48 protein-coding genes and 1 riboswitch (1 of these 49 only partly in view) are annotated in these 56,145 nt (G+C 68.7%); of the genes, 20 read left to right on the top strand and 28 right to left on the bottom strand.

The annotated features are described in order from the left end of the window. Positions 1–315 precede the first annotated feature (315 nt). Positions 316–1,173, bottom strand: coding sequence for an NAD(P)-dependent oxidoreductase (locus ACZ6YV_RS16330; protein ID WP_465510343.1), 858 nt, complete (start codon positions 1,171–1,173; stop codon positions 316–318). A 48-nt stretch (positions 1,174–1,221) separates the two neighbouring features. On the opposite strand from ACZ6YV_RS16330, the gene ACZ6YV_RS16325 reads away from it, so the two are divergent. From ACZ6YV_RS16325 to ACZ6YV_RS16300, 6 genes are all read left to right on the top strand, one after another. After that, entirely contained in the window at positions 1,222–1,611 is a 390-nt protein-coding gene (locus ACZ6YV_RS16325) for a MerR family transcriptional regulator (protein ID WP_378237893.1), read from the top strand. Beyond that, positions 1,608–2,081, top strand: coding sequence for a tetratricopeptide repeat protein (locus ACZ6YV_RS16320; RefSeq protein WP_465510342.1), 474 nt, complete (start codon positions 1,608–1,610; stop codon positions 2,079–2,081). Before ACZ6YV_RS16325 ends, ACZ6YV_RS16320 begins: the two co-directional genes overlap by 4 nt. 42 nt (positions 2,082–2,123) lie before the next feature. After that, positions 2,124–2,963: an enoyl-CoA hydratase-related protein gene (locus ACZ6YV_RS16315; protein WP_465510341.1), complete on the top strand. Its 840-nt coding sequence runs from the start codon at positions 2,124–2,126 to the stop codon at positions 2,961–2,963. Further along, a complete protein-coding gene (locus ACZ6YV_RS16310; RefSeq protein WP_465510340.1) occupies positions 2,960–3,568 on the top strand; it encodes an acetoacetate decarboxylase family protein in 609 nt (202 codons plus the stop codon). Before ACZ6YV_RS16315 ends, ACZ6YV_RS16310 begins: the two co-directional genes overlap by 4 nt. 221 nt (positions 3,569–3,789) lie before the next feature. Beyond that, on the top strand, positions 3,790–6,777 hold the full coding sequence (locus tag ACZ6YV_RS16305; RefSeq protein ID WP_465510339.1) for a ribonucleoside-diphosphate reductase subunit alpha: 2,988 nt from the start codon (positions 3,790–3,792) through the stop codon (positions 6,775–6,777). 76 nt (positions 6,778–6,853) lie between these two features. Next, positions 6,854–7,930 (top strand): ribonucleotide-diphosphate reductase subunit beta, encoded by a 1,077-nt coding sequence (locus ACZ6YV_RS16300; protein WP_449224176.1) that lies wholly within the window; start codon positions 6,854–6,856, stop codon positions 7,928–7,930. A gap of 57 nt (positions 7,931–7,987) precedes the next feature. Here the strand turns inward: ACZ6YV_RS16300 and ACZ6YV_RS16295 are convergent, their stop codons facing one another. Continuing rightward, complete coding sequence (locus tag ACZ6YV_RS16295; RefSeq protein ID WP_465510338.1) at positions 7,988–8,287, bottom strand: hypothetical protein; 300 nt, start codon at positions 8,285–8,287, stop codon at positions 7,988–7,990. 93 nt (positions 8,288–8,380) lie between these two features. On the opposite strand from ACZ6YV_RS16295, the gene ACZ6YV_RS16290 reads away from it, so the two are divergent. From ACZ6YV_RS16290 to ACZ6YV_RS16270, 5 genes are all read left to right on the top strand, one after another. Beyond that, the gene (locus ACZ6YV_RS16290; protein ID WP_465510337.1) at positions 8,381–9,142 is read left to right on the top strand and encodes a GntR family transcriptional regulator; all 762 of its coding nucleotides are present in this window, start codon (positions 8,381–8,383) and stop codon (positions 9,140–9,142) included. Positions 9,143–9,181: 39 nt separating this feature from the next. After that, positions 9,182–9,402, top strand: a riboswitch (cobalamin riboswitch). Between the two features lie 102 nt (positions 9,403–9,504). Then, positions 9,505–11,778: a 5-methyltetrahydropteroyltriglutamate--homocysteine S-methyltransferase gene (metE, locus tag ACZ6YV_RS16285; RefSeq protein WP_465510336.1), complete on the top strand. Its 2,274-nt coding sequence runs from the start codon at positions 9,505–9,507 to the stop codon at positions 11,776–11,778. 137 nt (positions 11,779–11,915) lie between these two features. Further along, entirely contained in the window at positions 11,916–13,361 is a 1,446-nt protein-coding gene (locus ACZ6YV_RS16280; RefSeq protein ID WP_465510335.1) for a cytochrome P450, read from the top strand. A gap of 238 nt (positions 13,362–13,599) precedes the next feature. Beyond that, a complete protein-coding gene (locus tag ACZ6YV_RS16275; RefSeq protein ID WP_465510415.1) occupies positions 13,600–15,417 on the top strand; it encodes a putative bifunctional diguanylate cyclase/phosphodiesterase in 1,818 nt (605 codons plus the stop codon). 17 nt (positions 15,418–15,434) lie between these two features. Continuing rightward, entirely contained in the window at positions 15,435–15,899 is a 465-nt protein-coding gene (locus tag ACZ6YV_RS16270; protein ID WP_465510334.1) for a peroxiredoxin, read from the top strand. Here the strand turns inward: ACZ6YV_RS16270 and ACZ6YV_RS16265 are convergent. The 4 genes from ACZ6YV_RS16265 to ACZ6YV_RS16250 all read right to left on the bottom strand — a co-directional run bounded on the left by ACZ6YV_RS16265 (position 15,886) and on the right by ACZ6YV_RS16250 (position 19,930). Continuing rightward, positions 15,886–16,416 carry a GNAT family N-acetyltransferase gene (locus ACZ6YV_RS16265; protein ID WP_465510333.1) on the bottom strand — a complete coding sequence of 177 codons (531 nt, stop codon included), beginning with the start codon at positions 16,414–16,416 and terminating at the stop codon, positions 15,886–15,888. The two genes, ACZ6YV_RS16270 and ACZ6YV_RS16265, sit on opposite strands and share 14 nt — an antisense overlap. Before the next feature lie 240 nt (positions 16,417–16,656). Beyond that, complete coding sequence (locus ACZ6YV_RS16260) at positions 16,657–17,823, bottom strand: LCP family protein (protein ID WP_465510332.1); 1,167 nt, start codon at positions 17,821–17,823, stop codon at positions 16,657–16,659. A gap of 127 nt (positions 17,824–17,950) precedes the next feature. Continuing rightward, entirely contained in the window at positions 17,951–19,213 is a 1,263-nt protein-coding gene (locus tag ACZ6YV_RS16255; RefSeq protein WP_465510331.1) for a class I SAM-dependent methyltransferase, read from the bottom strand. 21 nt (positions 19,214–19,234) lie between these two features. Next, the gene (locus ACZ6YV_RS16250; protein WP_465510330.1) at positions 19,235–19,930 is read right to left on the bottom strand and encodes an alpha/beta hydrolase; all 696 of its coding nucleotides are present in this window, start codon (positions 19,928–19,930) and stop codon (positions 19,235–19,237) included. A gap of 131 nt (positions 19,931–20,061) precedes the next feature. Between ACZ6YV_RS16250 and ACZ6YV_RS16245 the strand changes: the two genes are divergently transcribed. Continuing rightward, complete coding sequence (locus tag ACZ6YV_RS16245) at positions 20,062–20,790, top strand: sugar isomerase domain-containing protein (RefSeq protein ID WP_465510329.1); 729 nt, start codon at positions 20,062–20,064, stop codon at positions 20,788–20,790. Between the two features lie 83 nt (positions 20,791–20,873). On the opposite strand, the gene ACZ6YV_RS16240 is transcribed toward ACZ6YV_RS16245, so the two are convergent. Further along, entirely contained in the window at positions 20,874–22,739 is a 1,866-nt protein-coding gene (locus ACZ6YV_RS16240) for an ABC transporter ATP-binding protein (RefSeq protein WP_465510328.1), read from the bottom strand. Positions 22,740–22,886: 147 nt separating this feature from the next. On the opposite strand from ACZ6YV_RS16240, the gene ACZ6YV_RS16235 reads away from it, so the two are divergent. Then, the gene (locus ACZ6YV_RS16235) at positions 22,887–24,188 is read left to right on the top strand and encodes a glycosyltransferase family 87 protein (protein ID WP_465510327.1); all 1,302 of its coding nucleotides are present in this window, start codon (positions 22,887–22,889) and stop codon (positions 24,186–24,188) included. On the opposite strand, the gene ACZ6YV_RS16230 is transcribed toward ACZ6YV_RS16235, so the two are convergent. The 5 genes from ACZ6YV_RS16230 to ACZ6YV_RS16210 all read right to left on the bottom strand — a co-directional run bounded on the left by ACZ6YV_RS16230 (position 24,189) and on the right by ACZ6YV_RS16210 (position 31,831). Next, a complete protein-coding gene (locus tag ACZ6YV_RS16230; RefSeq protein WP_003071237.1) occupies positions 24,189–24,398 on the bottom strand; it encodes a helix-turn-helix domain-containing protein in 210 nt (69 codons plus the stop codon). It abuts the gene before it with no gap. A gap of 178 nt (positions 24,399–24,576) precedes the next feature. Then, positions 24,577–26,205, bottom strand: coding sequence for an ABC-F family ATP-binding cassette domain-containing protein (locus tag ACZ6YV_RS16225; RefSeq protein ID WP_465510326.1), 1,629 nt, complete (start codon positions 26,203–26,205; stop codon positions 24,577–24,579). A gap of 141 nt (positions 26,206–26,346) precedes the next feature. Then, on the bottom strand, positions 26,347–27,015 hold the full coding sequence (locus tag ACZ6YV_RS16220) for an acVLRF1 family peptidyl-tRNA hydrolase (protein ID WP_465510325.1): 669 nt from the start codon (positions 27,013–27,015) through the stop codon (positions 26,347–26,349). A 121-nt stretch (positions 27,016–27,136) separates the two neighbouring features. Next, entirely contained in the window at positions 27,137–30,016 is a 2,880-nt protein-coding gene (locus ACZ6YV_RS16215) for a S8 family serine peptidase (protein ID WP_465510414.1), read from the bottom strand. A gap of 237 nt (positions 30,017–30,253) precedes the next feature. Further along, on the bottom strand, positions 30,254–31,831 hold the full coding sequence (locus ACZ6YV_RS16210; RefSeq protein WP_465510324.1) for a deoxyguanosinetriphosphate triphosphohydrolase family protein: 1,578 nt from the start codon (positions 31,829–31,831) through the stop codon (positions 30,254–30,256). A 43-nt stretch (positions 31,832–31,874) separates the two neighbouring features. On the opposite strand from ACZ6YV_RS16210, the gene ACZ6YV_RS16205 reads away from it, so the two are divergent. Both ACZ6YV_RS16205 and ACZ6YV_RS16200 read left to right on the top strand, forming a co-directional pair. Beyond that, positions 31,875–33,002: a lycopene cyclase family protein gene (locus ACZ6YV_RS16205; protein WP_465510323.1), complete on the top strand. Its 1,128-nt coding sequence runs from the start codon at positions 31,875–31,877 to the stop codon at positions 33,000–33,002. 72 nt (positions 33,003–33,074) lie between these two features. After that, positions 33,075–34,757 (top strand): EAL domain-containing protein, encoded by a 1,683-nt coding sequence (locus ACZ6YV_RS16200; RefSeq protein WP_465510322.1) that lies wholly within the window; start codon positions 33,075–33,077, stop codon positions 34,755–34,757. A 6-nt stretch (positions 34,758–34,763) separates the two neighbouring features. Here the strand turns inward: ACZ6YV_RS16200 and ACZ6YV_RS16195 are convergent, their stop codons facing one another. Genes ACZ6YV_RS16195 through ACZ6YV_RS16185 form a run of 3 tightly spaced genes read right to left on the bottom strand, consistent with a single transcriptional unit; the run spans position 34,764 to position 37,922 of the window. Further along, complete coding sequence (locus tag ACZ6YV_RS16195) at positions 34,764–35,924, bottom strand: sulfotransferase family protein (protein ID WP_465510321.1); 1,161 nt, start codon at positions 35,922–35,924, stop codon at positions 34,764–34,766. Positions 35,925–35,934: 10 nt separating this feature from the next. Next, complete coding sequence (locus ACZ6YV_RS16190; protein ID WP_465510320.1) at positions 35,935–36,717, bottom strand: SDR family oxidoreductase; 783 nt, start codon at positions 36,715–36,717, stop codon at positions 35,935–35,937. Continuing rightward, positions 36,714–37,922 (bottom strand): hypothetical protein, encoded by a 1,209-nt coding sequence (locus ACZ6YV_RS16185; protein ID WP_465510319.1) that lies wholly within the window; start codon positions 37,920–37,922, stop codon positions 36,714–36,716. Before ACZ6YV_RS16185 ends, ACZ6YV_RS16190 begins: the two co-directional genes overlap by 4 nt. 87 nt (positions 37,923–38,009) lie before the next feature. On the opposite strand from ACZ6YV_RS16185, the gene ACZ6YV_RS16180 reads away from it, so the two are divergent. Continuing rightward, a complete protein-coding gene (locus tag ACZ6YV_RS16180) occupies positions 38,010–38,927 on the top strand; it encodes a helix-turn-helix domain-containing protein (protein ID WP_465510318.1) in 918 nt (305 codons plus the stop codon). Positions 38,928–39,306: 379 nt separating this feature from the next. Here ACZ6YV_RS16180 and ACZ6YV_RS16175 read toward each other — a convergent pair whose 3' ends face one another. Then, positions 39,307–39,774 carry a nuclear transport factor 2 family protein gene (locus tag ACZ6YV_RS16175; RefSeq protein ID WP_378237869.1) on the bottom strand — a complete coding sequence of 156 codons (468 nt, stop codon included), beginning with the start codon at positions 39,772–39,774 and terminating at the stop codon, positions 39,307–39,309. Between the two features lie 77 nt (positions 39,775–39,851). On the opposite strand from ACZ6YV_RS16175, the gene cysD reads away from it, so the two are divergent. Continuing rightward, positions 39,852–40,760 (top strand): sulfate adenylyltransferase subunit CysD, encoded by a 909-nt coding sequence (cysD, locus tag ACZ6YV_RS16170; RefSeq protein ID WP_465510317.1) that lies wholly within the window; start codon positions 39,852–39,854, stop codon positions 40,758–40,760. Then, complete coding sequence (cysC, locus tag ACZ6YV_RS16165; RefSeq protein WP_465510316.1) at positions 40,760–42,589, top strand: adenylyl-sulfate kinase; 1,830 nt, start codon at positions 40,760–40,762, stop codon at positions 42,587–42,589. The genes cysD and cysC overlap by 1 nt, the downstream gene beginning before the upstream one ends. Before the next feature lie 4 nt (positions 42,590–42,593). Here the strand turns inward: cysC and ACZ6YV_RS16160 are convergent, their stop codons facing one another. The 4 genes from ACZ6YV_RS16160 to ACZ6YV_RS16145 are packed head-to-tail and all read right to left on the bottom strand — an operon-like array spanning position 42,594 to position 46,108. Then, positions 42,594–43,631, bottom strand: coding sequence for a serine hydrolase (locus ACZ6YV_RS16160; protein WP_465510315.1), 1,038 nt, complete (start codon positions 43,629–43,631; stop codon positions 42,594–42,596). A gap of 18 nt (positions 43,632–43,649) precedes the next feature. Further along, positions 43,650–44,303 (bottom strand): response regulator, encoded by a 654-nt coding sequence (locus ACZ6YV_RS16155; protein WP_465510413.1) that lies wholly within the window; start codon positions 44,301–44,303, stop codon positions 43,650–43,652. Continuing rightward, the gene (locus ACZ6YV_RS16150; RefSeq protein WP_465510314.1) at positions 44,300–45,529 is read right to left on the bottom strand and encodes a sensor histidine kinase; all 1,230 of its coding nucleotides are present in this window, start codon (positions 45,527–45,529) and stop codon (positions 44,300–44,302) included. The genes ACZ6YV_RS16155 and ACZ6YV_RS16150 overlap by 4 nt, the downstream gene beginning before the upstream one ends. 9 nt (positions 45,530–45,538) lie before the next feature. Next, on the bottom strand, positions 45,539–46,108 hold the full coding sequence (locus ACZ6YV_RS16145) for a TetR/AcrR family transcriptional regulator (protein WP_465510313.1): 570 nt from the start codon (positions 46,106–46,108) through the stop codon (positions 45,539–45,541). Positions 46,109–46,197: 89 nt separating this feature from the next. On the opposite strand from ACZ6YV_RS16145, the gene ACZ6YV_RS16140 reads away from it, so the two are divergent. After that, a complete protein-coding gene (locus ACZ6YV_RS16140; protein WP_465510312.1) occupies positions 46,198–47,415 on the top strand; it encodes an MFS transporter in 1,218 nt (405 codons plus the stop codon). A 13-nt stretch (positions 47,416–47,428) separates the two neighbouring features. Continuing rightward, positions 47,429–49,393 carry an ABC1 kinase family protein gene (locus tag ACZ6YV_RS16135; protein ID WP_465510311.1) on the top strand — a complete coding sequence of 655 codons (1,965 nt, stop codon included), beginning with the start codon at positions 47,429–47,431 and terminating at the stop codon, positions 49,391–49,393. On the opposite strand, the gene lepB is transcribed toward ACZ6YV_RS16135, so the two are convergent. The 8 genes from lepB to sufB all read right to left on the bottom strand — a co-directional run. After that, complete coding sequence (gene lepB / locus ACZ6YV_RS16130) at positions 49,317–50,117, bottom strand: signal peptidase I (RefSeq protein WP_465510310.1); 801 nt, start codon at positions 50,115–50,117, stop codon at positions 49,317–49,319. The genes ACZ6YV_RS16135 and lepB overlap by 77 nt on opposite strands. 42 nt (positions 50,118–50,159) lie before the next feature. Continuing rightward, positions 50,160–50,486: a YnfA family protein gene (locus tag ACZ6YV_RS16125; RefSeq protein ID WP_465510309.1), complete on the bottom strand. Its 327-nt coding sequence runs from the start codon at positions 50,484–50,486 to the stop codon at positions 50,160–50,162. A gap of 333 nt (positions 50,487–50,819) precedes the next feature. Next, complete coding sequence (locus ACZ6YV_RS16120) at positions 50,820–51,227, bottom strand: metal-sulfur cluster assembly factor (protein WP_020637162.1); 408 nt, start codon at positions 51,225–51,227, stop codon at positions 50,820–50,822. Then, positions 51,224–51,673, bottom strand: a complete 450-nt coding sequence (gene sufU, locus ACZ6YV_RS16115) for a Fe-S cluster assembly sulfur transfer protein SufU (protein ID WP_101606798.1) — start codon at positions 51,671–51,673, stop codon at positions 51,224–51,226. Before sufU ends, ACZ6YV_RS16120 begins: the two co-directional genes overlap by 4 nt. After that, the gene (locus tag ACZ6YV_RS16110) at positions 51,673–52,959 is read right to left on the bottom strand and encodes a cysteine desulfurase (RefSeq protein WP_465510308.1); all 1,287 of its coding nucleotides are present in this window, start codon (positions 52,957–52,959) and stop codon (positions 51,673–51,675) included. Before ACZ6YV_RS16110 ends, sufU begins: the two co-directional genes overlap by 1 nt. A gap of 38 nt (positions 52,960–52,997) precedes the next feature. Next, positions 52,998–53,768 (bottom strand): Fe-S cluster assembly ATPase SufC, encoded by a 771-nt coding sequence (gene sufC, locus ACZ6YV_RS16105; protein WP_400943209.1) that lies wholly within the window; start codon positions 53,766–53,768, stop codon positions 52,998–53,000. 36 nt (positions 53,769–53,804) lie between these two features. Then, positions 53,805–54,977, bottom strand: coding sequence for a Fe-S cluster assembly protein SufD (gene sufD, locus ACZ6YV_RS16100; RefSeq protein ID WP_465510307.1), 1,173 nt, complete (start codon positions 54,975–54,977; stop codon positions 53,805–53,807). A gap of 2 nt (positions 54,978–54,979) precedes the next feature. Then, positions 54,980–56,145, bottom strand: the 3' portion of a protein-coding gene (gene sufB, locus ACZ6YV_RS16095; protein WP_449224177.1) for a Fe-S cluster assembly protein SufB. Its footprint extends 241 nt past the window's final position; the window shows 1,166 of its 1,407 coding nt (coding positions 242–1,407); its start codon lies beyond the right edge, outside the window; its stop codon occupies positions 54,980–54,982.

Raw genomic sequence — 56,145 nt, 5'->3', positions numbered from 1 at the left:
GCCCCCGTGTTTTTTAAAAAATGTAACTATTTTTCCCCAACTTTTAAATTGTTCTCCCAATTTTTCATTTTTCCAGTTGGGTTTTTTTGTGCAAGTGTCGCTCTAACGACACTTGCCACTCACGACCCCTTCGCAAAATGCGGCCAATCACCTAAATCGGGCACCTGCACGTCAAGAGGCGTCCCTTATGGACAGTCGAGAGAGGTGTCAGAGACCGTCGACGAATCCGCTCCCGCCACTGCCTTCAGCACGCCACCTTTGCCTTACCCCTCACCAGAACCCGAATCGCCACTCACGACCAGCCCGACCCCGCACTCACCCCGCCCGCTCGAACTCGCGGATCAGCACCGGGTACTGCTCCCCACCGTGCCCGGCCGCGATCGCACGGTCGGCCATCGCCTTGATCAGCTTCGGCAGTTCGGCGTTCACGCCCAGCGCCTCGCTCTCCTCGACCATGTGCTCCATCGCCCGCACGTCGGTCTCCAGCGCCGACACCTCCGCGGGGAACGAGCCCTTGTCGACCTGCTCCGCGTACCCGGGCAGCCAGCCGGCCACCCCGACGGCGATCTGCTGCGCGAACGTCGCGTAGGTCGCGGCGTCGACACCGGCCGTCTTGAGCATCACGGTGCCTTGGAGCCACGCGTTCAGGACGCTCCACATCATCGCCAGCCCGGCGACGTCGTACAGCGACGCGAGCCCCGGGTCCTCGCCGAGATGGCTGACGGCGCCGAGCGCGCCGAGGTCGAAGTCCGGCCGCGGACCGCTGAGCAGGATCATCGCCTCGTCGGTCCCGATCGACGAGGGGATGGCCATGATCGCGCCGTCCAGGTAGCGGGCACCCCGTTGTTCGGCCCAGGCGGCGGTTTCCCGCGCTTGGGTGGAGTCGCCCGAGGTCAGGTTGACCAGTGTCGTGCCGTCGAGCCCGGCATCGCCGAGCAGCTCACGCACGGCCGAGTAGTCGGTGAGGCACACGATCGTCGTGCCGCCTGCCGCGAGCGCGTCGCCGATCGTGGGCGCGAGCCGCGCCCCCTCGGCCACCAAGGAGGCGGCCTTGGCGGACGTCCGGTTCCAGACGGTCGTGGGATGCCCGGCCTTCAGGAACGCGCGGGCGAGCGCGGTGCCCATCAGGCCCAGGCCGAGAACTGTCACAGGTGCGGTGGTTTCGTTGTCCATGGCAACATCGTCAACATTGAGACCGGCCTGAAGGTCAAGGGGATATCGGTGAAAATCGGGGAATTGAGCCATCGGACGGGCGTCAACGCCCATCAGCTGCGCTACTACGAGGCCCAAGGTCTCCTGGAGGCCGAGCGCGGCTCGAACGGCTACCGCGAGTACGACGAGACGGCCTTGCTGCGGGTGAAGCAGATCCGACATCTGCTCGCCGCGGGCCTGTCGTCCGAGGACATCGCGTACTTGCTGCCCTGCGCGATCGGCGAGGAGCCCGAGCTGATCGGCTGCCCCGAACTGCTGGCCGCGATGCGCGAACGGCTCGGACGGCTCGACGAGCAGCTGGCCAAGATCGCGCGGTCCCGCGACGCGCTCGCCGGTTACATCGACGCGGCGGAACGGACAGGCGCGAAGACCTATCCCCCGTTCGAAGGTGCCGCGTGAGCGCGGAAGCCGTCCGATTGCGCGAGCAGGGCACCGACGAGGCCCGACTGAAGCTGATCGAGCTGGCCGGACAGCACCCGAAGGACGCCGTCATCGCCTACCAGACAGCCTGGGCGCACGACTCCCTCGGCTTCGAGGCCGAGGCCGCTCCCTACTACGAGCGCGCACTCGCGACCGAGGGCCTGTCCACAGAGGACAGGCACGGCGTTTTCGTCGGGCTCGGCAGCACGTATCGCGTCCTCGGCCGGTACGAAGAATCGCTCAAGACCTTGCGTCGCGGCCTCGACGAATTCCCGGACGACGCGGCGCTGAAGACATTCCTCGCGATGGCGCTCTACAACGTCGGGGAGGCCCGCGAGGCGACGGGAACGCTGCTGAAAGTACTCGCGGCCACCAGCGGAGACGTCGGAGTCCAGCGGTACCGGCGAGCGGTCGAGTACTACGCGGATCACCTGGACGACGTCGAGTGACGCCTTATTGACACCTTGTCAACATAGCCTTACTTTCACGTCATGAGCGCGTACGCCGAAATCACCTACGAGGTCGCCGACCGCATCGCGACGGTCACGCTCAACCGGCCCGAGGCCCGCAACGGCTACACCATCCGCATGGCCGACGAGCTCGGCGACGCGATGGACAGGGCCGACCGCGACGAGGACGTCCGCGTGGTGATCCTGACCGGCAACGGCAAGGACTTCTCGGTGGGCGCCGACCTCTCGCAGGGCGGTTTCGACTTCGATCCGGAGACCGGCCCGGACGCGGCCTGGCAGGAGCCGGCGGGACGCTGCTCGAAACGGATCTTCACGATGAACAAACCGGTGATCGCGGCCCTGCGGGGCGCGGCCGTCGGCGGCGGCGTCACGATCACGCTCTCGTGCGACTACCGCCTGGCGTCGACGGACTCCCGGTTCGGCTTCGTGTTCGTCCGCCGGGGCATCTATCCCGAAGGCGCGTCCGCGTGGTTCCTCCCCCGGCTCGTCGGGATGGGCACGGCACTCGACTGGATGATCAGCGGCCGCGTCTTCGGCGTCGAGGAAGCGAAGAACGCCGGACTGGTCCACAGTGTTCACGAGCCCGACGAGGTGCTCGGCAAGGCCCGCGAGCTGGCGCTCGAGATCGCCAAGACCACGTCACCGGTTTCGGTCGCGGTGACCCGCCAGCTGCTGTACCGGATGGCGAGCGCCGCGTCGCCGTTCCCCGTGCACGAACTGGACTCGCGGCTGATCGGCGGCCTGGGCGCCAGCCCGGACGCCGTCGAAGGGGTCATGTCCTTCCTGCAGAAACGACCACCGGAGTTCTCCATGCGCGTCGACACCGACCAGCCCGCCTACCTGCCGTGGCGGAACGCGTGACCGCCTATCCCCCGGAGCCCTGGAACCTGGCGGGCCAGGCGTACCTGTCGGTCTGGCGTGTCCCGGTGAGCGAGCTGCCCGAGCTGCCCGAAGGTGTCGAACCGATCGTGGCGGGCGGGCGCGCGCAGGTGTTCACCGCCTGGATCGACTACCAGGAGCCCGGACAGCTGCGGTATCACGAGCTGCTGGCGACGGTCGCCGTCCGCGGCAAGCGTCTCTCCAGCTCCATCACCGACATCTGGGTCGACAGCGAGGTCTCGCTCGCGGGCGGACGGGCACTGTGGGGCATCCCCAAGGACCTCGCCACGCTCGACTTCACCCAAGGACGGACTTTCACCGCCTCGGCGGCCACCCAGGAGGACTGGATCGCGACGGCCGCCTTCACCCCCCGGCCGAGCCTCCCGGTGCGGATGCCCGCCGCCTTCGACGTCGTCCAGATGCTGGACGGCCGTCTCAAAAGGAGCCCCGTCCGGGCAAAGGCGCGGCCGCGTCCGGCGGCCGCGGATTGGCGCGTCAACGAGCACGGACCGTTCGGTTTCCTGGCCGGTCAGCGGCCTGTCCTGAGCGCCTGCCTCCGCGATTTCACGATCGTTTTCGGCGGCTGACCAGCCGCTCAGCGTGATCGCCTAACCCGCCAGGGTGAGACCACGACACGCCACCCATTGGGGCACGTGCAGCCTCCGACCCCTACATGTAGTCTCTGGGAACCGGCACCGCCCAGCGACGGGGAGACCGCTCGGGAGCGGTTGTCGGACAGCTTGGTGAACCTGCAGCGCACGGCCTTGTCAGGCCTTGCGGTGCTTCAACGCGCCCATTGGAGACACGCATGTCAGTGGAAACCGGTCAGCGGCCACCTTCGTCTTCGGACACCACGCCCGCGACCGTGCGAGTCATCCGGCGGGACGGCAGCGTGTCCCCCTTCGACGCGAACAAGATCTCGGTCGCCGTGACCAAGGCCTTCCTCGCCGTCGAGGGCGGTGACGCGGCCGCTTCGTCGCGGATCCACCACTTGGTCAAGGAGCTGACCGAGCAGATCGAGTCCTCCCTGCTCCGCCACGCCGGTCCCGAGACCGCGCTGCAAATCGAGCAGATCCAGGACATCGTCGAACTCGCGCTGATGCGCGGCGAGCACCACAAGGTCGCCCGCGCGTACGTCCTTTACCGTGACGAGCGCGCGAAAGCCCGCGAGTCCGAGAAGCCGGCGTCCTCCGACGTCGCCATCAGCGTCAAGTCCGCCGACGGCTCGATCCGCCCGCTCGACTGGGCCCGCGTCTCGCACGTGGTCGGCGAGGCCGTCTCCGGACTCGAGGACGTCTCGGCGGAGCTCGTGCTGGCCGAAGCCAAGCGCAACCTCTACGACGGCATCAGCGCCGACGAGCTCGCCCTCGCCCAGATCATGGCCGCGCGCGTGCTCGTCGAGCAGGAGCCGAACTACTCCTACGTCAGCGCCCGGCTGCTGGCGGACAAGCTCCGCGGCGAGGCGCTCAGCTACCTCGCGGGCGCGCCGCAGCTGGCCAGCCAGGACGAGATGACCGCCCGGTACCCGCAGTACTTCCGCGACTACCTGAAGCGCGCCATCGAGCTGGAGCTGGTCAACCCCGAGCTCCAGACGTTCGACCTGGACAAGATCACCGAGGCCATCCACGCCGAGCGCGACCTCGACTTCGGCTTCCTCGGCCTGCAGACCCTGTACGACCGGTACTTCCAGCACCACAACGGCGTCCGGTTCGAGCTGCCGCAGGCGTTCTTCATGCGCGTCGCGATGGGTCTGGCGATCCGCGAGGACAACCGTGAAGCCCGCGCGATCGAGTTCTACGAGCTGCTCTCGTCGTTCCACTTCATGGCGTCCACCCCGACGCTGTTCAACTCGGGCACCACGCGCCCGCAGCTGTCGTCCTGCTTCCTGACCACTGTGGACGACGACCTGGACTCGATCTTCCAGGCGTACAAGAACAACGCGCTGCTGGCGAAGTACTCGGGCGGCCTCGGCAACGACTGGACCCCGGTCCGCGGCCTCGGCGCGCACATCAAGGGCACCAACGGCCAGTCGCAGGGTGTCGTGCCGTTCCTCAAGATCGCCAACGACACCGCCGTCGCGGTGAACCAGGGCGGCAAGCGCAAGGGCGCCGCCTGCGCGTACCTGGAGACCTGGCACGTCGACATCGAGGAATTCCTCGACCTGCGCAAGAACACCGGTGACGACCGTCGTCGTACGCACGACATGAACACCGCGAACTGGGTGCCGGACGAGTTCCTCCGCCGCGTCGAGGCCGACGCGCAGTGGACCCTGTTCTCGCCGAACGAGACCCCGGACCTGCACGACCTCTACGGCAACGCGTTCTCCGAGCGCTACCGCGAGTACGAGGCCGCCGCCGAGCGTGGCGAGCTGAAGGTGTCTCGCAAGATCCGCGCGGTCGACCTGTGGCGCCGCATGCTGACCATGCTGTTCGAGACCGGCCACCCGTGGATCACCTTCAAGGACCCGTGCAACCTGCGCTCGCCGCAGCAGCACGTGGGTGTCGTGCACTCGTCCAACCTGTGCACCGAGATCACGCTGAACACCACCACCGACGAGGTCGCGGTCTGCAACCTCGGCTCGGTGAACCTGCTCAAGCACGTGACCCCCGAGGGCATCGACGCGAAGCGCCTCGAGAAGACCGTGCGTACCGCGGTTCGCATGCTCGACAACGTGATCGACATCAACTTCTACACCATCCCGGAAGCGCGCCGGTCCAACCTGCGGCACCGCCCGATCGGGCTGGGCCTGATGGGCTTCCAGGACGCGCTGTTCGAGATCGGCGTGCCGCTGTCCTCGGACGAGGCCGTCCAGTTCGCGGACACCAGCATGGAGCACATCAGCTACTACGCGATCTCGGCCTCGACCGACCTCGCCGAGGAGCGCGGCCAGTACCAGACGTTCGAAGGTTCCTTGTGGAGCAAGGGAATCCTGCCGATCGACTCCCTGCAGCTGCTGATCGACGCCCGCCAGGGTGACGCGCTCGACGTCGACACCTCGTCCACTTTGGACTGGGCGCCGCTGCGCGAGCGGGTCAAGACCGTCGGTATGCGCAACTCCAACGTGATGGCGATCGCGCCGACCGCGACGATCTCCAACATCGTGGGCGTCGGGCAGTCGATCGAGCCGCTGTTCCAGAACCTGTTCGTCAAGTCGAACATGTCCGGTGACTTCACCGTGGTGAACCCGCACTTGGTCCGCTCGCTCAAGGAGCGCGGGCTGTGGGACGAGGTCATGGTTTCGGACCTGAAGTACTTCGACGGCAGCCTCGGCCAGATCGACCGCGTGCCGGACGACCTGAAGGCGCTGTACGCCACCGCGTTCGAGATCGAGTCGCGCTGGCTGGTGGACGCCGGTTCGCGTCGGCAGAAGTGGATCGACCAGGCTCAGTCGCTGAACCTGTACATCGCGGCGCCCAGCGGCCGCAAGCTCGACGAGCTGTACCGCTACGCCTGGCACAAGGGCCTCAAGACCACGTACTACCTGCGGGCGCGGTCCGCGACGCACGTGGAGAAGAGCACCCTGCGCGGCACCGACGGCAAGCTGAACGCGGTCTCGGCCACCCCCGCCCCCGCTACTCCGGCTTCGCCGAAGCCCGCCGCTCCGGCTCCTGCCGCTTCGCCCGCCGCGGTTTCGCCGTCGCCCGCCGCCGCGGTCCCGGCCGTGCCGGTGACCGCCCCGGCACCGGCCGCCAAGCCGGAGCCGAAGGAGATCCCGCAGGTCTCGGACGTCGACTTCGTCGCCACCGACGGCGCCGCCTGCCGGATCGACGACCCCGACTGCGAAGCCTGCCAGTAATACATCCTCGTGAGTGGCGATTCGGGTTCTAACCCGAATCGCCACTCACGACCCCACTCGTGAAGTGAGCCTCTGTATGACCACCTTTGACGCTTCCACCGACGCCACCGGCCTCGGCGAGATCGAAGTCGGCGCAGCCCGCATCAACGTCGACGACAAGCGGATGATCAACGCCCGCGCCGACGTCAACCAGCTGCTGCCGATGAAGTACACCTGGGCGTGGGAGAAGTACCTCGCCGGCTGCAACAACCACTGGATGCCGACCGAGGTCGCCATGCAGGCCGACATCGCGCTGTGGAAGTCGGCCGACGGCCTGACCGAGGACGAGCGCACCATGCTCAAGCGCAACCTCGGCTTCTTCGCCACCGCGGAATCGCTGGTGGCCAACAACATCGTGCTCGCGGTGTACCGCCAGATCACCAACCCCGAATGCCGCCAGTACCTGCTGCGCCAGGCGTTCGAGGAGGCCGTGCACACGCACACCTTCCAGTACATCTGCGAGAGCCTCGGCCTGGTCGAGGGCGAGCTGTTCAACATGTACCGCGAGGTCCCCTCCATCTCGGAGAAGGACGCGTGGGCGCTCAAGTACACGCAGAACCTGGAGAACCCGGACTTCGAGACCGGCACCCCCGAGGCCGACCAGAACTTCCTGCGTGACCTGGTCGCGTTCTACGTGATCTTCGAGGGCATGTGGTTCTACACCGGCTTCGCGCAGATCCTCTCGCTCGGCCGCCGGAACAAGATGATCGGCATCGCCGAGCAGTACCAGTACATCCTGCGCGACGAATCGATCCACCTGAACTTCGGCATCGACTGCATCAACCAGATCAAGATCGAGAACCCGCACCTGTGGACCGAAGAGTTCCAGGCCGAGATCCGCGGCATGCTGACCGACGCGTGCGAGCTCGAAGTCGCCTACGCCCGCGACACCATGCCGCGCGGCATGCTCGGGCTGTCGGCCGAGCTGATCGAGCAGTACATGCACTTCATCACCGACCGGCGGGCGCAGCAGATCGGCCTCCAGCCGATCTTCGGCGAGACGGAGAACCCGTTCCCGTGGATGTCGGAGGCGATGGACCTCAAGAAGGAGAAGAACTTCTTCGAGACCCGCGTCATCGAGTACCAGTCCGGTGGCGCCCTCGACTGGGACTGATCCCTCGTCTGCGGTACAGGCCCGCTCGGCGCACCCGCGCCGGGCGGGCTTTTTCATTTACAACGCGGGATGGCCGGGCAGCACCGCGATGTCGTGCGTGCGGCGATAGGCCAGGTCGCAGTCCCAGCAACAGGTTGTGGCACTGCCCCCACCCCGCCCTCCTCGGTCGACGAACTCGACGGAAGCATTCCGGCCGCAAAGCATCGTCAGCTTGCCTCCGGGCATCGGGCCCGGTTCCAGACGAACGCGATGCCAGGTCCCGTCCAGCACCGGATGGGCAGTGGCCAGGTCGACGTGGATGCGTGCGACCTCGCCCCCGGCGACGACGCTTTCGTCGCTTCCTGGCCAACCGCTCATCTCGCCTCCAACTGGTAAAGACATGTTGACCAATACCGTGGCATAACGCAGCCAACTGGTCAAGACAAGTTAGCCAGTGGCAGGATGGCGCCCATGGTGGATCGCACGAGCGGAGTGCCGGCGTTCAGGCAGGTGGCCGCGGATCTTCGCGAGAAGATCTCATCCGGCCAGTTCCCGCATGGTGCACAACTACCCAGCGAACGTGAACTAGTTACCACCTATGGCGTTTCACGACCTACCGTGCGAGACGCGGTGGACGTCCTCAAGTCCGAAGGCCTCGTGACCGCCGAGCACGGCAAAGGTGTTTTCGTCCGGCCTCCGACCAGTCTCCAACGGCTGGCGCGAGCACGGCTCTCCCGCACCGCACGCGAAGAAGACCGCGGAGCGTTCATTGCCGATGCCACGGCTCATGGGTTCACGCCTTCGACATCCGTACGTATCCGGTTCGAGGAAGCCGACACCCGCACCGCCGAGTATCTCGACCTCGATCCCGGCGCGGCGGTCACCGTGAGAGATCGCGTGATGCGCGCAGACGGACTCGTCGTGCAGCTCGCGGTGTCCCGCCTTCCTCGCGAGTTCACGCGCGGCACCGCGGTGGAAGAAGTCGACACGGGACCTGGCGGGACCTATGCACGCTTGGAGGAATCCGGCCACCGGCTAGCCTCCTTCACCGAGCATGTCGGAGCTCGGATGCCGACTCCCGACGAAACGTCCTTACTGCAGCTCGCCGACGGAGTTCCCGTCATCACGGTGACCCGAGTGGCCTACCGCGAGGACGGAAAACCGGTGGAGATGAACGACATGACCCTCGCGGCCGATCGGTATCAGCTGGCATACGAGTGGGCCGCGGACTGAGGTTCATCACATTCGAGCGGCCCCGTAGCGGGCCTGAGTACGCTTCGAGGTGCTACTGGTTCGCCCGGCCTCCCAAGCCGGTCGAGGTAACAGGGAACCCGGTGTGAATCCGGGACTGCCCCGCAGCGGTATGTGGGAACGAAAGCCGTCACCGTGCGAGACACGGTAAAGCACTGGGTATGGCACCCGGGAAGCGACGGCCGGTAGGAGCGAGCGAGTCGCCCACGAGTCCGAAGACCTGCCCGTGGTACGTGCGCCGACGGCGTGCGTGAGTCCGGGCCTCGTGGGATGGGCACGACCGAACGGCGGTCACTCCTGTGCGCGGCTCCGGGCTCTGACGACAAGCTCGCGAGGAGAGAGCTGTGACCGAAATCGGCACGACAGTGCTGGGCTATCCCCGGATCGGACCGGACAGGGAACTCAAGCGTTCACTCGAACGCTACTGGGCGGGCAAGATCGACGAGGCCGAACTGCTGGACACCGGCCGTGCGCTGCGCACGCGGACCTGGCGGGAACTCAAGGACGCCGGGCTGGACTCCGTCCCGTCCAACACGTTCTCCCATTACGACCAGGTGCTCGACACCGCTGAGCTCTTCGGGGCGCTGCCGGAGCGCTTCACGACTCTCGGTCTTTCGCCGCTCGACATCTACTTCGCCGCCGCACGCGGGGTGCAGGACGCGCCGGCGATGGAGATGACGAAGTGGTTCGACACGAACTACCACTACATCGTCCCCGAACTCGGCCCGGACACGACGTTCTCGCTCACCGGCACCAAGCCGCTCGACGAGTACCGCGAAGCCCGCGCGATCGGCGTCGAGACGCGGCCGGTGCTGGTGGGCCCGGTGACGTTCCTGCTGCTCGCGAAGGCGGCCGAGAGTGCTCCGGAGGGCTTTCGCCCACTGGATCTGCTCGACAACCTCCTCGACGGCTACGTCGAACTGCTGAGGCGCCTGCACGACGAAGGCGTCGAGTGGGTCCAGTTCGACGAGCCCGCCTTCGCAGCGGACCGGACAGAGCAGGAGCTCAACGCGCTCATCCGCGCCTACCACCGGCTGGCGAAGGAGACAGCGCGGCCGAAGATCCTGGTCGCCGGGTACTTCGGCGGTCTCGGTCGCGGTCTGGGCGTGCTGGCCCGCTCCCCGATCGACGCGCTCGCCGTCGACCTCGTCACCGATGAGTCCTTTGTGGACGCTGTCGCGGCCGAGCCCGCCTTGCGCGACAAGGAGGTTCTGGCCGGGGTCGTGGACGGGCGCAATGTCTGGCGCACCGACCCGACCCGCGCGCTCGGCCGGGCGGCGACGCTGCTCGGCACCGCGAAGTCGGTCAGCGTCTCGACGTCGTGCTCGCTGCTGCACGTGCCCTACGACGTCGAGCGGGAGGACGGGCTCCACCCGCGTCTCAAGGGCTGGCTCGCCTTCGCCAAGCAGAAGGTCGACGAGGTCGTCCTGCTCGGCCGCGCGCTGACGGAAGAGGGCGTCGACCTTTCCGCCGCCCGCACCGCGGCCGCGGACCGTGCCACGGCGGCCGACCTGGCCGACGCCGGAGTGCGGGCCCGGCTGGAGGCGCTGCGGCCGGAGGACACCGTCCGCTCCCCCTACGCCCGGCGCGCGGTGGCGCAGCAGGACGCGCTGGGGCTACCGCCGTTGCCGAGCACGACGATCGGCTCGTTCCCGCAGACCACCGAGGTCCGCAAAGCACGGGCCGCGCACAAGGCGGGTTCGCTGGACGACGCGGGCTACGAGGCCGCGATGAAGGCGGAGATCGAGCACGTCATCCGGTTGCAGGAGGACCTCGGCCTCGACGTGCTGGTGCACGGCGAGCCCGAGCGCAACGACATGGTGCAGTACTTCGCCGAGCGGCTGGCCGGGTTCGCCGCCACCGACTTCGGCTGGGCGCAGTCCTATGGCTCGCGGTGCGTGCGGCCGCCGATCCTGTACGGCGACGTCTCGCGCCCGGAGCCGATGACCGTCGAGTGGGCGCGCTACGCGCAGAGCCTGACCACGAAGCCGGTCAAGGGGATGCTGACCGGGCCGGTGACGATCCTGGCGTGGTCGTTCGTCCGCGACGACCAGCCGCTGGGCAAGACCGCCCGTCAGGTGGCGCTGGCCATCCGCGACGAGGTGCACGACCTGCAGGAGGCGGGCATCCGCGTCATCCAGGTGGACGAGCCGGCGCTGCGGGAGCTGCTTCCCTTGCGTACGGCGGCCCACGAGGCGTACTTCGCGTGGGCGGTTTCGTCGTTCCGGCTGGCGACGTCCGGCATCGACGACGCGACGCAGATCCACACGCACATGTGCTACTCGGAGTTCGGTGAGGTGGTCAAGGCGATCGACGCGCTCGACGCCGACGTCACCAGCATCGAGGCCGCGCGGTCGAAGATGGAGGTCGTCACCGACCTGGGCGCGGCGGGCTTCGGCCGCGGCGTCGGGCCTGGCGTGTACGACATCCACTCGCCGCGTGTCCCCGACGTCGACGAGGTCAGCGGGCTGCTGCGGACCGCCGTCGGCGCCGTGCCCGCCGAGCGGATCTGGGTCAACCCGGACTGCGGTCTGAAGACCCGCGGTTACGCCGAGGTCGAGCCCGCCCTGCGGAACCTGGTCGCCGCCGCCCAGGCGGTCCGGACCGAACTCGGCTGATCAGTACATGAAGGCCCCCTTCCTGTACCTAGGCGCAAGGAAGGGGGCCTTCATGTACTTCGGCGGAGGTATTGTCAGGACGTCAATAAGGATGCGATGGTGGAGCGGTAACCGGTCTCAACGGGGAGATGGTCACCATGGCGAACGCCGTCGAAAAGGTCACCGGGGCGCTGCGCGAGCGGGTTCCGCCGCTCACCTCGATCCCCCTGCCGCGTTCGGTCGACCAGCGCTGGCTCGGCGCGACCTGGCCGGTCCGCGAACTCGCGCCCGCCCCACCGGGCCTCAAACCCGTCCTCGGCGACGAAGGCCCGCCGGTCATCGGGCACGCGCTGGACTTCATGCGCTTCGGCGTCGAGTTCGGCCTCAAACGCCATGAGACCTACGGCCCGGTGTCGTGGATGGGCGCGTTCGGCCGCCGCATCGTCACCCTCTCCGGCCCGGAGGCCACGCAGATCGCGTTGGTGAACAAGGACAAGGCCTTCTCCCAGGAGGGCTGGAAGTTCTTCATCGAGCGGTTCTTCGACCGCGGCCTGATGCTGCTCGACTTCGGCGAGCACCATCTGCACCGCCGGATCATGCAGGCGGCGTTCACCCGGCAGCGGCTCACCGGCTACGTCGACCAGATGGGGCCGGCCCTGCGCGACGGCATCGCCACCTGGGCGGACCGCCCGAACCCGCGGATCTATTGGTCACTCAAGCAACTCACGCTCGACGTCGCGACGCGCGTGTTCATGGGCATGCGGTCCGGCGACGACGCGGCCGCGATCAACCGCGCGTTCGTGAACTCCGTGCGCGCGGGCACGGCCATCGTGCGCTTCCCCGTTCCCGGCGGCCGCTGGGCGGCGGGTTTGCACGGCCGCAAGGTCCTCGAACGCTACTTCTCGGCGAATCTGCCCGCGAAACGGGCGAGCGACGGCGACGACCTCTTCACCGCGTTGTGCCACGCCACCACCGAAGACGGCGACCGCTTCACCGACTCCGACGTCGTCAACCACATGATCTTCCTGATGATGGCGGCGCACGACACGTCGACCATCACCAGCGCCGCCGCCGTCTACCACCTCGCCAAGAACCCCGAGTGGCAGGAACGCGCGCGCCAGGAATCCCTCGCGCTCGGCGACGACGTGCCGGACATCGAGGCGCTGGAGAAGCTGAAGACCCTGGACCTGGTGATCAAGGAATCCCTGCGCCTGGTGTCCCCGGTGCCTTCGCTGGCGCGGAAAACCGTGAAGGACACGGAAGTTCTCGGGCATTTCATTCCTGAAGGGACACTGGTCGGGGTTTCGCCCACCGTCAACCATTTCTCGCCGGAGCACTGGACCGACCCGATGCGTTTCGACCCCGACCGCTTCGGTGAGGAACGCCGCGAGGACAAGTCGCACCGCTACGCGTGGATGCCGTTCGGCGGCGGCGCGCACAAGTGCATCGGCCTGCATTTCGGGACGTTCGAAGTGAAAGCGCTGCTGCACGAGATGCTGCGGGCCTATCGGTGGTCGGTCCCGGAGGACTACACCGCGCGCTGGGACTACGTCTCGCTGCCTGTTCCCGCGGACGGCCTGCCGATCCGGTTGACGGCACGCTGAAGCCCGGTCAGCGGACAACCACTTTCGAGTACTCTTGGTAACTTCCGGTCACCACTCGTGTAGTAGCGATCACCCTTTCAGCCGGTAGACACCCCGGATCGCGCGTGATGCCGTGGCACTACACCCGGTCGGCTCATACCTAGTGTGGGTCCGTGGGCTCGGACACCCGGTCTGAGCTGGCCATAAACCGCGCATGAAGAGGTGAAGTGTGCCCGAACCTGGTTCCGCGCCAGGGTTGGTGGACGTCGCTCGGAGATGGGCCGCGACGCTCGCTGACACTAAAGGAGTATCGCTTCCCCAGGAGCAACTCGAAGAGTTCTTGCTCGGCGTCGCCCAGGACGCCGTCCGGACCGAACCCGACCACGAGCCGGCCCGGGATCGCTTCTCCAAGCTCTATTCCGCCTCCCCCATCGGGATCGCGCTCGCCGACTCCGACGGCGAGATCGTCGAGGCGAACACCGCACTCGGCAAACTCCTCGGCTGCCGCCCCTCGGCGCTGCGCGGACGGACCATCCCCGAACTCGGCTCCGCAGACCACGACGTCGCCCGGCTGCGGAACGGGCTCTCCCAGCTCAGGGCGCTCGGCCAGCCGACCCAGCAGGAACGCCTGCTGCTCGACCACAGCGAGGAAGGCACGATCTGGGTCGACGTGACCCTCGCCGACCTTCCCGGTGACCGGCCCGGCTCGACCTATCCGGTGCTGATGGTCTCCGACGCCAACGAGATCCACCTGCTACAGGAACGACTGCTGCACCAGAACGTGCACGACGCGCTGACCGGCCTGCCGAACTCCACCGCGTTCGGCAACGCGCTGGAGACCGCGCTGGCCGGCTCCGGCACCGAGCAGGTCGCGCTCGTCTACCTCGACGTCGACGGTTTCAAGGTGATCAACGACGGTCGCGGCGCCGGTGTCGGCGACCAGGTGCTGCGCGGGGTCGCGAACAAGCTCAAGTCCGTGTTCACCGGCAGGCACAACGGTTCCGTCGCCAGGCTGTCCGGCGACGGGTTCGCCGTCCTGCTGCGCGGCGAGTTCACCCCGCCCCAGGTGATCGCACTGGTCGAGCAGGCCCTGGAGGAGCTGGTCGAGCCGATCTACCTCGGCGGGCACGGCATCGGGGTCAGCGCGAGCGCCGGCATCGTCGTCCGCCCGGTCACCGACGGCGGACCGGAAGATCTGCTCCGGGCCGCGGAAATCGCCCTGCACCGCGCCAAAGAGGCGGGCAAGGCGCAGTGGATGCTGTTCGACCCGGAACTCGACGCGCGCGACCGCGGCCGCTACCAGCTCGGCGCGGTCATCGCGGGCGCACTGGAGAACGGCGAGTTCTCGCTGATCTACCAGCCGACGGTCAAACTCGCGAACCCGGACCAGCTGGCCGCGGTCAACGCCGGGCTGCGCTGGACCCACCCGGAGAAGGGCGAACTGGACTCCGACGAGTTCTATCCGCTGGCGCAGACCACCGGCATGACCGTCCCGCTCGGCCGGTGGCTGCTGGCGGAATCGCTCGCCGCCACCGCGCGCTGGCGGAACCGGTTCGGCGACGCGGCCCCGGACGTCTGCGTGCGGCTGCCGAAGCGGCTGGCCATCGACCCCGATCTGGTGCTGATGGTCAAGGAACAGCTCGACCGGTACAGCCTGCCCGCGCAGGCGCTGCGGCTGTGCACCGATCGCGAATCCGTGCTCGACCCGCGAGGCGAGGTGCTGGACTCCTTCGCCGTACTGGCCGATCTGGGCGCGCAACTGGTACTGACCATCTCCGGCTCGGCCGATCTGGAGCTGATCCCGCAGCACCGGCTGCCGGTCCGGCACGTGATCCTGTCCGGCGCGGTGATCGACGCGCTGGCCGACGGCGAGAACGAGGCCGACGTCCGCCACCTGTGCCAGCTGGTCGCCAGGGCCAAGGAGCTGAAACTGCGCATCGGTGCGGAAGGCGTCCACAGCCACGAACAGGCCGAGCGGCTGAAGCGGTACGGCGTGCTCGCCGCGCGCGGCTCGTTCGTCACCGATTCCGCGACCGGGGACGAGGTCGACGAGCTCATCGAACGGCACGCCCACTGACGTGGCAGGATCCGTCCATGGACCAAGGTGACATCGCCCCGGACTTCACCCTGCCCGACGACAAGGGCGAAGAACGCACACTGTCGGACTTCCTCTCGTCCGGCCCGGTCGTGCTGTTCTTCTACCCCGCCGCGATGACCAGCGGCTGCACCGCGGAAAGCTGCCATTTCCGCGACCTGGCCGCGGAGTTCGCCGAAGCAGGCGCGCACCGTGTCGGCATCAGCCCGGACGCCGTCGCCAAACAGCAGGAATTCTCCGCCAAACACGGCTTCGACTACCCACTGCTGTCCGATGTGGACGGTGTGGTGGCGCGACAGTTCGGTGTCTGGCGCAAATTCAGCCCGCTGCACGCGAAGCGGCACACGTTCGTCATCGACACCGACCGCAAGGTGCTCGAAGTGATCAAGAGCGAACTGAAGTTCACCGTGCACGCCGACAAGGCGCTCGCGGCCTTGCGCGAGCGCAAGACTAAGGACGCTTGAGCCGCCAGATCCGGTTGACGCCCGCGCAGGCCGGGGCGAGCGGCGGCTCGGCGGCCTCGTCGCCGGTCATCGTGAACCCCAGCCGCGCGGGCACCGCACCACTCGCGGCGTTGTTCTTGTCGTGCCGGATCTCGACCTCCGGCGCACCGAGCCGGAAGGCCTCGTCGGCCAGCAACCTGGCGGCCCTCGTCACCAGGCCGCGGCCCGTGTGGTGGCGGCTGAGCCAGTAGCCGATCTCGATCCGGTCCGGATGGACGATCATGCCCGTGCCGCCGACGACCTCGTCATCGGCGAAGATCGCGAAGTCGTAGGTCTTACCTTCGGCCCAGTTCTTCGCGGTGTGCTCCAGGAAGCCAGCGGCCTCCTGGAGGCCGTAGCCGTCAGTGGCCCAGATCATCCAGGCGCCGAGGTGCTCGGCGGATCCCCCTGCGACGGCGGCCAGGGTTTCGAGCTGCTCCGGCTTCCAGCGGCGCAGCACGACGACGTCGTCGGCGAGGGTTTCGGCGGGCGCTTCCATCGGTCCATGGTGCCTCGCCGTCGCTCTGCGCGCCTCCGGTTTTCGGGGAGGCTCGTGAGCGGCCAGCTTCGGTACCTACTGGACTCTGGGTACGGATTGTTCGCAGGCCCGGTCCGTGAAGGACCCCTTCCCCAAGTACGTGAAGGACCCCTTCACTGCGCCTAGCGCAATGAAGGGGTCCTTCACGTACTTCAGGCGACCAGGGTGCCGCGCCGTGGCGGGGCACGGTGGTCGTCCGGATCAGGTCAGGATCGCGCTGTCCGGGATCTCCGTGTCGTTCTTCAGCGCGTCGAAAAGCAGCTTCGACTTCGTCTTGTCCCAGTTCTCGGCCGAGCCGTTGGTCACCGGCACCGTCGTGGTGACGACGCCACCCGACGAGATCCCGCGCATCGCCAGCGCGAGCCCCACCAGGTTGTGCACGTGGTCGCCCGTGTCCATCGTCAGCGCGTCGGGCGCGGTCGACAGCAGCGGGAACAGCGAGAACGGGTTCAGCAGCGTGCCGGGGCTGCCGATCTCGCTGACCAGCGCGCCGATGAACTTCCGCTGGTTGGCGACGCGGTCGAGGTCCGAACGCGGGGTGGCCTCGCTGTGCCGCATGCGAACGAACCCGAGCGCCTGCGGGCCCTGGAGGTCCTGACAGCCCGCGGGGATCTTGATCCCCGTCATGGTGTCCTCCATCGGCTTCTCGACGCACATGTTGACCCCGCCGATCGCGTCCACGATCTTGGCGAAGCCGCCGAACCCGATCTCGGCGTAGTGGTCGATCCGCAGGCCTGTCGCCCCTTCGACGGTCTTCGCGAGCAGCGCCGGGCCCCCGATCGCGAACGCGGAGTTGATCTTGTTCTTGCCGTGTCCCGGGATGGCCACCTGCGAGTCGCGGGGCAGGCTCAGCAGCGTCGGCTTGGTGCTGTTGTCCGGGACGTGCGCGACCATGATGGTGTCGGTCCGCTTGCCACCGGCCTCGTTGCCGGAACCGGTGACCAGCTTCTCCTGCTCTTCGGGGGTCAGCCCCTCCCGGCTGTCGGAGCCCACGATCAGCCAGTTGGTGCCTTCGGCCGCGACGGGACGGCCGGAGTAGTCGGCCAGCGCGTCGACGCGGTTGATGGAGAACTCCAGGTACACCCACACGCCGGCGAGGAACACCACGAACACGGTGAGCAACGTGAGCAGCACCTTGCCGAAGCCCCAGCGCTTGCGTCGCCGCGGCGGGCGCGCGCCGTCCATGGGACGGCCGGGAGGGGGCTCAGGACGGCGCGGGGGCGGGCCGGCGGGCCGCTCGGCACCACCACCGTGCCCCATGGGCGCCGTACGCTCGTCGTACGGACTGCTCCCCCGGCCCGGCAGCGGCATCATCTGCGCGGGCTGATGCCGCCGGGGGCGGCCGGACGGCGGCCGCTGTGGCGGCATCCGTCGCCCTCGGTCGTCGCCTCCATACGTCATGCCGAATCACCCGTCCCGATTTCGCGTGTAGGGCCCAGTCAACCGCAGACCCTAGGTGAAGGACGTACGGCACCCCGCATCGGTTGGGTGGCTTTCACCGCCCGTTCTCGGCGAAGCCGAACTGGTGGAGCTTGAGATACCCCGAACGGAAGCCCGCTTCGGAGTACGCCAGGTAGAACTCCCACATCCGTTTGAAGACGTCGTCGAAGCCCAGTTCGGTGATCTCGTCCCACCGCTGGGTGAACCTCTCCCGCCACAACCGCAGCGTGCGGGCGTAGTCCTGGCCGAACTCGCGCACTCCTTGCAGGTGCAGCCGGGTGTGCGCCAGCATCCCCTGCTCGACCGAGGTGGTCGACGGGATGAGCCCGCCGGGGAAGATGTACTTGTGCACCCAGGTGTACGACCGGGCCGCGGCGAGCATGCGTTCGTGGTCCATGGTGATGGCCTGGAGCCCGAGCCTGCCGCCCGGCTTCAGCCGCTTCCCGATGGTCTCGAAGAACGTCGGCCAGTAGGACTCGCCGACGGCCTCGATCATCTCGACGCTGACCACGGCGTCGTACTCGCCGGTGGAGTCCCGGTAGTCGCACAGCCGGACGTCGATGCGGTCGGCGAAGCCCGCCGCCTCGATGCGTTCGGTCGCCAGCGCCGCCTGTTGCTCGGAAATGGTCAGTGACGTGACCCTGGCCCCGCGGGCGGCGGCGCGGATCGAGAGTTCACCCCAGCCGGTGCCGATCTCGAGCACCGTGCTGCCTTCGCGGACCCCGGCGTAGTCGAGGACGCTGTCGATCTTGCGGTGCTGGGCGGTGGTGAGGTCGTCGTCCGGCCCGAACAACGCCGACGAGTACATCATCGACGGGTCCAGGAAAGCGCCGAACAGCTCGTTGGACAGGTCGTAGTGGCGATGGATGTTCGCCCGTGACCCCTCGATGGTGTTCTCCTCGTCCGCGGGGTGGCCGCGGTCGACGAACCGGCGGAACCGTTGCAGCAGCGGCGGGATGAGCGTCGCCATCCGCTCCGCGAACGGGGTCAGCACCTCGGCGAGCGCGTCACTCGTCCAGTCGCCGACCATGTAGGCCTCGCCGAACCCGATCTTCGCGTCCACGCCGAGGCGGTGGAAGAAGGCGGCGGGGCGGTTGAGCCGCATTTCGGGTGCCCCCGGGCCGCCCGCGCCCAGCTGCGACCCGTCGGGCATGCGCACGCGGACGTTCAGCGGGCGCACCGCCTGCCGGAACAGCTGCTCGGCGATCCGCGCCCGGAACGGGGAATGCGGTGGGGTGGCCAATCCCGGCCACCGGGTTTCGTCAGGGGCGGGCAGGCCGGCCGGACCTGCCGTCCGATCAACGCTCGACGTGGACATAGGTGCTCCCTCCCACCCGGTCTAGACCGGGATCCGCAGGCGCTCGGAGCTCGGCCGATCCCAGGCCGCGCTGAGCGTTTCGTCAATTCCCCCGGCTTCGATCAGCTCGAGTGTGAAAGCCCGTACGAGACGGTTCCAGACGCGAGACCTTCGTAGCATCGCGTGCCCTTCACCACCGATTTCAAACCGCGCGGACCGCGATGTCACCTTTTCGGCGCGTTCCGCGAAAGCGTGTGACGCCACCGGATCGGTCATCCGGTCCTTGGTCCCGTGCGCGATGAGCACGGCGCGACCGCTGACGGCACCGATGGGTTCACCCGGTGGTGTCCACGGTGCCAGGGCGCAGACCCCGACGACAGCCGGATCGTCGGCGACGCGCAGCGCGACCCGCCCGCCCATCGAATGGCCGACGAGGATCACCGGCAGCCCCGGGTGGTCTTCGCGAACGCGCTCCAGGGCCCAGCGGGCGTCGGCCAGCGCGTCGGCGCCGTCGTCGTTCCAGCCGTAGACCCGGTTGCGCAGGAGCCGCACCTCGACCCCGTGCTCCTTGCCCGCCCGGTGGACGTCCTTCGCCAGCGGCACCATCCGCTGGTACGCCAGCCGCCACGGCGCCACACGGGCATGACTGTGCTCAGCGCCGCCGTGCAGTACCAGCACGACGGCTTTCGCCTGGCCGCGTACTCGCCAAGTCCGCACCGCGGGATCAGCCTCGCTCACCCTGGATCCTCCAGTCTCCGAATCCCCGGCCGCAGCGATCGGGTCAACCTCGATCATGACCCGATGTATTCCACTTCTGCCATTGGTCCACGCGATACATTCGTCGCTGATCTCCAGACGGAAGGGCGGATGTGGTGAGCACCACCGAACGTTATGCAGACGTCGCCGAACGGCTCGCGGAAGCCGAACGGGGTAACGCGGAGCAGATCCGGAAATCGGCCGAGCTGATCCTGGGGGTCATCCGGGCCGACGCCCTGGTGTTCACCGCCGGGGCCGGGCATTCGCTGGCAGCGGTCGCCGAGACCTTCTATCGCGCGGGCGGGCTCGCCTGCGTGTACCCGGTCTATCACCCCGAACTGCTGCCGCTGCACGGCGCGCAGCACAGCACCAAGACCGAGCGCCGCTCCGGGCTCGCCGAAGAGGTACTCGCCGAGCGGGCGCCGGGGCCGGACGACCTGCTGGTGGTGTTCTCGACCTCGGGCGTCAACCCGTATCCGGTCGAGCTGGCCGCCGGGGCGCGGGCGCGCGGGGCCGCGGTCATCGCGGTGAGTTCGGCCGCGTCCGTGGCCGCGGCGCCGAAGCGCGCGGCGACCACGCTGATCGAGGAAGCGAGCATCGTGCTCGACTCCCACGTCCGTCCCGGCGACTCGAGCTACCCACCGGAAGCGCCGCGGACCGCGCCACTGTCCACAGTGATCAACGCGTTCCTGTGGAACCTCGTGCTCGCCGAGGTCGTGGACCTCGGTGCGGCGCAGGGCGTCGACATCCCGCTGTGGCGCAGTTCCAACGTGGCCGGTGGCGACGAGGCCAACGCCGCACTGCTGGCCAAGTACGGCGCTCGGGTCCCCGCTCTCCGCTAGTCACCTGCCTCGTGAGTGGTAAGGACGGCTAGAACCGTCTTTACCACTCACGAGGGTAAAACCGCAGGTCAGGCAGCCGCAGGTCAGGCTGCCGCGGGCTGCTCCGAGAACTGCGTCAGGTACAGCTCCGCGTAGCGCCCTTCGCGCGCGAGGAGTTCTTCGTGCGTTCCCCGCTCGACGATCTCCCCGTGCTCGATCACCAGGATCTGGTCCGCCGCCCGGACCGTCGACAACCGGTGCGCGATGACCAGCGCGGTCCGCCCGTCCAGCGCGTCGGTCAGTGCCTCGCCCACGGCCGCCTCGGACTGCGAGTCCAGATGCGCGGTCGCCTCGTCGAGGATGACGACCCGCGGCTGCGCCAGCAGGAGCCTGGCGATGGTCAGCCGCTGCCGTTCCCCGCCGGAGAGCCGGTAGCCCCGCTCCCCCACCACGGTCTCCAGCCCGTCCGGCAGGTCCCGGATCAGCTCGGCCAGCCGGGCGCGATCGAGCGCCGACCAGATCTCGGCGTCGGTGACACCGGCCCGCGCGTACTCGAGGTTCGCCCGGATCGTGTCGTGGAAGAGGTGCCCGTCCTGGGTCACCACGCCGACGGTTTCCCGCAGCGAGGCGAAGCCCAGCTCCCGGACATCCACATCGGACAGCCGGACCGCCCCGGCGTCGACGTCGTAGAGACGCGGCAGCAGTGAGGCGATCGTCGACTTGCCCGCGCCGGAAGAACCGACCAGCGCCACCATCTGCCCGGGTTCGGCCCGGAAGCTGATGCCGTGCAACACCTCTTCACCACCGCGATGATCCAAAGTGGACACATCCTCCAGTGACGCCAGCGAGTACCTGTCCGCCGCGGGGTAGCCGAAGCGGACGTCGGAGAACTCCACCGAAACCGGGCCTTCGGGAACGCGGCTCGGGTCCGGCTTCTCTTCGATCATCGGCTTGAGGTCGAGCACCTCGAAGACCCGCTCGAACGACACCAGCGCGGTCATCACGTCGACCCGGACGTTCGCCAGCGCGGTCAGCGGCGAGTACAGCCTGGTCAGCAGCAGCGCCAGCGCCACGACGGTGCCCGGCGCGAGCGCCCCGGTCAGCGCGAGGTATCCGCCCAGCCCGTAGACCAGGGCCTGCGCGAGCGCGGAAACCGTGGTCAGGCTGGTCAGGAACCAGCGCGTCAGCATCGCCGTCCGCACCCCGATGTCGCGCACCCGCCCGGCCCGCGCGCCGAAGTCGCCCGCTTCCTTCTCCGGGTCGCCGAACAGCTTCACCAGTGTCGCGCCTGGCGCGGAGAACCGTTCGGTCATCTGCGTGGTCATCGACGCGTTGAGCTGGCCCGCCTCCCGCTGCAGCCCGGCCATCCGCCGCCCGAGCCGCCGTGTCGGCAGGATGAACACCGGCAGCAGCACCAGCGCCAGCAGGGTGACCTGCCAGGACAGGGTCACCATGACCACCAGCGACAGCGCGAGCTGGATGACGTTGGTGACCAAACCGGACAGTGTCGCGGTGAACGTGCGCTGGGCGCCGATGACGTCGTTGTTGAGCCTGCTCACCAGCGCACCGGTGCGGGTGCGCGTGAAGAACGCGACCGGCATCCGCTGCACGTGCCGGTACACCGCGAGCCGCAGGTCGAGGATGATCCCCTCACCGATCCTCGACGACTGGGCCCGTTCCACCAGCCCGAGCCCGGCGTCGATCAGCGCCAGCGCCCCGATCAGCACGGCCAGCCACACCACCAGCGAGACGTCGTGCCCGCCGACGATCGCGTCGACCACCTTCCCGGCCAGCACCGGCGTGCTCACCGCCAGCACCGCCGAGACGACGGTGAGCACCAGGAATATCAGCAACCTTCGCCAGTGCGGCTTGGCGAACCGCGCGACGCGGCGGAACGTGCCCTTGTGCAGCCCCTTCGGAACGTCGGCCGACTTCATCGCCGAGTTCATCAGCATCCACGTGTTGTCCATGAGAAACCTCTCTTCGCCCCCAGAAACCTCGATATTAGTCGAGAGTTTTCCCGGATATAAGCATGACCAACACTCCAGGCAAGCGGATGCTTCCCGGTTTCCGCGTCCTCTTTCCGGCGGAGGTCGCCCCGTCGGTAGCCTGAGCCGGTGACCAAGGACCCAGACCGGCGACGACTGACCATCGACTTGGTCTTCTACACGGGCTGCCTGATCTTCGCCGTCGTGAACACGGCCGTCGCGGAGTTCTACGGCTATCGCGTGTGGGCGAACTTCGCCGTGGCGGGTTACGGCCTCGCCGTGGTCCACACCAGCTGGCTGACGATCGCCGCCCGGCGCGGCAAGCGGCCGTCCGGCGCGCTCGGTTCGCGGTGGATCGGTATCGGCGCCATCGGCCTGTTCGCAATGATCCTTCCGTTGGGAATGCTCGTCATTCGCCGTCTGACCGGAGTGGACTGGCTCATCACGCCGGTTTCGTGGGCCGCCCAGCCCGAGGTCTGGGTGATCGAGAGGTCCGCGAAACTCTTCCTGGAGAACGGAACCCCGTACGTCGACGTCACCGCACTCGGTCGCGCGGTGGAAGTAAACGATTACACACCATACGGTCCGGTGATGGCCGTCTTCGGCCTGCCGCGCGCGTTGTTCGGCGGCGGCCCGGTGGCGAACGCCCTCACCGACGCGCGCTGGATGTTCGCGCTGGCGGCCGTCGCGTGTGTACTGCTGACGCTGCGGCTGCTGAAATGGCCGAAAATCCCGGTCAGTGCGGCACAGCTCGCCCTCGCCTGTCCGCTGACCGCGTTGACCTGGGCGGTCGCCGGCCCCGATCTGGCCATCGTCGGCCTGCTGGTGCTGTCCTTCGCACTGGCCACGACCGGCCGCGCCGTCCTGTCGGGTCTGGTGCTGGCCCTGGTGATCAGCGCGAAACTCATCGTCGCGCCCGCGGCGGTGGTGCTGGGTGTCCTGTTGATCACGCGGCGTGGTCCTCGCGCACTGGGCGGATTCGCCGCGGCACTCGTGGTGACGACCCTTGTCGTGCACGTACCGGTCTATCTCGTGGACCCGAAGGCGTTCGTCGAGCACGTCTTCCGGTTCCCGCTGGGAATAGGCGTGATCAAGTCACCGGCGGCGAGCCCGTTGCCCGGCCGCCTCATCGCCTCGCTCGGCCCGGTGGGCACGGCGATTTCCTTCGCCCTGCTCGGGATCGCTGCCGTCGCGATCCTGGTCTGGCTGGTGCGCCGCCCTCCCTCGACCGGATCGGACGCGTTGACGCGCATGGCCGTCGGGCTCGTCGCGCTGATCCTGCTCAGTCCGGCGACGAGGTACGGATACCTGGTGTATCCGCTGGTCCTGCTCGGCGCCAGGCTGGCCTTCCTGTCCGCCGAAACCCGCGAAACAGCGGTCCCTGGAAAGGGAACTGCGCCCCCCGCGCAGCAGTCCGCTACTTCTTCGTGACTACTTCTTCTTTACCCTGGTGGCACCACCACGGCCGCGCAGCTGGACGCCGGACTCCGAGAGAACCCGGTGCACGAACCCGTACGAGCGACCCGTCGACTCCGCGAGAGCGCGGATGCTCGAGCCCTTCTCGTATTTCTTCTTCAGGTCAGCGGCCAGCTTGTCACGCGTGTTGCCGGTGATCCGCGCGCCTTTCTTGAGATCAGCCACGTCGATCGCCTTCCCGCCGAGAGTGTTCTGGGCCACATAACGGCCCCTGTCGCCGCAATGATCGAACACTGAGCGCCGGAATGCCAGACGACGAGCGCAAAACTGCTGAAACCGCGATCACATTGGGCCATTTCAGTGGCCGGATGGCATCGATCAAGCACCCGAACGGACGCAGGCCTCACGCAAGCTGGACAAGTTCCAGATAATCCGCGGACCAATGGTCTTCGGTTCCGTCCGGCAGGAGGATGACGCGCTCCGGCTCCAGCGCCTCGACGGCGCCCGGGTCGTGGGTCACCAGGACGACGGCTCCGGAGAAGCTGCGCAAGGCGTCCAGGACCTGGGCACGGCTTGCCGGGTCCAGGTTGTTCGTCGGCTCGTCGAGCAGCAAAACGTTGGCAGCGCTGGACACCAGACCGGCGAGCGCGAGCCTCGTCTTCTCGCCACCGGAGAGCGTGCCCGCCGGCTGATCGAGCTGCTCGCCGGTGAAGAGGAACGACCCGAGAAGGTTCCGCAGCTCTTGCGCTCCGGTGTCGGGCGCGAGGTGACGGATATTTTCCCACACGGACGCGTCGTGGTCGAGCGTTTCATGTTCCTGTGCGTAATAGCCCAAACGCATTCCGTGACCTGGAATGGTCTCGCCGGTATCCGGAGTTTCCATTCCGCCGAGCAACCGGAGCAAAGTCGTCTTTCCGGCACCGTTCAATCCGAGTACGACAACCTTCGAACCGCGGTCGATGGCGAGGTCGACTCCGGTGAAGATCTCGAGCGAACCGTAGGACTTCGAAAGCCCCTCCGCAGTGAGCGGGGTCCGGCCGCACGGCGCGGGTTCGGGGAACTTGATCCGGGCGACCTTGTCGGCCTGGCGGGTGTCGTCGAGCGCGGAGAGCATCTGCTCGGCGCGGCGGGCCATGTTCTTGGCGGCCACCGCCTTCGTCGCCTTGGCACCGAGTTTCGCGGCCTGCTGCTGCAGCGCGGACGCCTTCTTCTCGGCGTTCGCGCGCTCGCGGCGACGGCGCTTCTCGTCGGTGGCGCGCGCGTCGAGGTAGCGCTGCCAGCCCATGTTGTAGAGGTCGAGCTCGCCGCGGGTCGCGTCGAGGAACCACACCTTGTTGACCACGTCGCCGAGCAGTTCGACGTCGTGGCTGATGACCACGAGACCGCCGTCGTGCTGCTTCAGGAAGCCACGGAGCCAGTTGATGGAGTCGGCGTCGAGGTGGTTGGTGGGCTCGTCGAGGAGCAGGATCGTCTCGGACTTGCCGCCCGCGCCGGCTTCGGCGGCGGCGAACAGGATCCGGGCCAGCTCCACGCGGCGGCGCTGACCACCCGAGAGCGTCTGCAACGTCTGCGCGAGCACCCTGTCGGCGAGACCGAGATTGGAACAGATCCGCGCGGCCTCGCTTTCGGCGGCGTAACCACCGAGGGAGGCGAAGCGCTCTTCGAGACGACTGTAGCGATTGACCGCCTTGTCGCGTTCCTTCTCGTCCACCAGCTCCGACATCGCGTTCTGCGCTTTTTCCATGTTGCGCAGCAAGGCGTCGAGGCCACGCGCGGAGAGCACGCGGTCTTTCGCGGTGACGGACAGGTCGCCTTCACGCGGGTCCTGCGGCAGGTAGCCGAGTTCGCCACTGCGGCGGACCTCGCCGGCGTACGGCTCGCCCTCCCCCGCCAGCACCTTGAGCGAGGTGGTCTTGCCGGCGCCGTTGCGGCCGACCAGGCCGATACGGTCGCCCTGCTGGATGCGGACGTTGGTGTCGTCGAGCAGAATGCGCGAACCAGCGCGCAGCTGCAGGCCAGAGGCCGTGATCACGGGATCTCCCGGTACAAGGGGTGGATGAGTGGACAGCTTCGACTCGCCGGCCGACGGCCGGCGAGGAGCTACTCCAAGAGGATGTCCACGCGATCAGTGTACGGGCCGCCGTCGAGCGATTTTATCCGACCGTGCCCGACGTCACGGCCCGGACAGGGTGATCTCGACCGCGACCGCCCGTTCGGCCGCGTCGTCCAGCACCGTGCGGCGCGGTTCGGGGATGTCGAGAACGCGGGGTTCGGCACGGGCGAACAACGGCGCCAGCCGCCTGTCCTCACGCAGTGAGTCCAGTGCCCTGCGGTCACCGCCGAGCACGACGGCGTCCACTTCGGACAGTTGCGGCAAAAGGATCTCGAACGCGTCTTCGGCGGCGGAACGAAGCGCCGTGCGCGCTTGTCCTTCCCTGCGCCGCGCGAACCGCTGTTGCGACCAGCCACCCGCCGCGGACCGGCCTTGGACGAGGTGACGGTCCGTCCTGGACTGGACGACCACTCCCCCGCGCGCGATCCCGACGCTGTGCCCGCCGCGGCGCACCAGCAGGAGCGCGATCCGGCGCGAGACCAGCGCGTGCTCGATGAGCGGGCCGACGGCCGTCCCGGCCACGGTTCCCTCGGCGTCCAGCGGTCCGAAAGGGACGGTCGCGACGGCGACGACCCCGTTTTCCGCGGTGACCGTGACGGTGTCCGGAGCGAAGTGCGTCTCGCGGACGCCTTCGTTGCGGACGGCGAAGCGGGCGTACCAGCCTTCGAGGCGGTCCGGGGCGACCTCGACCGCCCGTCCCCCGCCCGCCACCTGCCGCTCCCTCGCCATGGTCTCAACGTACGTGGCCTGGCCAACTCGGGATCGGCGCCTTACCCGCCCGCGGTACGTGAAGGCCCCCTTCACTGCGCTAGGCGCAGTGAAGGGGGCCTTCACGTACTTCCGGAAGCGACTAGACCGGCTTCACCGGCCCCGCGCCGACCGACTTCCCGACACTCGCGGGCCGCTCAGCCACACCAGACTGAACGAAACCGTTGGCGTGCAAGGAAACCGAACGGATCGATCCGGTGTCGCCACCGGCGACGTCCACCGCGGTGAACTTCCAGACACCGTCGGCCACCGCGCCGGTGGTCAGGCCGCCGAACGGCTGCACCGGCTTGTAGGTCCCGGTGAACGGGGCACTCGCCGCGCTCACCGAACTGAACAGAGCGGTCGCGGTGTCGGCGAAGACGACCTGGCACAGGTTGTTGCCCGAGCCGCCGCCGCGCTGGAACACGGTCGCCTTGGCGCCCGCCGGCGAGGTCAGGGTGCCGACCAGGTCACCGACGTACGAGTGGTTGATGCCCACCGTCGTCGAGGTCTGGTCGGTGTTGCACGTGGCCCCGTCGATCGAGAACGTCAGCTTCGACGCGCGCCCGACACCGCTCACCGTGATCGGCACGGTCGCGCCGGTCGGGTCGCTGTCCGGGATCGCCACCGCGGCACCGGCGTAGGCGAAGTTCTGCGTCACCGGCGACGGCGTGCCGACCGGCAGCGAGAACGTCGACGTGGTCGGCGAGAACGAGCCCGCGAAGGTCACGCGCGCGTTCAGCACCACCGGCACACCGAGTTCCTGCGTGGTGGGAACGGTGATGGTGAAGTCGTTCACGCCGGTCTGCCCGGGGCTGATCGTGCCGTACGACTTCGACCGCGGCGCCACCGTGACACCGGGGGTCGGGCTGGAGAGCACGACGCTGGTCGAGGACGCGGTGCCGTCGCCGCGGTTGGTCACCGGCAGGGTCACCTTGGCGGTGTCGCCCGGGTCGAGCGAGGAACCGCCGTCGGCCGGGGTGACCGTCGGCTGGCCCGCGGTCGCGAGCGGCTGCGGGCTGGCACCGGTGTAGGCGAGCACCTTGTCGGCGAGGATGACGCCCGCGCCGCTGGAGTTGTCGCGGCCCGGGGTCAGGATGTCGACGGCGGTGTTGATCAGCGCCGCGCGCACCTCGGCCGGGGGCAGCCCCGGGTTGCCCGAGAGCACCAGGCCCGCGATCGCGGCGGCGTGCGGCGCGGCGGCCGACGTGCCGTAGAACGTGGTGAACCCGGTGACGCTGGTGGAGACGCCGTCGGCCGCGGTGATGTCCGGCTTGGCGCGGACCTCACCACCGGTGCCGGACACGTTGCCCGGGGTGATCGGGGTGCCGTCGGCCTGGTAGAACATGCGCCGCGGACCGTCCGAAGTGAACCGTTCGACCTTCGAGGCCGCGCCGAAGGCGGCCGGGAACGGGCCCGCCGGGTTGGCCGGGTCGTTCGGTTCGAGGGCACGCGGGAACGCCTTGGCGGCCGGGGCCGCCGCGACGCTGAACGCGTCCCGCGCGGCCGAGTGGCCCACGGTCACGCCGGGTTTGGTGTAGGCCTTGAGGCCGTCCGCCGAGTCGGAGAAACGACCGCGCAGCGCGGACAGCGACAGGTAGCGGCCCTCACCGGAGAACTTGACGATGGCCAGCCGCAGCCCGGCGGCGCCCGTGGTGTCCACTCGCTCGTAGGCGTCCTGGGTCCCGGTCTGGACGTCCTGGCTCAAGTCGACGACGTTGCCCGCCGCGTTCAGCAGGTACAGGTCGTAGTCGTTGTTCGAGCGGCCCAGCGGGTCCGACCAGAACAAGGTGACCGGCACGGCCCCGGACCCGTTCGAGATCGGCTGGAAGATCTGGTTGCCCGCGGCTCCGGCGAAGTTGTGCGCGGTGCCGGCGAACTTGCCGACACCCTTGCCGGAGTCGACGAAGTCGCCTTCCCAGTGGCCCGAGGTGCCGTCGGCGACGTTGCCCTCGTTACCGGCCGAGGAGAAGTACAGCGCGCCGTTGGCGGTCACGTCGTTCACGGCCTGGGCGATGATCCAGTCCTGGAACGGCGATTCCTTGAAGTACAGGACATCGTCGACGATGACGTCGCAGTGCGCCTCGAAACGCAGCTTGCGGATGTTGTCGGCGAAGCTGGCGTCGGAGTTGAACGCGCTGGCGAAACCGAGCGCCGCGTTCGGCGCGAGATCGTGGATGATCTCGAGCATCGCGGTGCCCTCGTCGCCGGATCCCTGCTGGCCGGGGAGCACGTCGACGCCCGCCGGGAGTTCGCCGCGCGCCTGCGAGGTCGCGAGCGAGTCGACGCCGTCGGAAAGCGCGCAGATCTTGGTGCCCACCCCGGTGACGCCGAACTGCTGGCGCGCGATGTCGGCGTTGTGCGCGCGGTCGCCTTCGCTGTTGACAGGTCCGGCGGCGGCACCGACCTGGCCCTTGGCCTCTACGGCCTTCCGCAGCTCTTCCGCGATCCGGGCGGCCTTCTCTTCCTTGCCTTCCGGCTTCGCCTTGCCCGCGGTGGCGGGCTCGGCGAGCTGGCGGGCGGTGAACGCCTCGTTGGCGGTCTCGACCTTCTTGACGTCCTCGCGTCCGGCGATCGCCGGGACCGCGTTCAGCGGCACTTCGGCTCGGACGCTGCCGTACCGTTCGGAGACCGCGCGGATCCCGGCACCGGCTTCACGCAGACCATTCAGGAGTTCTTCCGAGACCTGGCCCCGGATGTCGACGAGTACGGTGCCGGTCGCGGAGACATTCGCCCCAGACCCCAGTGCGGGAACCGCGGAGGCCGACATGCGTTGAGCGCGGAGTTTCTGTTCGACGAGCAGCCTGCTGTCCACTTTGGACTCAGCGGCGGTCTGATTCTTCTTGATCGACTGCAGGGCCTCGATCTGCCGGACGGTGTTCTCCGAGAAAGCGTCCGGGGACTGTCCGGTTTCCGCCGACGCGACGGGCGGGCTGACAAGGCCGAGCGCGGTGACGAGCGCCGCGGTGCCCGCGGTCAGGATCGATCTTCTTCTCCGGTTAGAACGGGTTGGACGCACGTGCGCCTCCGATTCCTAGGCGCGTGCCCCGACTCACGCTGACCAATGCCGGCGATCACCGGCTGGATCAAGCTAAGTACCGGGCGTGCACCGGCGGCAGGCGCCGTTCGAGTGACGTCGGATGGAGAATTTCCGGATTCGGCCGCAGATCGTGGGCCGTTCAGCGTAATCGTATGGTCACGGCGTGATGATGGACCGGCCTCAAAGGACGAAGGAGTCCGACCAAGGCTGCGAAGCGCGACCGGACAGGCCGTCCAAAAGGGTCACCGCCTGTTTGTCCGTCAGGGACGCCACGAAGTCGACCACCGCCCGCCCGCGCGCCAGACCGCGCACGGCGTCGGCACCGGTGACCGGTTCACCGGTCGCTCCGATGAGCAGTTCCGGCGACGTCCGCGCGAGCTGGCTGAACTCCGACTGCGCCAGTTCGACCAGATCGTGCAGCCGCCGCGGGAGCCGGTAGAACTCGTCGCGATCGAGCAGCCAGGCGTCGAGCGCGTCGACCAGTGTGGTCACCAGGCTCGCCTGTCCGCGCTGGTGCAGCGCCAGTTCCGGGCGCAACAGCACGAACCGCCGGTGCACGAACTTCAGCACCTGGACCTCGTGCCACTGCGCGGGTCGCAGCGTGAGATGCCCCGTCCGGGTGGAGGGGGACGACACCACCTGGACGCCGTCGACGAGCCGCGCGGTCCACTTCGCCGAGAAGGCGGCTGTCGCCTGCTCCGCCTCGATGGAACCGTCGAACCCGGTGGCGAGCAGGCCGTCGACGAGTTCGGCGCGGACACGGGCGACGGCGCTGGTGAAGGCGTCGTCGTCGACGATCCAGCCGTCCTTGGCGTGCATCCGGCGGCGCAGCCGTTCCAGCGAACGGCCCGGCAGCCGCCGTTCGGCGGTCAAGGTCGCGTCGTCCAGCCCGGCCAGTTCCACCGCGCCCTCGACCCAGCCGGCGAACTCGGCGGCGACCGGCGCGTGCTGCAGGACACCGATCCGGTGGAAGTCCTGGAGGTCGTGGATGGCGTAGGCGATGTCGTCGGCGGTGTCCATCACGGACGCTTCGACGGTCTGCTGCCAAGGTTCGATCCGGCCTGCGAACGGCGCCCGCGCCTCGGTGAAGTCGTCGAGTTCGGTGCTGTAGGCGGAGAACTTGCTCGCGCCGGTGCCGGGGGCGTCGGCCGGTTCGGCCGCGCCGCGCGGCTGGACGTCCATCGACGTCGGATGCGGATCGGGCACGTGCAGGCGCGCCCACGGGTACTTCAGCACCGCGGCGCGCACCGCCGTGGTGAGGTCCAGCCCGGAAGCGGACGGCCCGCGCACGTCGGTCGTGGTGATGATCCGGAACGACTGCGCGTTGCCCTCGAAGCCGTCGGCGAGGCCGAAGCGGTGCCGGGCGATCCGGTCGAGGGTCTGCTCCCCCAGGTGCCCGAACGGCGGATGCCCGAGGTCGTGCGCGAGCGAGGCGGCCTCGGCGACGTCCGGGTCGCAGCCGCCCAGTTTCGCGGCGAGTTCGGCGGAGTCGCTGGTGGAGTTGATCCGCTCGGCGATGGCGCGCGCGACCTGCGCGACCTTGAGGCTGTGCGTGAGCCGGTTGTGCAGCAGCCCGGATCCACCGGCGCTGACCACCTGGGTCACCCCGCCGAGGCGGGCGAAGAACGGCGACGCGGCGATCCGGTCCCGGTCGATCCGGAACGGGCTCGTGGCGAGGTCGGTGAACCCGGCGTTCTCGCTCTCCGGATCACGCCGCCACGTCCTTGGATCCGTCAGTCTCGGGTCCGTCTGTTCCATGCGTCACACCGTATCCGTCGGGGCGCTTTGAGACACTGCCCAGGTGGCGGACGTGGTGATCGCGGGCGGTGGCCCGGCGGGCCGGGCGCTCGCACGGGCCTGCGACCGGCGCGGCCTGGAGACGGTCCTGATCGACCCGGCGCCGGGCAGGCGCTGGCGGGCGACCTACGGGCTGTGGGCCGACGAACTGCCGTCGCTGCCCGAGAGCGCCATCGCCTGCGCGCCTTCGACGGCACTCGCCTTCGGAACCAGGCGGCACGTCCTCGATCGGCAGTACCTCGTGGTGGACAACGCCGGTCTGCACACATGGCTGGACGGCGGCTACGACGTCGTCACCGGGACGGTGGCGGGCGTCGACCACGGCAGGCAGGGCTCGTCGGTGCGCCTCGAAGACGGACGAGTGCTCGCGGCGGGCCTGTATGTCGACGCCTCCGGAGCCAGGCCGCGGGGCAACCGGTACGAGCAGACGGCCTTCGGCGCCGTCCTCCCCGCCGAGGACGCGCTGCGCCTGGTCGACAGTCCGGACACCGCCGTGTTCATGGACTGGCGCGGCAGCGACCAAGGCTTCCTGTACGTGCTGCCGCTCGGCGACGGCACCGTCCTGGTCGAGGAGACCTCGCTGGCCCGCAAGCCCGGCCTGCCGCTCGAACTCCTGGCGGCGCGGCTGCGTGCCCGGCTGACGGCCGCCGGGCTGACGTCACGCGGCCGCGAGGAACGCGTGCGGATCGTGCTCGACCTGCCGGTGCCCCGTCGTGGCCGGACGGTGCCGTTCGGGGCCGCCGCCGGGTTGGTGCATCCGGCGACCGGGTACAGCGTCGCGACGTCGGTGCGGCTCGCGGACCCTGTCGCCGACGCGGTCGCCCAGGCCTGGGATCGCGGACCCGCCGAAGCCGCGTCGGCCGCCCACCGGGCGCTGTGGCCACCGTCGGCTCGGACCGTGCACGGGTTGCGGCGGCACGGGCTGCGGGCGCTGTGCGGGATGCCGTCCGAAGTGGTCCCGGTGTTCTTCGATCTGTTCTTCACGCTGCCCACCGGGCTCCAGCGGGCCTTCACCACCGGTCGCGAGGACGTGCCGGGTACCGCCGAAGCGATGTCGGCACTTTTCCGAATGGCGCCGTGGCAAGTGAGAAAACACCTGATCGGGTGGCGTGCGTTACGCCGTTCTAGGTAACCCGGGTGCCTCTCCGATGAACATCAGTTGACACGTGTTTCGTTTCGTGCCGCCACCGACGAATATGCGGTTGTGACGTTGCAGATCGCGGTCCGCTTCGCTTACCAGCCGTTGTACAGCCTGCACACCGGTGGCGTCGTCGCGTTCGAAGCCCTGGCACGGCCGGGCCGCGGCACCGCCCACGAACTGCTCGCCGACGCCCGGCGCAGCGGCAGGCTGGCCGAGGTCGACGTCGGCCTGGCCGCCGAGGCCGTGCGGCAGCAGAAGGAGCCGCAAACAGCCCTGCCGCTGCACCTGAACCTGTCCGCCCGGACCGTGGCGGCCTCGCCGTCCCAGTTCGAACCGCTGACCGAGGCACTCGGCCTGTCCGGCCGCCGGACCAGGGACGTCGTGCTGGAGATCGGGCCGCCGTTCGCCCAGGTCCCCGCCGACCAGCTGCTCACCGGGATGCGCCGGCTCACCGATCTCGGGTTCCGGCTCGCGCTCGACGGCCTCGGCCGCGGCGACCTCCCGCTCACGCTGCTCGCTTCGGCGCCGATCGACCTGGTGAAACTGGACCGCAGCGTGCTGCGTGGCCTGCCTCACGACCCGGCGGCCGTCGCGGTGGTCGAGGCGGTGCTGCACTTCGCGTCGCGCACCGACAACCGGCTGGTCGCGACAGGGCTCGAAACCACCGAGCAGCTGGAGTCCGCGCGGAGGCTCGGGGTGCGGATCGCGCAGGGCAACCTGCTGGCCCCGCCGGACGGCGACCACGCGCCGCTGCCCGCGCCGGACGCGCCCGGCCCGATCGTCGGAGGCACCGCCCGCGCCCGCCGCGTCGGCGACTTCCTGCGGCCCGCGGCCACGCTGCCGGAAGCGGCGACCTGTGACGACGTGCGTGAGGTGCTGGCCGCCTCCGACGGGCCGAGCGGCATCGTCGGCATCGACGACCGGCACCGTCCACAGTGGTCGATCGACCGGACGCGGTTCCTGGTCGCGTTCACCGGGTTGTACGGCCACGCCCTGCACGCCAAACGGCCCGCGTCGCGGCTCGCCGACCGGCCGCACACGATCCACGCCGACGCGAGCGCGCTGGAGTTCCTCGAACTGGTCACCGACGCGGACTGGAGCCGGACCGGCGACGACGTCGTGGTGGTCGACGACCGCGGCCGCTGCGTCGGGGTGGTGCTGGTGAACGAGGTCGTCCGCGGGGTCGCGGAGGCGAAGGTCGAGGAGGCCGTCTCGCTGAGCCCGCTGACCCGCCTGCCCGGCAGCGACACCGTCGCCAGGGACGTCGACCGCCGGATCAACGCGCGGGAGCCGTTCGTCGCGGCCTGGCTGGACGTCGACTCGTTCAAGACGGTCAACGACACCGCCGGGTTCGCCGCGGGCGACGACCTGATCCGCACACTCGGCCGGACACTCACCGACCTGGAGGCCAGGCTGCGGCGGATGCGCGTCAGCCACGTCGGCGGGGACGACTTCCTGATCGCCTGCGACGTCGACGAGATCGGCACGGTCGCCACGGCGCTGCTGGACACGCCGTGGTCGGCCGACGGGCTCCCGGTGACGGTCTCGCTGGCGACCCTGGTGTGCGGGAACGGCGCGATCCGGTCCTACAAGGACGCTTCCCGGCTCTTGGCGCCGCTGAAGAAGCGCGCCAAGGAGGTCCCCGGGTCGAGCTGGGTGCTCGGGCGGCCGGGGTCGGAGCGCGTCGAGGTGCTGCGCGGCATCACGACGCGCGGCCTGCCCGCGCAACGTGCCGCCGGCTTCTGACGCGTTTCAGAGGGCGTGGGCGGCGCGGTAGGCCGAGAAGCGCTCGTCGACCTCGCCCGTGGTGAGGCCGAAGTCCGCGAGGTCGTACCGGTGCACGGGTTTCCTTTCCCCGGAACGGCTTTCGGCGTGCACGGTGGTCATCGCGTCACGGGCTTCGCCGCTCAGCGGCAACCCGAAACGCCGGTAGACACCCTCCACCGTACCGATCGGGTCGGCGACGAAGTCCTCGTACCGGACATCGCAGAACTGCGCCGGATCGTGCCGTTTCCTCGCCTCCAGCGACCTTTCCGCGCCCCGCGCCCACAGATCCAGCTGGCTACGGCCGATCACGTCACCGCGGAAGACGTCGGACCAGCCTTCCGAAGCTTGTTCGTTCAGACTGCAGACCGACGCGATGATCGTGCTCGGCGCGCGGTGGGTCTGGACGATCAGCGCGTCCGGGTACACCTCCAGCAGCGCGTCGAGCGCGAACAGATGACTCGGGTTCTTGAGCACCCAGCGGCGTCCGGCGTCGGGCAGGCCGATCAGCTGGAGATTGCTCCGGTGCCTGCGGTAGGCGTCGGTCCAGTTCTGCCCGTCCAGCCAGCGCGAGTACGACGGCACGTGCGCGAGACATTCGTAGGACACCGATTTCAGGGACTGCCGCAGCAGTTGCCAGCATTCCTCGACCTGACCGGCGGACATGTGGTGCAGGCCCATGAACTCGGGATGTTCGACGTGGTGCTTCTCGTAGCCCGCCTGGATCCCTTGGAAGACCGGGTTTTCCGCCCAGGTCTCGCGCGGCGGCCGCGGCTGCGGCACCTCGGTCAGCCAGACCTCCAGCCCTTGGTGCGCCGGATCCTCGGTGAGCAGCCGGTGCAGCGCCGTGGTCCCGGTGCGCGGCAGGCCGGTGACGAAGATGGGCCGCTCGACGGGCACCTCGGCGTACTCCGGGTTCTGCTTCCAGGACGCCTCGCTCAACGACCTCGCCACGAGGGCACCACGCAGGAACGCGCGATGGATCTTGTTACCGTACGGCGTCAAACCGGCCTCACCGGCATACGAGTCCAGCAGGACCCGCAGCCCTTCGAGGTGGTCTTCGCCGCCGAAGTCGTCCAGCCCGGTGAGTTTCGCCGCCGACGCGTGCAGATCCTCCACGGTGCCGACGTTTTCCCGCCCTGGCAGCATGTTCTCCCCTTCAGTGGTGGTATTCGCCGGCGTTGACATCGAGGCACTGCCCGGTGACGCAGCGGGCGAGCGACGAGGCCAGGAACACGACGGTGTCGGCGATCTCGTCCGGTTCCGGCAGGCGGCGCAGGTCGATCGTCTCCGCGGTCTCGGCGTACACCTGCTCCGGCGGCACACCGCGTTCCTTGGCCAGGTAGGCGAAATACCACTTCAGCGAATCGGCCCAGATGTAGCCGGGCGCCACGGAATTGACCCGGATCCCGCGTGGCCCGAGTTCCGAGGCGAGGCTCTGCGCGAGCGCGAGCAAACTCGCCTTCGCCATCTTGTACGCGCCGAACGTCCGCCGGGAATGCCGGAGCACGGCCGAATTGATCATCACCACCGAACCACCGCTCTCGTCGAGCGAGGGCGTGAACAGCCGTGTGAGCCGGAGCGCGGCGAGCACGTTGGTCTCGAAGCCCGCCCGCACGTCGGCGAGGTCGACGTCGGCGAGATCCATGATCGGCGGAATGGCGAAAGCGTTGTTCACCAAGGCGTCCACGCGGCCGAAAGCCTTCATCGCGGCTTCGGCGAGACTCGCGGCCGAAGCGTCGTCGGTGATGTCGGTGGGCACGGTGACCGCGCGGCGGCCGAGCGCGTCGACCTCCTTGGCGACCTCGGCTAGCCGGGATTCGGTGCGCGCCGCGAGGACGACGTCGGCGCCCGCCGCAGCGCTGCGGACGGCGATGGACCGGCCGAGTCCCGGCCCGACGCCGGAGACCACGATCACCTTGTCCCGCAGGAGATCCGTCATCCCAGCATCCTTCCCGCGACGGCCGTCTGACGGGCCGCGATCCGGGCCGCCCACTCCTCAGGGGTCACTCGGGCCTCGTCGTGGAACGGCAGCCTGTCGGCGAGGTCGCCGAACTTCACCACCTCGACCTCGGGACCGTCGGCGGTGTCCAGCGCGCGGGAAAGCCGTTGCCAGCGGATCTGGACGTACCCGCGATCGTGCCCGGTGCGTTCGAGCCAGTTGGCCAGGCCGGGGTCGCGTTCGCTGATCACGAACCGGATCTTGCCGTCCGGGTCGACCCGCGCCTGGTCGGCGGTGAGGCTCGTCTGATGGTTGATGTAGTCCAGCGAGAGATACCAGACGCTGCCGAGCTGGATGCCCTGATACGGCGCGTCCGAACGCGGGACCGTGACGATCATGACCTCTTCGTCGCCGAGTTCGTAGTGCCCGGCCGAGGAGTACTGCGTGGTCAGGCCGCCCGGTGTCGGGCGCGGTTCGGTCATCGTGTTCACCGGCAGGTTCAGGTAGAACCACTTCGGGAAGGCGAGGAAGGTGCGCAGCCTGCTCAGCAGGATCTTGCCGGAGACGCCGTAGCGTTTGGCCAGCCCGTCGCGGGTGAGCGGCGCGGGCGAGCCACCCGCGGTGTCGGCGCACTGGATCTGGATCGTGCCGCGGCGTTCGGTGGCCCAGTCGCTGTAGACCTCGCGGACCACGAGCATCGACGAGCCCGGGCCCAGGGTGAAGTAGTTCGAGGCACGTTTTCCCGCCGAGAACTCATCGGCGCTGTCGGGGCCGGGATCCGGTTTGGCCGGTCCGAAGCGGAGTTCGAACGAGCCGTCCTCGGCGATCTCGATCTCGCGATCGTCGAAGGCGGCGAGACTGTCCGGCACCTCGACGGGTGAGTAGTCGCCGTTGAGGACCTGGAAACTGACGTCGGCGGTGCTCCCCCGTGTCCCGGTGACGACGTACTCGCGGTCCTCGCGGATGTTCGCGTTGAAGTACAGCGTGTCCGGGTTGTCCAGGCCCATCTTCGTGTACGGCCCGGTGGACTGGGTGAAGAACGGATAGTCCCGTTCGTAGGCCCACGCCATCTGCAGGGACGCGCGGATGCTTCCGGCGAGGTAGTCGTAGCCCTCGACCAGGTCTTGTTCGGTCCGGATGTGCGGCGCCTCCGCGATGACCTTCTCGGCTTCGACGATCGCGTCCGCGAACGGTTGAGTGAGCACCGGCGACTCCTCATACTGGTACAAATACGTACCGACTTGGTACGTTCTTCGCGAGGTAAGACTAGAACGCGTTCTAAGGATGGGTCAATGACTCGGCGTTCCCCGCCCGCCGAGCGGGTCGTGCGGCTGCTCGACTTCTTCGCCGCGCACCCGGGCCGTCGCTTCGGCCTTTCGGAACTCGCCCGCGAACTGGGCCTGGCCAAGCCGACCTGTCTCGGCATCGTCACCGAGCTGACCGCGGGCGGCTACCTGGTCCGGGACCCGAGCCCGGTCACCTACCGGCTCGGGCCCGCGATGATCGCCGCGGGCCGCGTCGCCGGCGAGGGTTTCGGCGCGAGCGAGGTCGCGCGACGGCATTTGGAGGACCTGAGCAGGCGCTACGGCGCCACGTGCACGGCGTCGGCCGTGGTCGGCGACCGGATCCTGATGCTGCAGAGCGCCGGACCCGGCCGTGTCAAACTCGGCGAGACCTACCCGTTCGCGCCGCCGGTCGGCCTGATGTACGTGCTGTGGGACGCCGACTCGGCGTTCGACACGTGGCTCGCCAAACCCCCGGCGGTGCCGGTGCGACTGGACGAAGCGCATCTGCGTCGCGTCGTCGCGGAATGCCGCGAACACGGGTACCTGGTGGAGAGCCTGACCTCCGCCGGGCGACGGCTCTACGCGCTGATGGCCGGCGTCGGCGCGGACGAGCTACCGCCGGAGGTACGGGGCCTGGTGGGGGAACTCGTGTCGAGCCTCGGCGAGCGCGTCTACCTCGGCGCCGATCTGGAGCCGCGCCACAAGCACGCGGTGAGCCTGCTCGCCGCGCCGACGTTCGACGCTTCGGGCAGGCAGGAACTGGTGCTCACGCTGTCGGTCGGCGAGCCGATCACCGGCGCCGAGATCGCGCGGCGGGGTGCGGCGCTGGTCGCCACCGCCGACGCCGTCACCGCCGAATCCGGCGGCCGCCGCCCCCGCGTTCAGTCCTCTGAACGCGGCGGCCGCCGCCCGTCGGCCACGTGAGTGAAGACGTGGCTCGCGTGTTCAGGAACCGCACTCGCGTGATCAGAGCCGGAACTCACGTGATTGGAGCCCGCACTCGAGTGTTCGGTGCCGCGGAGGATCTCGTGATGCCCGGTCCGCCCCACGCGCACCAGCCCGCGCGTGAAGGACCCCTTTCCTCGGCTCAGCCGAGGGAACTCGACCTTCACACCTTCCCCAAGTACGTGAAGGCCCCCTTCATTGCGCCAGGCGCAATGAAGGGGGCCTTCACGTACTTCAGGCGGCCAAAGCGGCGGAGAGCTATCGGTCCGGATAGTCGTGAGTGGCGATTCGGGTTAGAACCGTCCTGGCCGCTCACGAGACCCGACGACCAACCCGCATTCAGAGGACGAAACGCGGGTCAGGAGGACCAGCGGTTCGCGGTGAGTTTCAGGCTCGGCACGTCGTCCATCGACATCATCGTCTCGTACAGCCGGTCGTACTGGGTCGAAGCGGTCAGCCACGCGCCGTCCACCCGCCGGTAGGTGTCCTCGTAGTACGCCGCGCCCTCGATCACCACCCGATGTTCGGGCACGATCACCTTGTCCCGCATCAGCCACGTGCCCGTCGCGGTGTCGCCGTCGACGTCGATCTCCGGCTGCCCGGCGAAGTGCACCGTGGTGACGCCGGGCCCGACGGCGTTCCGGAAGAACCCGATGATCGCGTCACGCCCTTCGAAGTTCAGGGGTTCGCCGTACGAGGGCGTGCCGAACCGCGCGTGCGCGTCGGTCGTCAGGGTCCCGGCCATCTCGTCCCACAGCTTGAGGTCGAGGCACCGGAGGTAGCGGGCTTTGAGGCGGCGGATCTCTTCGAGCGCGACCAGGTCCATGCCGACAGCGTGCCCCTCCCCTTGACCAAGCACAAGAACTTGTTCTACTTTTCTGATCTCGAACCACGGAGGTCACGATGGGGTCGCCGACCTACGAGCTCACCCATCTCGAAGCACTCGAAGCCGAAGCCGTGCACATCTTCCGCGAGGTCGCGGCGACCTTCGAACGGCCGGTGCTGCTGTTCTCCGGCGGCAAGGACTCGATGGTGATGCTCCACGTGGCGGCCAAGGCGTTCTGGCCGTCACCACCGCCGTTCCCGGTGATGCACGTCGACACCGGGCACAACTTCGACGAGGTCATCGAGTTCCGGGATCGCACTGTCGACACCTACGGACTCCGGCTCGTCGTCACCAGCGTCCAGGACGACATCGACGCGGGCCGGGTCGTCGAAGACCCCAAGGCCGGCCGCAACCGGCTCCAGACCGCGGCTCTCCTGCGCGGGATCCGCGAGCATTCCTACGACGCCGTCTTCGGCGGCGCCCGGCGCGACGAGGAGAAAGCCCGCGCGAAGGAGCGGGTCTTCAGCTTCCGCGACGAGTTCGGCCAATGGGATCCGCGCAATCAGCGGCCGGAACTTTGGGATCTGTACAACGGCAGGCACCGCAAGGGCGAGCACATCCGCGTCTTCCCGCTGTCGAACTGGACCGAACTCGACATCTGGCAGTACATCGAGGCCGAGGGCGTCGACCTGCCGTCGATCTACTACTCGCACCGGCGCCCGGTCGTCCAACGGGACGGGATGCTGCTCGCGCACACCCGCTTCCTCACCTTGACCGAAGACGAAAGTCCTTACGAGGCAACGGTTCGCTTCCGCACCGTCGGCGACGCGACCTGCACCGGCTGCGTCGAGTCGACGGCGACTTCACCGTCCGAGGTGGTCGCCGAGGTGGCGGTCAGCAGGATCACCGAACGTGGCGCCACCCGCGCCGACGACCGGATCTCCGAGGCGGGCATGGAAGACCGGAAGAAGGAAGGCTACTTCTGATGGGCGCTTCACAGCTGGTCCGCCTCGCGACCGCGGGCAGCGTCGACGACGGGAAGTCGACCCTGATCGGCCGTCTGCTGTTCGATTCGAAGACCGTGTTCACCGACCAGCTCGAAGCCATCGAACGCACCAGCCGCGACCGCGGCGAGGCGTATCCGAACCTCGCGCTGCTGACCGACGGCCTGCGCGCCGAACGCGAGCAGGGCATCACGATCGACGTCGCTCACCGGTATTTCGCGACGCCGCGCCGGAAGTTCATCATCGCCGACACCCCGGGACACGTGCAGTACACCCGGAACATGGTCACCGGGGCGTCCACGGCGGACCTCGCGCTGGTCCTCGTCGACGCCCGCAAAGGCGTGCTCGAACAGTCACGGCGGCACGCGTTCCTGGCGAGCCTGCTCGGAATCCCGCATCTGGTGCTGTGCGTCAACAAGATGGACCTCGTCGACTGGTCGAAGGAGCGCTTCGAGGAGATCCGCGAGGACTTCCGCCGCTTCGCCATGAAACTCCAGGTGCACGACCTGACCTTCGTGCCGATGTCGGCGCTGCACGGTGACAACGTCGTGCACCGGGGAGCCAGTATGCCTTGGTACGAAGGCACTTCCCTGCTGCACCATCTCGAACAGGTCCACGTGGCCTCGGATCGCAACCTCATCGACGCGCGGTTCCCGGTGCAGTACGTGATCCGGGAGCCCAGCCGTGACTTCCGCGGGTACGCGGGCACCGTCGCGGGCGGGGTGTTCAAACCCGGCGACGAGGTCGCGGTGCTGCCGTCCGGGTTCACCACGACGGTGCGCGCGATCTGGGGGCCGGGCGGCACCCCGGTCACCGAAGCCTTCGCCTCGCAGGCCGTCACGATCGAACTCGCCGACGATGTCGACCTCGGCCGCAGTGACCTGATCTGCCGTCCCGGCAACCGGCCGCACACCAGCCGGGACGTCGACGCGATGGTCTGCTGGTTCTCCGAACAGAACGCGCTCACCCCCGGCGCGAGCTACGTCGTCCGGCACACCACCCGGGAGACCAAGGCCGAGATCCGCGACCTCGACTACCGGCTCGACGTCACCACCCTGCACCGCGACGAGACCGCGAAAGCGTTGTCCCTGAACGAGATTGGTCGGATCCGGCTGCGCGCGCGGCAGCCGCTGCTGTTCGATTCCTACCGCCGCAACCGGTCCACCGGCGGTTTCGTCCTCGTCGACGAGCATTCCGGCGCGACGGTCGCGGCGGGCATGATCACCGGGCCGAGCGTGACGGCGTCGAACGTCGTCTGGCACACCGCCGCGGTCAGCAGGACCGAACGCGCGACGCGCGGGCTCACCGTCTGGCTCACCGGGCTTTCCGCGTCCGGGAAGTCGAGTGTGGCCGTGGAGCTGGAGCGACGGCTGGTGGCGTCCGGCAGGCCCGCGTATCTGCTGGACGGCGACAATCTCCGGCACGGGCTGAACGGGAACCTCGGCTTCAGCCCCGCCGATCGCGCCGAGAACGTCCGGCGCGTCGCCGAGGTCGCGAAGCTGTTCGCCGACGCCGGTGTGGTGTCGGTGGTCTCCCTGATCAGCCCTTACCAGGCCGATCGCGAACTCGCTCGCGCCGCGCACGAGGCGGCAGGGCTGCCGTTCCTCGAAATCTTCGTCGACACCCCGCTCGAGGTCTGCGAAGACCGCGACCCCAAGGGGATGTACGCGAAGGCGAGGGCGGGCGAGATCAGCGGGTTCACCGGGGTGGACGCCCCCTACGAGCGACCGGAGAACCCGGAACTGGTGCTGCGCCCGGAAAACGGGGACCCGGCCGCGATGGCCACGCTGATCCTCGCCGCCCTCGACTAGTCCTTCAGCCGCCGTTGGAGGCCCGGTACGGAGCGGACGCGTAGGTGCGGGCGGTGGTGGCCGTCAGCTTCTCGACCGAACGGAACATCGTCTTCCCGAGCTTCGTCCGCGCCTTCAGCGCCGGATGCGTCGCGGCGTAGTCGTCCTTGTTGACCGCCTGGTCACCCGCGAACGCGCCGGAGGCGAACAGCGAATAGGTCAGGATCGGCTTGCCGTCCGCGCTGAACATCACGCCGGCCTCGTTACGGCCGTCGTTGAACCAGCCCGCCTTCGTGGCGACCCGCAGCCGCTCGGCCGAGGTCAGGTCGAGCCGCACACCGTCGGTGAACGCGCTCAGCGAACGCAGGATGTTCAGCAGGTACTCGGTGGACTTCGCCGAAAGCAGCGTCCCGCCGACCAGCTTCCGCAGCAGCGTATGCGTTTCGGCCGGAGTCGTCTTGCCGAGGAAGAAGCGGTTCGGGTTCGCCACCGGAACGACCTGCGTGTGCACGAATCCCTTGCCGCGCAGGATCTCGTTGACCTCCGCGGACGGGCAGACCAGCCCGCACAGGCGGACGGCGGTGTTGTCGGACAGCGTCAGCAGCGCGGCCATCGCGTGCCCGAGAGTGATCGAGCTCGGGTACGCGCCGTCGAGGCCGAAGATACCGTCGGTGTCCTTGATGACGATGTCGGCCGTGACGTCGACGCGCTGGTCCAAAGTGAGCAGTCCGCGGTCGATCTTGTCGAGCACCGCGGTCGCGACCGCGATCTTGTTGACGCTGTAGGCCTCGACCACCTCGTCTGCCCGCTCGGAGACGGCGGGGACCAGGTTCCCGGCGGAATCCGCGACGCTGACGTAAGACGACCAGGTGCCACCCGCCTTCGCGGTTTCCCGGGCGTAGACCTGGGAGATCCGGCGCGCGGCAGCCGAAGCGTCGGCAGCGGCGGTGTCTGAATCGGACTCTTCGGCGGCTTGGGCGAGCTGGGCTGTCCCGAGTACCGCACCCGCGGCGGCGACCGTTCCCAGCCCCAGCAGACGACGGCGATTGACGTTCGTATCCACCTGGGGACCCTACCGCGTTCAGCCCGCCGGTGTGACGAATCCGGTGTCGTAGGCCTTGATCACCGCTTGTGTCCGGTCCCTCGCACCGAGTTTCGCGAGGACGTTCCCGACATGCGTCTTCACCGTCTGCAGGCCGAGGTACAGCTCGCCCGCGATTTCCACATTGGACAGTCCGACCGCCATCAGGCGCAGTACCTCGCGTTCGCGTTCGGTGAGCCCGGCGCCGGCGAGACCGTCCTGCGGGCCCCGGTTCGCCTGCTGCGCGGCCAGCCGCCGGATCGCGGCCGGGAACAGCAGGGACTCCCCCGCCGCCACCGTCCGGATCGCCGCGACGATCTCCTCGGGCCGGGCCCGCTTCAGCAGGAAGCCGCTCGCTCCGGCGAGCAGCGCGTCGTAGACGTAGTCGTCGTTTTCGAAGGTGGTCACCACGATCACCTTCGGCGGATTGTCCATAGTGGACATCAGATGTTCGGTGGCGCGGATCCCGTCGACCGAGGGCATCCGGACGTCCATCAGCACGACGTCGGGCCGGAACCGCGAGACCAGGCCCGGCACTTCAGCACCGTCGGCCGCTTCTCCCAGAACCTCCAGATCAGGCTCGGACGCGACGATCGCGCGCAGCCCCGCCCGGATGAGCTGTTCGTCGTCGACCAGCAGCACCCCGATGCTCATCGCCGTTTCCCCCATGGCACCGCCACCTCGACCTTCCAGAATCCGTCTGCGCGGCCCGCGGTGATCGTGCCTCCGAGCACTTCCACCCGTTCCGTCATTCCCTCGAGCCCTCGGCCGCCCCCGTCCCGTGACGGCTCCGCGGCGCCGAGCGGGTTGGCCACCCGCAGCCGCAACAGGTCCGGAGCGGCGTCCACGAGCACCGTCACGGGCACCTTACCGGCGTGCCGCAACGCGTTCGTCAGGCATTCCTGCAGGATCCGGTACGCCTCGCGGGAGACGACCGGCGGCACCGACGCCGGTTCGCCCAGCACCTCCGCCGTCACCTCGGCGCCCGCCAGCCGCGTGGCCTCCACCAGCGCGGACAGCTCCGTCAGCCCCGCTTGCGGCGCCCGTGACGACGCTTCCTCACGCAGCAGCCCGAGCACGTGGTCGAGATCGTCCAGCGCGGCACGGGCCGACTCCTCGATCGCGGTGAGCGCCTGCTCGGTGAACTCCGGATCCGACCGAAGGGTCCGGCGCGCGGCCCCGGCCTGGATGGTCACGACGCTCAGCGCGTGCCCGACCGAGTCGTGCAGTTCGCGGGCGAGTCTGTTGCGTTCGGCGAGTTGTTCGGTGCGTTTCTCCAGCTGGGCGATCCGCTCGGCGGCCGAGATCCCCAGCAGGCTCCTGGCGCAGCGGGTCAGCACCGCACCGGCGATCCGGACGACGTACGCCAGCGCGACGAGGCCGAGCAGGAACGCCGCCGGGATCCAGGCGCTCGCCCAGCCTTTCGGCACCGTGATCGGGTCCTCTGTGGACAGCGCTATCCGACCGGTGAACGGCGCCGCGACCGAGAAACCGAAGGCGACCGGGACGAGCAGGCTCACCAGGCTGACGACGCAACCGGTGGCCACGTGCAGCAGGAACATCGCGCTCGACCGCAGCCGGACGGGCCAGCTCCCCGCGGGCCCGAATGTCACCCCTGGCACCGGGTCGTCCAGCAGTTCCCGCACGGCCGCGCCTTCCAGCACCCGGACGGCGGGGAGGAACGACGACGCGATCACCACCAGGACGACGGTGATCATCGCGATGACGACCCCGCGTCCCATCGTCACGACGAGGGGCAGCAGCGACGGCACCACGATGGCGGCGAAGAGCACGTACGGCACGCTGAGGGCGCCGCCGAGGATGAAGTAGACCCACCGGCGGTAGGTCGCCCGGTCCACGAGCGGGCCGAAAAGTCGCATGCGCTCTTTCTAGCGTGTGCCGACCTCGCGCGGATCCCTCATCAGTATCTCCGCGATCTCCCTCGCGAGCGTGACCCGGTGCGCGTCGCCGTCGATGCCGGTGTGCGCGACAGCGCCCTCCAGCAGGAGGAAAAGCTGCTCCGCGAGCCGCTCGGGGTCGGCCGCGCCCGGGGCGTCCTCACGGAGGAGTTCGGCGAACTTCGCCCGCACCGCTTCCTTGTGCCGCCGGATCACGTCGAGCCCGGGATGTCCGGCGGGCAGTTCGGCGGCCGCGTTGAGGAACGCGCACCCCCTGTCGCTCCCGAGCTTGGGGTGGTCGATGTAGGCGTCGAAGACCACGAGCGCCCGGGGCGGATCGGCGTCGGCCAGGCGCTCTTCGAGGTACGCCCACCAGACGTCGTGCCGCCGTCGCAGGTACTCGACGATGAGCTCCGTCTTCGACCCGAAGCACGCGTACAACGTCTTTTTCGTGACGCCGGCGGTCTCGGCCACGGCCGCGACGCCCACCGCGTTCAGGCCCTCCCGGTAGAAGAGCTCGGTCGCGGCAGTCAGGACACGCTCGCCGGCTGGAGTCAGCATGGTTCGACTATACCGATCGGTTGACCTGAGCGCGAAATGCGGGAACACTCCCCGAGTATACCGAACGGTATACATCTGGAGGCGAGCTGATGGTTTCTTCGTACAAGCGCGAGTTGACGCTCACCGCGGCCGGGTTGTCGCTGATCGCGGTCTCCTACGGGCTCGCGAGATACGCGTACGGGCTCTTCGCGCCGACGCTCCGGACGGAATTCGGCCTCGACGGCGGCCTGCTCGGCGCCATCGCGGCGGGCAGTTACGTCGCGTACTGCCTGGCCGTCATGGCCTCGACCGCCGTCACGGCACGCTGGGGCGCGCGGGCGGGCGCGCTCTCCGCCGGGTTGTCCGCGACAGCCGGCACCGCCCTGATCGCGGCCGCGCCGAACGCCGCCGTCCTCGCGCTCGGCGTCGTCCTCGCCGGAGCCAGCACCGGCCTCGCCTCCCCCTCGCTCGCGGACGCGGTCTCGCGGGTCGTCCGGGTGACCCGCCGCGACCGCGCCCAGTCCGTGGTGAACGCCGGAACCGGGCTCGGCGTGCTGATCTCGGGCCCGGTCTCGCTGCTCGCGCTCGGCGATTGGCGGCTGGCCTGGTGGGCCTTCGCCGCGGCGTCGGCGCTGGTGACCCTGTGGATCACCCGCGTCGTGCCGCCGGTCAAGGAGGATCGCGCACGCGGCCTGCCGGCGCCACTGTTCCCGCCCGCCACCGGACGCCTGCTGCCCGCCGCCGCGACGCTCGGCCTGGCCAGCGCGGCGATCTGGACGTTCGGCCGGGACATCGCCGTGAGCGTCGGCGGGCTCGGCGAGACAGCCTCGACCGTGGTGTGGATCGTGCTCGGCGCTGTCGGCCTGGCCGGCGCGTTCACCGCCGAGCTGACCTCGCGAGCGGGACTGCGCCGGACCTGGTCGGCGGGGATGGTCCTGTTCGCCGTCGCGACGGCGCTCTTCGCCCTCGCCACCCGGTCGCTCCCCGCGCTCATCATCGCGGCGGCGCTCTTCGGGGCCGTCTACATCGGACTGACCGGTGTGCTGATCCTCTGGGGGACCAGGGCCTATCCGACGGCGCCCGCGTTCGGTGTCGGCTTGGCCTTTCTGATGCTGGCACTCGGCCAGGCCGCCGGAGCACCACTCATCGGCCTCCTCGGCGACCTCATCGACCTTCGCGCCGGCTTCCTCGCCGCGGCGGCGACGGCCCTTCTCGGTGTCCTGTTCGCGCCCAAGGAAGCGACCACTACGTACAACTTCGGGGTTCGTTCCCTCTCAAGGGTGAGTACCGTCCCGCCGGAGCGGGAATCCCGCGCGGGCTGCGCGTGATGTCCTCATCGGCATGAACCTGCTGCTCGGCCTGCTCACCCTGCCCGCCTACGCGTTGATGCTGTGGCCGCTCGTGGTCGCCGCCCGCCGCGTGCTGGGCGTGCGGATCGGCGTGATCCGCGCGTTCTGCGCCGCCGGCTTCGGCTGGCTGGTCGCGGGCGGCATCCTCACCGCGGTCCCCCGGCTGATGTACGCGGGCAGTGCCTTCGCCGGGCTGGTCATCCCGGTGGCGGGCAGCGCGTTCCTGGCGACGCTGATCTTCCTGTTCGTCGCGGAGTTCGTCCTGCCTTCCGGTTCGGGGCTCGGGCTGATCGGCAGGATCCGGTCGATGCGCCGCCGCGTGGCCCGGACGCGGCGGTACTCGCAGATCACCCGGATCGCGATCAAACACGGCCTGGGCCGGTATCTCACCGGCCGCCGCGAATCCGGCCTCGCCCAGGTCCGGCACGCCAAACTGGCGCGCTCGCTGCGGCGCGCGCTGGAGGAGGGCGGCGTGACGTTCGTGAAACTCGGCCAGCTGCTCTCGACGCGGTCCGATCTGCTCCCGCAGGTGTTCATCGACGAACTGAGCAAGCTCCAGGACCAGGTTGCCTTCGCCGACGCCGACGAGGTCGCCACGGTGCTGCGGGAGGAACTGGGCGGGAACCCGGACGAGATCTTCGCCGAGTTCGATCCGGAGCCGATCGCGGCCGCGTCGATCGCGCAGGTCTACCGGGCGAAGCTGCGCGGCGGGCAGGACGTGGTCGTCAAGGTGCAACGGCCCGGGGTGCAGGCACTGGTCGAGAAGGACCTCGACATCGTCCGCCGGGTCGCGGCCGCGCTGGACCTGCGCGCGGACTGGGCGCGTTCGCTCGGCGTCGTCGACCTCGCCGAGGGATTCGCCGACGCGCTGGTCGAAGAGCTCGATTTCCGGACCGAGGCCAGGAACATCGAAGCGGTCGCCGCGGCCTACCCCGGCAACGAGGTCGCTCTTCCGACCGTCCACAAAGAACTGTCCACCGAGCGGGTCCTCGTGATGCGGCGCCTCGACGGCAAGCCGCTCGCCGCCGCCAAGGACCAGGTCCCGGCGGCGGAACGGGCGAACCTCGCGCGGTCGATGCTCCGCTGCGTGCTCGGCCAGGTGATGGGCAGCGGCGTCTTCCACGCCGACCCGCATCCCGGCAACGTCCTGCTGCTCACCGACGGCAGGCTGGGCCTGCTCGACTTCGGTTCCGTCGGACGGCTCGACTCGGGCCTGCGCGGCGGGCTGCAGAACCTCATCCTCGCCCTCGACCGCGGCGACCCGGCCGCGTTGCGCGACGGCCTGCTGGAGATCGTCGACCGGCCGGACGAGATCGAGGAACGACGGCTGGAGCGGGCACTGGGTTCCTTGGTGGCCAAGCATTTCAACCACGGGCAGGCCCCGGATCTGGACATGTTCACCGACCTGTTCCGGGTGATCGCCGACTTCCGGCTCAGCGTGCCCCCGCCGATCGCCGCGGTGTTCCGCGCACTGGCCACCCTGGAGGGAACGCTCGCCGCGCTGGCGCCGGGATTCAACATCGTCGTCGAATCCCGCGCCTACGCCGCCGAGCAGGTGGGTGCCGGGCTGCGGCCGGAATCGCTGCGCTCCACGGCCACCAACGAACTGATGGCGCTCCTGCCGGTGCTGCGCCGCCTGCCCCGCCGCGTCGACCGGATCGGCAGCGCGCTGGAGCAGGGCAGGCTTTCGGTCAACGTCCGGCTGTTCTCCGACGAACGCGACCGCGACGTGGTCACCGGGCTGGTGCACGAGATCCTGCTGGCGTTCGTCGGCGCGGCCACCGGGCTGATGGCGGTGCTGCTGCTGAGCAGCGCGACCGGCCCGGAGGTCCTGCCGGGTGTCACGCTGCACCAGATGTTCGGCTACAACCTGCTGGTGGTCAGTGCGCTGGTGGGATTGCGGCTGCTCTTCGTCGTTTTCCGGCGGAGCGGACAACGCTCACGATCGCCCCGATGACCCCGAGGACGACCAGCCCGATCCCGGCGAAGATCAGCAGCCGCGAAGTACGGAACCCGGTGTCGGACAAGGGATCGCCCGGCAGTCCTGCCTCGACGAAAGCGGTGGTCCGCGGAAAGGGCTCAGCGGCGAGAGTGCTCCCCAGCCCGACGACGATTCCGCTCACCTTCGACAGCGGCACGGCGCCATCGCCCGGCATGCCGACGTAGATCCGTGAGTCCCGCGAATTGTTCCGCAGATCGCCGGCGACGAACACCGTGTCCGGCGGCACCTGGACGCTGAACGGCCGGTACTCCTTGCGGCCGTAACCGTTGTCGTCTTCGGCGTACGGCTCTTTGACCGGCTTCCCGTTGACGGTGATCAGGTTGTCGTTCGTACAGCAGACGACCTGATCACCACCGACGCCGATCACCCGCTTGACGGCCCGGCCTTCGCCGGGAGCCGAGTCCGGGAACGCGGAAAGATCCATGAGGACGACCTCGCCGCGGTGAATCTCGGGGAGATCCGTCCAGCGGTACAACACGACCTGGCCCGGCTTGATCGTGGGCGTCATCGCTTCGCCCGGAACACTCACCATGCGGTAGCTCATCAGGGTCCAGAAACCGTACCCTCCGGTGCCCACGCCGACGATCGCCACCAGGATCATCACGAGCAGGAGCGGGGAGAATCTTCGCTTCGGCCCGGGTCTGTCGGCAGGCGGAGCGGGGAAGTCCGTTTCGGTCACGGCACACCCTAGCGCCGGTGGCCGACAGTTTCCGGCGAACGCTCAGCCTCGGGGCGCGTACATGATGACCCCGACCCCGGCGAGACAGATCAACGCGCCGAGCACGTCGTAACGGTCCGGCCGGTAGCCGTCGGCGACCATCCCCCACGCCAGCGAACCCGCGACGAACACCCCGCCGTACGCGGCGAGGATGCGGCCGAAGTTCGCGTCGGGCTGCAATGTCGCGACGAAGCCGTAGAGGCCCAGCGCGACGACGCCCGCACCGATCCAGAGGTAGCCGCGATGTTCCCGGACGCCCTGCCAGATCAGCCAGGCGCCGCCGATCTCCAGCAGGGCCGCGAGCGCGAAAAGGGAGATGGACCGGATCATCCCGTAACCCAAGCAGACACCGGCCGGGCGAACTCCCGGGGCGAGGTATAGGGCGTTATACGCAAGGGGTTCCGTTCGCAGCCAGGTCGAAGGCGTCACTCGCGTGATCAGGGACCGCACTCGCGTGATTGGGCACGGAACTCACGTGATTGGAGGCCGAACTCGAGTGTTCCGGGTCTGTTCACGCGAGTCACGCCTCTGATCACGCGAGTTCCGGGCTTGATCACGCGAGTTCGGTGCCGCACCACCCTCACCGATGCTATGAAAGGCCCGTTACTTGCAAAATTTGCAAGTAACGGGCCTTTCCTGGCGCGCAGGCGCGAAAAACGGGGGTCAGACGGTGAAGCCGAGCGCCCGCAGCTGCTCGCGGCCGTCCTCGGTGATCTTCTCCGGGCCCCACGGCGGCATCCAGACCCAGTTGATCCGGAAGTCCTTGACCAGTCCCGTTCCCCCGCCGACGAGCGCGGCACCGGTCTGGTCCTCGATGACGTCGGTCAGCGGGCAGGCCGCGGACGTCAGGGTCATGTCGATGGTGGCGGTGTTGTCCGGCTCCACGTGGATGCCGTAGACGAGCCCCAGGTCGACGACGTTGATGCCGAGTTCGGGGTCGACGACGTCGCGCATCGCCTCTTCGAGGTCCTCGACCTTCGCCAGGTCGGCGGTGTCCGCGGCGGCGGTGGTCTCGGCGTCGAGGTCGGCGGCCGTGCGCCCCTCGCGGGTTTCGGTCTGCTGTTCGGTCATGCCGTCTCAACTCCGTTGGTCGTGCGGGCGACGGCGTCCTTGAACGCCATCCATCCGAGCAGGGCGCACTTCACGCGTGCCGGGTACTTGGCGACGCCCGCGAAGGCGATGCCGTCCTCCAGCACTTCCTCGTCCGGCTCGATCTGACCCTTGCCCTGCATCAGCTCGACGAAGGCGTCCATGGTGGTGAACGCCTCCTCCACGGTGTGCCCGACGACGAGATCCGTCAAGACCGACGTGGACGCCTGGCTGATCGAGCAGCCTTGTCCGTCGTAGGAGATGTCGGCGACCTTCCCGTCGTCGACCTTCACCCGCAGGGTCACCTCGTCGCCGCAGGTCGGGTTGACCTGGAACGACTCGGCGTCGAACGGCTCGCGAAGGCCGCGGCCGTGCGGGTTCTTGTAGTGGTCCAGGATGATCTCCTGGTACATGCTCTCCAGGTTCATCAGGCCACCCCGAAGAACTTCTGCGCCTCGCGCACACCGTTCACCAGAGCGTCCACTTCGGACAGTGTGTTGTAGACGTAGAACGACGCGCGCACGGTCGCCGGGACCGAGCAGGCCCGGTGCAGCGGCCACGCGCAGTGGTGCCCGACGCGGACGGCGACGCCGAGGCTGTCCAGCACCTGGCCCGAGTCGTGCGGGTGGACGCCGTCGATGACGAACGAAACCAGTCCGCCGCGGTCGGCCATGTCGGTGGGGCCGATGATCCGCACACCCGGGATCTCGCCGAGGCCGGTCAGCGCCGCCTCGGTGAGGAGGTGCTCGTGCGCGGCGACCCGGTCCATGCCGATCGCCGACAGGTAGTCGGCGGCCGCGCCGAGGCCGACGGCCTGCGACGTCATCGGCGTGCCCGCCTCGAACCGCTGCGGCGGCGCGGCGAACGTGGTCTGCTCCATGCGGACCATCTCGATCATCGAGCCACCGGTCAGGAACGGCGGCATCGCTTCGAGCAGCTCGCGGCGGCCGTAGAGGACGCCGATGCCGTACGGGCCGACCATCTTGTGCCCGGCGAAAGCGGCGAAGTCGACGTCCAGGTCGTGGAGGTCCACGGGGAAGTGCGGCACCGACTGGCAGGCGTCCAGCACGACCAGCGCGCCGACCTTGCGGGCCTTCTCCACCAGGAACTTGACCGGGTTGATCGTGCCGAGCACGTTGGACTGGTGCGTGAACGCGAGCACCTTGGTCCGTTCGGTGATCAGCTCGTCCACATTGGACAGATCGAGACGACCGTCGGCGGTGACGGAGAACCACTTCAGCGTCGCGCCGGTGCGCTGGCAGAGCTGCTGCCACGGCACCAGGTTCGCGTGGTGTTCCATCTCGGTGATGACGATCTCGTCACCGGGACCGATCTTGAACCGCTCGGCCCCGGGACCGGCCGTGGCGGCGTTGCTCATCGCGTAGGCGACGAGGTTGATGCCCTCGGTGGCGTTCTTGGTGAACACCAGCTCGTGCGGGGAGGCGCCGACGAACTCCGCGATCCGCACGCGGGCGGATTCGTAGGCGTCGGTCGCCTCCTCGGCGAGCTGGTGCGCGCCGCGGTGCACCGCGGCGTTCGAGGTCTCCAGGAACCGGCGCTCGGCTTCGAGCACCTGCGCCGGTTTCTGGGACGTCGCACCGGAATCCAGATACACCAAGGGTTTCCCGTCCCGCACCGTGCGGGTCAGGATCGGGAAGTCGGCCCTGATGGCCGCTATGTCCAGCGGTACAGAGTTAGCCGTGGTGGTGGTCATCGGGCCAACTCCTCTCGGTGTAGTCGCGAAATCGGTGATCAGACGGCGGCGGTCTCGGTGGAGCCGGTGTACTTGACGTACCCGTTCTCCTCCAGCTCGTCCGCGAGCTCACGGCCGCCGGACTCGACGATCTTGCCGCCGGCGAAGACGTGCACGAAGTCGGGCGTGATGTGCCGCAGGATCCGCGTGTAGTGCGTGATCAGCATGACGCCGGCGTCGTTGTTGGCCTTGAACTCGTTGACGCCCTCGGACACGACGCGCAGCGCGTCGACGTCGAGGCCCGAGTCGGTCTCGTCGAGGATGGCGATCTTCGGCTTGAGCAGCGCCAGCTGCAGGATCTCGTGGCGCTTCTTCTCGCCGCCGGAGAAGCCCTCGTTCACCGAACGCTCGGCGAACTCGGACGAGATCTCCAGCTTGCCCATCTCCTCCTTGACCTCCTTGACCCAGTGGCGCAGCTTGGGAGCCTCGCCACGGACCGCGGTGGCCGCGGTACGGAGGAAGTTGGACATGGACACGCCCGGTACCTCGACCGGGTACTGCATGGCGAGGAACAGGCCCGCGCGGGCGCGCTCGTCGACGCTCATCTCCAGCACGTCCTCACCGTCGAGCAGGACCTGCCCGGAGGTGACTTCGTACTTGGGGTGACCGGCGATGGCGTAGGACAGCGTGGACTTGCCCGAACCGTTGGGGCCCATGATCGCGTGGGTCTCGCCCGACTTGATGGTCAGGTTGACGCCCTTGAGGATCTCCTTGGGGCCCTCCTCGGTCGTGACCGAGGCGTGCAGATCCTTGATTTCCAGCGTAGGCATTTCTTTCCTAAAAGTCTGATGTGGACGGACGGGGGCTCAGACGCCCACGGCTTCGAGTTCGGCTTCGATCGCGGCCTCGAGACGCTCGCGCACCTCGGGAACGCCGATCTTGACCAGGATCTCGTGGAAGAACCCGCGCACGACCAACCGACGCGCGGCGTCTTCGCCGATTCCGCGCGACTGGAGGTAGAACAACTGCTCGTCGTCGAACCTTCCCGTCGCGCTCGCGTGGCCGGCGCCTTCGATCTCGCCGGTCTCGATCTCCAGGTTCGGGATCGAGTCCGCCCGCGCGCCCGGCGTCAGCACCAGGTTGCGGTTGAGCTCGTAAGTGTCGGTCGCTTCGGCCGCCGCGCGGATCAGCACGTCGCCGACCCACACGGTGTGCGCGCCGTCGCCCTGCAGCGCGCCCTTGTACATCACGCGCGACTTGCAGTTCGGCACCGCGTGGTCGACGAAGAGACGGTGTTCCTGGTGCTGTCCTTCGTCCGCGAAGTACAGGCCGAGCATCTCGACGTCGCCGCCCTTGTCGGCGAAGGTCGCCGTCGGCGAGACGCGGACCAGGTCACCGCCCAGGGTGATGACGATGTGCTTGAGCGTGGCGTCGCGGCCGAGCTTGAGGTGCTGCTCGGAGACGTGCACCGCGTCGTCGGCCCAGTCCTGGACGCTGACCACGGTCACGTTCGCCGAATCGCCGATGACGAACTCGACGTTGTCGGCGTAGGTGCCGGAGCCGACGTGGTCGAGGACGATGACGGCCTCGGAGAACTGCTCGGCGCGGACCTGCAGGTGGCCGTAGGCGACCTCGCCCTCGCCGGGACCGGAGATCTTCACCGTCGACGGCTTCGACGCCTTGGTCTCCTTGGGCACCGTGATGACGGTGGCCTCGGTGAACGACGAGTAGGCCTGCGCGGCGATCCGGTCGCTCGGGACACCCGCGACGCCGAGGCGCTCGTCGTCCCTGCCGACCTGCTCGATCTTCAGTTCGGGCGCGGCGTCGGATTCCAGGGTCGCCGAACCCGAAGCGGTGGCGGACCCGTCGTGCAGGCCGCGCAGCCGCTTCATCGGAGTGAAGCGCCAGTTCTCCTCACGGCCGCCGGGGACCTCGAAGGCCTCGACGTCGTGAGAGGTGAACCGCTCCGCGCGGGACGTGGCCGGGATGACCACGCCCTCGCGCATCGCTTCGGAAACGTTGTTCTCGGTAACCGACATGACTAGCCGACGGACCCTTCCATCTGAAGCTCGATCAGGCGGTTCAGCTCGAGCGCGTACTCCATCGGCAGCTCACGCGCGATGGGCTCGACGAACCCGCGCACGATCATCGCCATGGCCTCGGCCTCGTCGAGACCGCGCGACATGAGGTAGAACATCTGGTCTTCGCTGACCTTCGAGACGGTCGCCTCGTGGCCCATGGAGACCTCGTCGTTGCGGATGTCGACGTACGGGTACGTGTCCGACCGCGAGATCGTGTCGACCAGCAGCGCGTCACAGACCACGCTGGAGCGCGAGTGATGCGCCCGCTTCGCGATCTTGATCAGACCGCGGTAGGAGGTACGGCCACCGCCGCGCGCCACCGACTTCGACACGATGGTCGAGGAGGTGTGCGGCGCCAGGTGCTCCATCTTCGCGCCCGCGTCCTGGTGCTGGCCTTCGCCCGCGAACGCGACCGAGAGGACCTCGCCCTTGGCGTGCTCGCCCATGAGGAACACGGACGGGTACTTCATCGTGACCTTGGAACCGATGTTGCCGTCGATCCACTCCATGGTCGCGCCCTCTTCGCACTTGGCGCGCTTGGTGACCAGGTTGTAGACGTTGTTCGACCAGTTCTGGATGGTCGTGTAACGGCAGCGGGCGCCCTTCTTCACGATGATCTCCACGACCGCCGAGTGCAGCGAGTCGGACTGGTAGATCGGCGCGGTGCAACCCTCGACGTAGTGCACGTAGGCGTCTTCGTCGACGATGATCAGGGTCCGCTCGAACTGACCCATGTTCTCGGTGTTGATCCGGAAGTAGGCCTGCAGCGGGATGTCCACCTTGACGCCCTTGGGGACGTAGATGAACGAGCCGCCGGACCACACCGCCGTGTTCAGCGCGGAGAACTTGTTGTCCCCGGCCGGGATCACGGAGCCGAAGTACTCCTTGAAGAGCTCCGGGTGCTCCTTGAGCGCGGTGTCGGTGTCCAGGAACAGGACGCCCTGAGCCTCCAGATCCTCGCGGATCGAGTGGTAGACGACCTCGGACTCGTACTGCGCGGCGACACCGGCGACGAGGCGCTGCTTCTCCGCCTCGGGGATGCCGAGCCTGTCGTACGTGTTCTTGATGTCCTCGGGCAGCTCTTCCCAGGAAGTAGCCTGCTTCTCACTGGACCGCACGAAGTACT

Source organism: Amycolatopsis sp. NPDC102522, from assembly GCF_055584485.1.
Note: the sequence above shows the minus strand (reverse complement) of the source record. Positions and strands in the feature narration are given on the sequence as shown.

What these genes read in the sequence shown, in the direction of transcription:
- ACZ6YV_RS16240 (WP_465510328.1), bottom strand. Translation starts at nt 22,739, where the DNA reads ATGGACAACACGTGGATGCTGATGAACTCGGCGATGAAGTCGGCCGAC.
- ACZ6YV_RS16195 (WP_465510321.1), bottom strand. Translation starts at nt 35,924, where the DNA reads ATGCTGCCAGGGCGGGAAAACGTCGGCACCGTGGAGGATCTGCACGCG.
- sufU (WP_101606798.1), bottom strand. Translation starts at nt 51,673, where the DNA reads ATGAACCTGGAGAGCATGTACCAGGAGATCATCCTGGACCACTACAAG.
- ACZ6YV_RS16315 (WP_465510341.1), top strand. Translation starts at nt 2,124, where the DNA reads ATGAGCGCGTACGCCGAAATCACCTACGAGGTCGCCGACCGCATCGCG.
- ACZ6YV_RS16120 (WP_020637162.1), bottom strand. Translation starts at nt 51,227, where the DNA reads ATGACCGAACAGCAGACCGAAACCCGCGAGGGGCGCACGGCCGCCGAC.
- ACZ6YV_RS16135 (WP_465510311.1), top strand. Translation starts at nt 47,429, where the DNA reads ATGAACCTGCTGCTCGGCCTGCTCACCCTGCCCGCCTACGCGTTGATG.
- ACZ6YV_RS16125 (WP_465510309.1), bottom strand. Translation starts at nt 50,486, where the DNA reads ATGATCCGGTCCATCTCCCTTTTCGCGCTCGCGGCCCTGCTGGAGATC.
- ACZ6YV_RS16150 (WP_465510314.1), bottom strand. Translation starts at nt 45,529, where the DNA reads ATGCGACTTTTCGGCCCGCTCGTGGACCGGGCGACCTACCGCCGGTGG.
- ACZ6YV_RS16155 (WP_465510413.1), bottom strand. Translation starts at nt 44,303, where the DNA reads ATGAGCATCGGGGTGCTGCTGGTCGACGACGAACAGCTCATCCGGGCG.
- ACZ6YV_RS16330 (WP_465510343.1), bottom strand. Translation starts at nt 1,173, where the DNA reads ATGGACAACGAAACCACCGCACCTGTGACAGTTCTCGGCCTGGGCCTG.
- ACZ6YV_RS16210 (WP_465510324.1), bottom strand. Translation starts at nt 31,831, where the DNA reads ATGGAACAGACGGACCCGAGACTGACGGATCCAAGGACGTGGCGGCGT.
- ACZ6YV_RS16140 (WP_465510312.1), top strand. Translation starts at nt 46,198, where the DNA reads ATGGTTTCTTCGTACAAGCGCGAGTTGACGCTCACCGCGGCCGGGTTG.
- sufD (WP_465510307.1), bottom strand. Translation starts at nt 54,977, where the DNA reads ATGTCGGTTACCGAGAACAACGTTTCCGAAGCGATGCGCGAGGGCGTG.
- ACZ6YV_RS16260 (WP_465510332.1), bottom strand. Translation starts at nt 17,823, where the DNA reads ATGCCGCCACAGCGGCCGCCGTCCGGCCGCCCCCGGCGGCATCAGCCC.
- sufC (WP_400943209.1), bottom strand. Translation starts at nt 53,768, where the DNA reads ATGCCTACGCTGGAAATCAAGGATCTGCACGCCTCGGTCACGACCGAG.
- ACZ6YV_RS16290 (WP_465510337.1), top strand. Translation starts at nt 8,381, where the DNA reads ATGGTGGATCGCACGAGCGGAGTGCCGGCGTTCAGGCAGGTGGCCGCG.
- ACZ6YV_RS16280 (WP_465510335.1), top strand. Translation starts at nt 11,916, where the DNA reads ATGGCGAACGCCGTCGAAAAGGTCACCGGGGCGCTGCGCGAGCGGGTT.
- cysD (WP_465510317.1), top strand. Translation starts at nt 39,852, where the DNA reads ATGGGGTCGCCGACCTACGAGCTCACCCATCTCGAAGCACTCGAAGCC.
- ACZ6YV_RS16255 (WP_465510331.1), bottom strand. Translation starts at nt 19,213, where the DNA reads ATGTCCACGTCGAGCGTTGATCGGACGGCAGGTCCGGCCGGCCTGCCC.
- ACZ6YV_RS16265 (WP_465510333.1), bottom strand. Translation starts at nt 16,416, where the DNA reads ATGGAAGCGCCCGCCGAAACCCTCGCCGACGACGTCGTCGTGCTGCGC.
- ACZ6YV_RS16145 (WP_465510313.1), bottom strand. Translation starts at nt 46,108, where the DNA reads ATGCTGACTCCAGCCGGCGAGCGTGTCCTGACTGCCGCGACCGAGCTC.
- ACZ6YV_RS16110 (WP_465510308.1), bottom strand. Translation starts at nt 52,959, where the DNA reads ATGACCACCACCACGGCTAACTCTGTACCGCTGGACATAGCGGCCATC.
- ACZ6YV_RS16305 (WP_465510339.1), top strand. Translation starts at nt 3,790, where the DNA reads ATGTCAGTGGAAACCGGTCAGCGGCCACCTTCGTCTTCGGACACCACG.
- cysC (WP_465510316.1), top strand. Translation starts at nt 40,760, where the DNA reads ATGGGCGCTTCACAGCTGGTCCGCCTCGCGACCGCGGGCAGCGTCGAC.
- ACZ6YV_RS16220 (WP_465510325.1), bottom strand. Translation starts at nt 27,015, where the DNA reads ATGGCGAGGGAGCGGCAGGTGGCGGGCGGGGGACGGGCGGTCGAGGTC.
- ACZ6YV_RS16190 (WP_465510320.1), bottom strand. Translation starts at nt 36,717, where the DNA reads ATGACGGATCTCCTGCGGGACAAGGTGATCGTGGTCTCCGGCGTCGGG.
- ACZ6YV_RS16270 (WP_465510334.1), top strand. Translation starts at nt 15,435, where the DNA reads ATGGACCAAGGTGACATCGCCCCGGACTTCACCCTGCCCGACGACAAG.
- ACZ6YV_RS16180 (WP_465510318.1), top strand. Translation starts at nt 38,010, where the DNA reads ATGACTCGGCGTTCCCCGCCCGCCGAGCGGGTCGTGCGGCTGCTCGAC.
- ACZ6YV_RS16175 (WP_378237869.1), bottom strand. Translation starts at nt 39,774, where the DNA reads ATGGACCTGGTCGCGCTCGAAGAGATCCGCCGCCTCAAAGCCCGCTAC.
- ACZ6YV_RS16300 (WP_449224176.1), top strand. Translation starts at nt 6,854, where the DNA reads ATGACCACCTTTGACGCTTCCACCGACGCCACCGGCCTCGGCGAGATC.
- ACZ6YV_RS16295 (WP_465510338.1), bottom strand. Translation starts at nt 8,287, where the DNA reads ATGAGCGGTTGGCCAGGAAGCGACGAAAGCGTCGTCGCCGGGGGCGAG.